This is a genomic window from Streptomyces sp. BK79, assembly GCF_044142145.1.
GTDB lineage: Bacteria > Actinomycetota > Actinomycetes > Streptomycetales > Streptomycetaceae > Streptomyces.
Map to the genome: position 1 here is coordinate 1 of NZ_JBHVOC010000035.1, position 56,372 is coordinate 56,372.

Below are 56,372 nucleotides of genomic sequence, written 5' to 3' on the forward strand. Positions count from 1 at the left end.
CCCCCCCCCCCGCGGGCCGCCCCCCCCCCCCGGGGGGGCCCCCGCGCCGCTGTCGTACGCCCTCAACTGGACCTGGTTTCCGTGGCAGGGTGGAGCGGGCAAGCCACAGGGGGCCAACGGAAGAGGGGGACCTGTGACCGTCGTCTGGATCAACGGCGCGTTCGGTGCGGGGAAGACCACCACCGCACGGGAACTGATCGAACTGATCCCGCACAGCACGCTCTTCGACCCCGAGGTCATCGGCGGGGCGCTCGCGCACCTGCTGCCGCCCAAACGCCTCGCCGAGGTCGGCGACTTCCAGGACCTGCCGATCTGGCGGCGCCTGGTCATCGACACGGCGGCCGCGATGCTCGCCGAACTCGGCGGGACCCTCGTGGTTCCCATGACCCTGCTCCGCCAGGAGTACCGCGACGAGATCTTCGGTGGTCTCGCCGCCCGCCGGATCGCGGTCCGGCATGTCCTGCTGACCCCGGCGGAAACGATCCTGCGCGAGCGAATAGCGGCCCGTGAGACCCCCGAGGGGCTGCCCGACGGCGAACCGCGCGTCAGGCAGTGGTCGTACGACCACATCGAGCCGTACCGCACCGCCCTCGCCTCCTGGCTGACCGCGGACGCCCACCCGGTCGACACCGGCGCACTGACGCCGCACGAGGCCGCCGCCCGGATCGCCGAGGCGGTCGGGACCGGCTCCGTGCCGGCCTGCGACATCGTGCAGACGCCCGAACCCACCGCCGAGACCGTCGCCGCCGGCGTCCTCCTCTTCGACGAACGGGACCGCGTGCTGCTCGTCGACCCCACCTACAAGCCCGGCTGGGAGTTCCCCGGCGGCGTCGTCGAACCCGGCGAGGCACCCGCCCGCGCGGGGATGCGCGAGGTCGCCGAGGAGACCGGGCTCCACCTCGACGACGTACCCGCCCTGCTGGTCGTCGACTGGGAGCGCCCCGTGCCCCCCGCCTACGGCGGACTGCGCCTGCTCTTCGACGGCGGCCGGCTCGACGCCGCGGACGCCGCCCGGGTGCTGCTGCCCGGCCCCGAGCTGCGGGCCTGGCGCTTCGTCACCGAGGACGAGGCGGCCGGCCTGCTCCCGCCGGTCCGCTACGAGCGGCTCCGCTGGGCCCTGCGGGCGCGGGAACGCGGGGCGGCGTTCTACCTGGAGGCGGGCACGCCGGTCGGCTGACGTCAGCCGTACGGGCGGTAGGTCCGCGCCGACGCCCGCAGCGCCTCCCCGGCGCCGGCGGTCACCGGGTCCCCGTGCCCGAAGCAGGCCGTCTCCGCGTCGAGTTCCGCCAGCCGCCCGAAGGAAGCGACGGCCAGGTCCCGGTCGGTGTTGAACACGCCGAGCATCACCGTGCCGTCGACCGGCGACGCGGCGACCGAGTCCCCGGTGAACAGCACGCCGTGGTGCGGGAGATGCAGTCCGATGCTCCCGTCCGTGTGACCGGGGGCGTGGACGACGCGGGCGCCGCCGCCGAAGTCGAGGACGTCACCGCCGGACACCTCGGTGACCCGGGCCGGCCGGTCGAAACCGCCGGTCGGAAGCCGCCGGACGGCGTCCGCGTGCAGGGGGCGTTCCCAGTCCTCGAACACCGGGGGCGGGCCCGGCACCTCCCCGCGCACCACCGGCGCCTCCAGGGTGTGGGCCACCACCTCGGCCCCGGTGAGCGCGGCGACCTCACCGGCCCCGCCCGCGTGGTCCTCGTGGAAGTGGGTGAGGACGACCCGCCGTACGCGGCCCAGGGCGCCCGCCGAGGCGACGACGCGCGCCCCGGACCCGGCGGGCCCGGCGTCGACCAGCGTCAGGTCGTCGCCGTCGCGCCACAGGTAGGCCTGGCCGACCGGGAAGCGCAGCAGGTGCAGGCGGGGGAGGAGTTCGACGACGTCCATACGACGACCGTAGGCAGGGCCCCGCCCGAGGGCGAGGCCCCTCTGCCGACGGCAGAACGCCGGCTCGGACGGCTCAGCTCGCCGCGTAGTTGCGCAGGAACAGCGCCTCCGCGACCGACAGCCGCTCCAGCTCGTCGGGGGAGACGCTCTCGTTCACGGCGTGGATCTGCGCCTCCGGCTCGCTCAGGCCGATCAGCAGGATCTCCGCCCGCGGGTACAGCGCGGCCAGCGCGTTGCACAGCGGGATGGACCCGCCATGACCGGCGTACTGCATCTCCTGGCCCGGGTAGGCCACCGCCATGGCGTCCGCCATGGCCCGGTACGCCGGGCTGGTGGTGTCGGCGCGGAACGCCTGGCCCTGGCCGATCTGCTCGACGCCGACCCGGGCGCCCCACGGCGTACGCGTCTCGAGGTGGGCCCGGAGCAGCTTGGTGGCCTCCGCGGCGTCCACGCCCGGCGGCACCCTGAGGCTGATCAGCGCGCGGGCGCTCGCCTGCACCGACGGGGTGGCGCCGACGACCGGCGGGCAGTCGATGCCGAGCACGGTGACGGCGGGGCGCGCCCAGATCCGGTCGGCCACCGAACCGGAGCCGATCAGCTCCACGCCGTCCAGCACCCGGGCGTCCCGGCGGAACTGCTCCTCGTCGTAGGCCAGGCCCTGCCACGCGCTGTCCGCGTCGAGCCCGTCGACGGTCGTCGAGCCGTCCTCGGCGCGCAGCGAGTCGAGGACCCGGATCAGCGCGGCCAGCGCGTCGGGGGCCGCGCCGCCGAACTGGCCGGAGTGCAGGTTGCCCTCGAGGGTGTCGACCTTCACGCGGACCAGGGTCATGCCGCGCAGGGTGGAGGTGACCGTCGGCAGCCCGGCCCGGAAGTTGCCCGCGTCGCCGATGACGATCGTGTCCGCGGCCAGCAGTTCGGGGTGCGCCTCGGCGTACCGCTCCAGGCCGCCCGTGCCCTGCTCCTCCGAACCCTCGGCGATGAACTTGACGTGCACCGGCACGCCGCCGTTCGCCTTCAGCGCGCGCAGCGCGAGCAGGTGCATGAGCACCCCGCCCTTGCAGTCGGCCGCGCCGCGCCCGTACCAGCGGCCGTCGCGCTCGGTCAGCTCGAACGGCGGAGTGGTCCAACCGGCCTCGTCCAGGGGCGGCTGCACGTCGTAGTGGGCGTAGAGGAGCACCGTCCTGGCGCCCTCGGGCCCGGGCAGGTACCCGTACACCGACTGCGTGCCGTCCGGCGTGTCGAGCAGGTCCACGTCCTGGAAGCCCTCGGCGCGCAGCGCGGCCGCTATCCACTGGGCGGCGCCCACGCTCTCGCTGCGGGGGAACTGGTCGAAGTCCGCCACCGATTTGAAGGCCACCAGCGTGGTGAGCTCCTCCTTCGCCCTGGGCATGAGCGAGGCGACGGTCTCGGCGACCGGATTCGACGACATGGGCACGCTCCTTGTGGGTGCGACGTTGTACCGAGGAGTACGAGACGTACGGGACGGGTGGGCCCGATCCTCCCACAGTGGCCTGCGGCGATGCCCGCCGTAGGATGCGGGGGTCAGGTCCGGCATGCGGTTTGTTGGGAGCAGTAGACCATCGTGAGCAGCGAGAACTCTTCGGCGGACGACGCGCGTCAGGTCTGGGACGTCGTCGTGGTGGGCGCGGGACCCGCGGGGGCCTCGGCCGCCTACGCGGCGGCGGTCGCGGGACGGCGCGTCCTGGTGCTGGAGAAGGCGGACCTGCCCCGCTACAAAACGTGCGGCGGGGGCATCATCGGTCCCTCGCGCGACACCCTCCCACCCGGCTTCGAACTGCCCTTGCGGGACCGCGTGCACGCGGTGACCTTCTCGAACAACGGGCGCTTCACCCGTACCCGGCGCTCCCGGCAGATGCTGTTCGGGCTCATCAACCGGCCCGAGTTCGACCAGCAGCTCGTCGAGCACGCCCAGAAGGCGGGCGCCGAGCTGCGCACCGGGGCGACGGTGACCCGGGTGGAGCAGCACGGGTCGGCGGTGCCGGACCGGCGCACGGTCGCCGTCGTCCTTCAGGGCGGCGAGACGGTGCTCGCGCGGGCCGTCGTCGGCGCGGACGGCAGCGCCAGCCGGATAGGGGCGCACGTCGGGGTCAAGCTCGACCAGGTCGACCTCGGCCTGGAGGCGGAGATCCCGGTGCCGGACACGGTCGCCGAGGACTGGAAGGGGCGGGTCCTCATCGACTGGGGCCCGATGCCCGGCAGTTACGGCTGGGTCTTCCCCAAGGGCGACACGCTGACGGTCGGCGTGATCTCGGCGCGCGGCGAGGGCGCGGCGACCAAGCGGTACCTGGAGGACTTCGTCGGCCGGCTCGGCCTGGCCGGCTTCGAACCGAGCATCTCCTCGGGCCATCTGACGCGCTGCCGCGCCGACGACTCGCCGCTGTCGCGCGGCCGGGTGCTGGTGTGCGGCGACGCGGCGGGGCTGCTGGAGCCGTGGACGCGCGAGGGCATCTCCTTCGCGCTGCGCTCGGGACGGCTCGCGGGGGAGTGGGCGGTGCGCATCGCCGAGGCGCACGACGCCGTGGACGCGCGCAAGCAGGCCCTCAACTACGCGTTCGCCATCAAGGCCGGGCTCGGCGTCGAGATGAGCGTCGGCAAGCGCATGCTGGCGATCTTCGAGCGCAGGCCGGGACTCTTCCACGCGGCCCTGACCGGTTTCCGTCCGGCCTGGAAGGCGTTCAAGGACATCACGCAGGGCTCGACCTCGCTGGGCGAACTGGTCCGGGCCCATCCGCTGGCGCAGCGGGCCCTCGCCGCGATGGACCGCCGGTCCGAGGGCCCGGTGGGCTCCGCGGGGGCCCAGGGTGCCGAGGGCGCCCAGGGCGGTGCGGACGGCAAGGGCGCGGCGGGCGGTCAGGGTGCCGAGGGCGCCGCCGGCGACGGGGCCGGCTCCTGACACCTCCTCCGCGGCGCGAGGTGGCGTGGACGGGGGCGGTTCGCGACGGTTTCGTCGCGGGGTCCCGGCCCGGCCGGCGGCGCGTACCTACTTCCCCGGGAGTACACGTGGGCACCGCGTGCGGGTGACGCCGCCCGAGGCGTGCGGCGTCTAGCGTGGCGGTCATGGACGGACAGCGCGAGCGCGGGGCCGGGCCGCCGCGGTGGTGGCGGCACGGGCCCGCGCGGTGGGACCGGGGCGGCGACGAGGAGCGCCGACCCCGGTGGCCCTGGCGCTCCACGGCACTGATCACGGCGTTCGTGCTGGTCGGCTCCACCTTCGCCGCCCACGCCCAGGCGGGGGAGCGGGCCGCGCTCGACCCCTTCGCGCGGGTGCTGCTGTTTCTGACGGGTGCGGCGCTGCTGTGGCGGCAGCGGTACCCGGTGCCCGTGGTGTTCGGCACGGCGGCCACGACACTGGTCTACCTGGGCGCCGGATATCCGTACGGGCCGGTGTTCCTCGCGGTCGCGGTGGCCTGCTTCAGCGCCCTGGTCGCCGGTCACCGCGCGGCCGCGTGGACGGCGATGGGGACGCTGTGGGCCGGGCACGCCCTGCTGGCGCACTGGCTCTACCGCTGGCTGCCGCCGTCCGGGGACGGGGCCGCGCCCTGGGGGCCGGAGATCGTGGTCGCCACCTGGGTGGTGGCGATCGTCGCGCTGTCGGAGCTGACCCGTGCCCGGCGCGAGCAGTGGGCCCGGGAGCGGGCCGAACGGGCCCAGGCGGCCCGGCGGCGCGCGGACGAGGAGCGGCTGCGGATCGCCCGCGAGCTGCACGACGTCCTCGCCCACAGCATCTCCGTGATCAACGTGCAGGCGGGTGTCGGCCTCGCCCTCCTCGACACCGACCCCGAGCAGGCGCGCACCGCGCTCACCACCATCAAGGCCCAGAGCAAGGAGGCGCTCGGCGAGGTGCGGCAGGTCCTCGGCACCCTCCGCACCCCCGGGGACGCGCCGCGCGCGCCGGCCCCCGGGCTGGACCGGCTGCCCGAGCTGGTCGAGCAGGCGGCGAGCGCGGGCCTCACCGTCGAGGTCGACGGGGAGCCGCCGCGGTTGTCGCCCGGCACGGACCTCGCCGCGTTCCGGATCGTGCAGGAGGCCCTCACCAACGTCGTACGGCATTCGGGGGCGCGGCACGCGCGCGTGCGCATCGGCCGCGAGGGCGGCACCCTGCGGCTGCGCGTCGACGACGACGGGCCGGCCACCGGTGCCGAGGCGGGCGGCAGCGGCAACGGGCTGGCCGGGATGCGGGAGCGGGCGGCGGCGCTGGGTGGCACCATCGAGGCGGGCCCGCGCCCCGACGGTGGCTTCCGCGTCCTCGCGTCCCTGCCGGTCGACGTGCGGCACGCCGAGCACTTGAGGGACGTCCGGGATTCCGAGGGCGCCGAGGAGGAGGACCGGTGATCCGGGTAGTGCTCGCCGACGACCAGGCACTGGTGCGGGCCGGCTTTCGCGCGCTGCTGGACGCGCAGCCGGACATCGAGGTGACCGGGGAGGCCGCGGACGGCGAGGAGGCGGTGCGCGCGCTGCGCGAACTGCGCCCTGACGTCGTCCTGATGGACATCCGGATGCCCCGCCTCGACGGCCTGGCGGCGACCCGCCGGATCACCGGGGACGACGGGCTGCGGGACGTGAAGGTCGTCATGCTCACCACCTTCGAACTCGACGAGTACGTCTTCGAGGCGATCCGCTCCGGAGCCTCCGGCTTCCTGGTCAAGGACACCGAGCCCGACGAACTCCTGCGCGCCGTCCGGGCGGTGGTCGCGGGCGACGCGCTGCTCTCACCGGGGGTGACGCGCCGCCTGATCGCCGAGTTCGCGGCCCGCTCCAAGGAGCCCGCCGCGGCCGGTGAACTGGCCCGGCTGACCGAGCGGGAGCGCGAGGTGATGGCCCTGGTCGGCATCGGCCTGTCCAACGAGGAGATCGCCCGCCGCCTGGTCGTCAGCCCGCTCACCGCCAAGACCCACGTCAGCCGGACGATGGTGAAGCTGGGTGTCCGGGACCGCGCCCAACTGGTCGTGCTCGCCTACGAGTCGGGGTTGGTGCGGCCGGGGTGGCTCGGCTGACCGTCGCGTCCGAAGCGCGCCAGCACACTCACCACCCGCACGAAGAACACCACGACGGCCAGCACCGTGCCCGAGCCGACCAGCACGCGCCGCACACCGGACGGCAGGCCGAAGAGGTACGCCGGGCCCGTCACGGCCCCGAACAGGACCGCCGCCGCGAACGCCGCGCTGCACAGCGCGTATCCGATCTCGACCGTGATCGCGTCCCGGTCGTCCTGCGTGCGTCGTCCCCCGTTTGTGGTCATACGGGCAGTGTCCCGCACGTGCGGGACACTGGTCGGGCGGGCGGCCGTTCCAGTTTCAGACGACGCCCGACTTCTCGCGCCACAGCGCGGCCAGCGAGGCGTCGCCGGTCACCTCCGGGACCGGCTCGCGGTTCCACAGCGCCGGGTAGAGCCGTGCGGCGGGTCCGGACAGCTCGCAGTCGGCGTCGCCGTCGTCCGTCCGCTCGGTCACCGGCGGCCGCTCCGACAGCCGTACGGTCCACACGGCGCCCGGCACGTCCGTGGCGCGGACCCGCAGGGTGCGGGGCTCCTCGGTGCGGACGGCGCTCCTGGGGCGGGCGTGGAAGCCGGACAGCAACTCGTCGATGCCGTCCACCGCGAAGTCCGCGCCGATGCCGGTGGGTTCGCCGCCCCGGGCCGCCTCGGCGTCGATCCGGTGCACGGTGGTCTCGTGCGCCTGCCGCCGGGCCCAGAACGCCAGCGGTGACGGCGCGGGCAGGAAGTGCCAGCAGCGCACGTCGGGCGGGGCGGTGGCGAGGGTGTCGACGAGCCGTCCGTGTCCCTCCCGGAACCAGGTCAGGAGCGCGCCGCCGTCGAGGTCGGGCAGGTCGCCCCCGGGCCGGGGGTCGGTGTGCCGCTCGGCGACGAACGACGTCGCCCAGCGGTGCACCGCCCCCGTGTGCCGCAACAGGTCCCGCACCTGCCAGCCGGGGCAGGTCGGCACCTCGGCCCCCGTGCCCGCCGCCTCGGCGGCCGCGATGAGTGACGCGCCTTCGGCGTCCAGGATCTTGATGAACGCGGTGGTGTCCATGCGAGGAGTGTGCCGGATGGAGCGGACTCCACGGCAGGGGCCGGGGCAGACCCTGAAGGACGGGCACGGGAACTCCTGGGGAGGCGGTTCAGCCGGTCCGGCCCGGTTCGGCCGGTGCCGCCGCGTGCCGGGTGGCGACCGCGACGAGCACCGCCACCGCCGCGAGCGCCGCCACGCTGGTGAGCGCGGCGGGCAGGGAGAACCAGTCGGCCATGAAGCCGATCGCGGGCGGCCCGAGGAGCATGCCGCCGTAGCCCAGTGTGGAGGCGGTGGCGACACCGCTGGGGCCGCCCAGCGCCCCCGCCCGTTCGATCGCGACCGGGAAGATGTTGGCGAGCCCCAGTCCGGTGACCGCGAAGCCGAAGAGCGCCACTCCCACGGACGGGGCGAGCGAGCCGAGCAGCATGCCCAGCACGGCGGTGGTGCCGCCGGCCACCACCGTGGTCGTCCGGCCCAGACGCTCCAGCAGCGTCGTACCCGTCAGCCTGCCGACCGTCATGGCGAGCGCGAAGCAGGAGTATCCCGCCGCCGCGAGGCCCGGCGACGCGTCGAGGTCCTGCTCCAGGTGCAGGGCGCCCCAGTCGGCCATGGCGCCTTCGCCGTACGCCGTGCACAGGGCGATGAGGCCGAACACGACGACGAGGCGGCGGGTGCGGCGGTCGAGCCGGCGCGGGGCGGCGGCGTCCTCGGGCGCGGGCTTTGGCGGCGCGGCGGGCTCGCAGCGCAGCAGGGCGCGGCCCGCGAACAGTGTCACGACCAGGCCGATCGCGGTGAGCGAGAGGAGATGCCGCAGCGGGGACAGCGACCCCGCGACCAGCCCGCCGAGGCCCGCGCCGATCATGCCGCCGAGACTGAACGCGGCGTGGAAGCTGGGCATGATCGGGCGGCGCAGCGCGGCCACCAGGTCGACGGCGGCGCTGTTGAAGGCGACGTTGATCCCGCCGTAGGCGCTGCCGAACACCAGCAGCACCGCGCCCAGGGCGAGCGCGGAGTGGGTCAGGGGCGGCAGGGCGATGCTCAGGCAGAGCAGCACCGCGCAGGCGACGGTGACGGGATGGCTGCCGTAGCGGCGGACCAGGCGGCCGGTGAGCGTCATGGTGACGACGGCGCCCGCCGAGACACCGAGGAGCGCCAGTCCGAGGGCGCTGGCCGAGGCCCCGGTCTGCTCCTTGATGGCCGGGATCCGTACGACCCATCCGGCGAAGACGAAGCCGTCGAGGGCGAAGAAGGCGGTCAGGGCGACACGCAGGCGGGTGAGGTCGTTGCGGGGGCCCGGCACGACGTTGTGCGGACGGACTTTGTTTATTTGCGGCACAAAGTCAGGCTAGGGGCGGCGCGCGGCCGGGGCAAGAGGGCCCCGGCGTGTGTGTCCGCCGTATCCCTGGTCCGGGAATCGACCGGAACGCCGCTGGTGACAGCGGTGCGGGCCCGGGAACGGGGTGTCGCATACGCTCGACACCACCATGAAGAACAACCTCACCCCCCTGGAGCCGAAGGCCGACAAGGCCACGGTCAGACGGCACAACCTCAGCCTGGTCCTGAGGGCCGTACACGACGCGGGGGAGGCGACGCGGGCCGGTGTCGCCACACACGTCGGACTGACGCGTGCGGCGGTGTCCTCGTTGGTCGAGCAGTTGCTGGAGTACGGCTTCGTCTCCGAGTGGGGCAAGACCAGCAGCGGTCAGGCGGGCCGGCCCGGCAGGGTCCTGAAGGTCTCCCGGTCGGGCCCGGCGGGCCTCGGCGTCGAGATCAACATCGACTACGTCACGGTGTGCGTCGTCGACCTCGCGGGCACCGACCGGGTCCGTCTCGTGGAGCACGTCGACAACCGCGGGGTCCAGCCCTCCGAGGTACTGGCGCGCGCGGCCCGGCTGGCGGCCCGCGCCGTCGGCTCGGCCGCCGAGCAGGACCTCGTGCCGGCCGGCGTCCATGTCGCGCTGCCGGGCCTGGTGACCGGTGGCACCGTGCGCCAGGCTCCCAACCTGGGGTGGCAGCGGGTCGCGGTCGAGGGGTTGTTCGCGCAGGCGCTGCTCGCCCTGCGCCCCGCCCACCGCCCCCTGCCGGTCAGCTCCGACAACGAGGCCAACGCGGCCGCGCTCGCCGAGCTGTGGTTCGGCGCGGGCACCGACGGTGTGCGCAGCTTCCTGTACCTGACCGGTGAGATCGGCATCGGCGGTGCGCTGGTGCTGGGCGGTGAACTCCTGCGCGGGGCGCACGGCTTCGCCGGGGAGATCGGGCACATGGTCCTCGACCCGGACGGCCCGCTGTGCCGGTGCGGGGCCCACGGCTGCCTGGAGCAGTACGCCGGCCAGGCCGCGCTCCTGAGGGCCGCGGGCATCGACGCCGACGCGGGCGTCCAGGGCGTCACCGAGCTGGAACGCCGGGCCCGCCGGGGCGACCCGTCCGCGCTGGCGGCGATCGAGCGGGCCGGACGGCAACTGGGCGTCGTGGTGTCGGGCGCGGTGAACCTCTTCGACCCCGACGCGGTGATGCTCGGCGGCGTCTACCGCGAGCTGATGGACTGGCTGGCCCCCGCCGTCGACCGCGAACTCGCCCTGCGCGTCGTGTCCGGGCTGTGGAGCGAGGGCGGCAAGCGGCTGCGGGCCGCCTCCTCCCTGGGCGACGCGGCCCGGGGCGCGGCCGGCGTGATCGTCCGCGAGGTGCTCGCCGACCCGGTGGCGTACGCCGAGCGGGACACGGGCTGAGACGGGCCCCGCGCCCGATGCCGCGGGGTTCTGGGGCCCGCGCCCGACATCGCGAGGCCGCACCGGTCGGGCCCGCGCTGGATGCGTAAGGGGCCCGCCCAGCGCCCGAGCGGAAGCCCGGCGACCTGAAGCCGCAGGGTCCCGCGACCGACGCCGCCAGGTTCTGGGGCCCCGCGCCCGACGCCGCGAGGCCACGCACCAGTCCGCCGCCGCAGAGGCACGAGAGGCCACGCACCGGTCCGGGTATCGCGCTCGAAGCCGGTGAGGCCCGCACGGGTCCGCCGCCGCGCTCGACGCGGAAGGGGCCCCGCTACCTGGGCCGCCCTGGGCCGCCCTGGGCCCCGCGTCCCGAGCCGCAGGGCCCCGTGATCTACACCGCACGGGGTTCCGCGACCTGAGCCGCAGGACCCCGCGACGTGAGCCCAGGACCCCGCGATTCAAGCGGCCCAAGACCCCGCGATCGAAGCGGCCCAGGGAACCGCGCCCTAAGCCGCACGGCCCCGCGGAGGGGGCCGCGGGGTCCCGCACCGCCCGGTGCGGGACCCCGTACCGGGCGTCCCGTCACCCGCGGTTCGCGGCGATCATCTCCCGGTACCAGTGGTAGCTGTCCTTCGGCGTGCGCTCCTGCGTGTCGTAGTCGACCCGGACGATGCCGAACCGCTTGTCGTAGCCGTAGGCCCACTCGAAGTTGTCCAGCAGCGACCACACGTAGTACCCGCGCACGTCCACCCCCGCGTCCATCGCCGCCCGCAGCGCGGTGAGGTGGTCGCGCAGGTAGGCGACGCGGTCGGCGTCGTGCACCGCGCCGTCGGCGGCGGGGGTGTCGTCCTCCGCCGAGCCGTTCTCCGTGATGTGGATCGGGGGCAGCGCGTCGCCGTACTCCTTCTTCAGCCGCACCAGCAGCTCGGTGAAGCTGTCCGGGACGACCGGCCAGCCCATCGCCGTCTCGCGGACGCCGGGCAGCCGTACCTCCTCGTAGCGGTTGTCCGTCGCCACCCGCAGCGCGAGGTCGCTCTCGCGGTGCGGGGCGTCGGCGACCACGATCGGCCGGTAGTAGTTGACGCCGAGGAAGTCCAGTGGCTGGGAGATCAGCTCCAGGTCGCCGTCGAGCCGGAAGTCCGCGCCGGTGATCAGCTCGCCCCAGGTCTCCTCCTCGGTGGCCGGGTAGCGGCCCGCGAGGATCGGCTCGGTCCACACCAGGTTGTGCTGCGTGTCCGCGCGGACGGCGGCCGCGAGGTCGGCGGGCGAGTCGGTGGCCGGCAGGTTGCGGTCCAGGTTGAGCGTGACGCCCACCTCCCGCACCCCGGCCGCCCGCAGCGCTTTCACCGCCAGCCCGTGGCCGACCAGCAGGTGGTGCGCGGCGGCCAGCGCGCCCCGGCCCTCCTTGGCGCCCGGCGCGTGCCGGCCCACCGAGTAGCCGAGGAAGGCGCTGCACCACGGCTCGTTGAGGGTGATCCAGCGCGGCACCCGGTCGCCGAGGTGTTCGGCGACCACGGCCGTGTACTCGGCGAACCGCTCCGCCGTCGCACGCACCCGCCAGCCGCCCCGGTCCTCGAGGGCCTGCGGCAGGTCCCAGTGGTAGAGGGTGGCGGCCGGCTCGATGCCGGCGCCGAGCAGCTCGTCGACCAGGCGGGAGTAGAAGTCCAGGCCTTTCCGGTTCACCGCGCCCGAGCCGTCCGGCACGATGCGCGGCCAGGCGATCGAGAAGCGGTAGGAGTCCACGCCCAGGTCGCGCAGCAGCGCCACGTCCTCCCGGTAGCGGTGGTAGTGGTCGCAGGCCACGTCACCGGTGTCGCCGCCCGCGACCAGGCCGGGGGTGTGGCTGTAGGTGTCCCAGATCGACGGACCGCGGCCGTCCTCCCGTGCCGCGCCCTCGATCTGGTACGAGGCGGTCGCGGCACCGAAGACGAAGCCGGGCGGGAAGCCGGGGTACTCGCTCATGCTGTGCTGCTCATCTCCTGTGCGGGGGCGTTCACTTGACGGAACCGCCGGTGATCCCGGCGGCGATGTACTTCTGGGCCAGGACGAGCAGGATCGCCGCCGGCACCGCGGAGAGCACGGAGGCGGCCATCACCGAGCCCCAGTCGCCGACGTGCGCGCCGATGTACTGGTAGATGCCCAGGGTGACGGGCTTGACCTCGTCGGTGGTGTTCAGGGTCAGCGCGAACATGAAGTCGCTCCACGAGAACAGGAACGCGAACAGTCCGGACGTGATCAGCGAGTTGCGGCTCATCGGCAGCACCACCCGCAGGAACGTCCGCACCGGCCCGGCGCCGTCGATCTGCGCGGCCTCGATCACCTCGCCCGGGATCGACACCATGAAGGACCGCATCAGCACGATGGAGAACGGGATGCCCAGCGAGGCGTCCGCCAGCATCAGGCCGAAGTAGGAGTTGACCAGGCCCAGGTCGACGTACGAGTTGTAGAGCGCGTTGGCGATGACGATGCCCGGCACCATCTGCGTGATCAGCGTGCCGAAGACGATCGTGCGCGAGCCGCGCAGCCCGAACCGCGCGAGGCCGTACGCCGCCGGTGCCGAGATCAGCAGGCAGATGGCGACCGCGCCGAGCGAGACGGCCAGCGAGGTCAGCAGGTGCCCGCCCTGGTCGCTGATCGCCTTGGAGAAGCCGGACAGGTCCAGGCTGCCCGGCACCGGGTCGACCTGGAGCAGCCCCGCCTCGGGCTGGAGCGCGGTGTTGAGCATCCAGTACAGCGGGAACAGCATCACGGCGAGGACGAGCACACCGGCGACGGTGGAGCCCCAGCGGCGCCGGGACGCGGTGGGCGTCTGAGTTGCCATCGTCGGTCACTTCCCCTCGGTGCGGTTGGCCCGCAGGTAGAACACCGCGAACACGGCGGAGATCAGGATGAGTACGTTGCCGACGACGGCGCCCGCGCCGAAGTCCAGCTGGACGAAGGAGTTCTGGTAGGTGAGCGTGCCCAGCGTCTGGGTGGCGTCGGCCGGGCCGCCGTCGGTGAGGGCGAGGATCAGGTCGAGGATCTTGACCGTCGACATGAAGCCGAGCACGAGGACGACCGTGATGACGGGCTTGAGCACCGGCAGGGTGACCGAGCGGAAGATACGCCACGCCGACGCGCCGTCCAGCGCGGCAGCTTCGTGCAGTTCCTTCGGGATCTCCTGGAGACCGCCGTACAGGATCACCATGTTGAACGGGATGCCGATCCAGATGTTGACCAGGATCACCGACAGCAGGGCCATACCCGGACTGGTCAGCCAGGGCGTGTTCCCGCCGAGGCCCAGCGTGTCCAGGAACGAGTTCAGGACGCCCGTGTCCTGGTCGAGGATGCGCCGCCACACGATGCCGGACACCACCATGGGCACCAGCCAGGGCAGCAGGATCAGCGAGCGCAGCACGCCGTTGAGCGGGAACCGGCGGCTGAAGAACACCGCGAGCGCCATGCCGATGCAGAACTGCCCGAGCAGCGAGCCCACGGTGAAGACGAGGGTGTGCCACAGCGCCTTGCCGAACAGGGCGTCCTGGAACACGTTGGACCAGTTGTCGGCGCCGTTGAAGGGCGCCTCGCCGGTGAAGAAGGTCTTCGGCGTGTAGTGCTGGAAGCTCATCACGACGTTGCGCACGAGCGGGTAGCCGAAGAAGAGCACCATGAAGACGACGGCGGGAGCGACGAACCCCCACTGGGCGAGCCGGCGCCGGCGCCTGAGCCGGTTAGGGTCGGGCGCGGTGGCCGTCGTGGACGCCTTCGAGGGCGTCTGTGCGGTGACGGTGGACGTGGTCATGGGCGGCGTACCTCAGTTCCCGCTCGTGGCCCGCTGCTGGGCGCGCTTCAGGGCGGTCTCACTGGACTGGCCGGTCAGGGCCGACTGGAAGGCGCTCTGCAGGGCGAGCGACACGCTCGACCAGCCGGCGCCGAGCTGGGCGGTCCGGGACCGCGCGACGGCGACCTGGTCGGCGAGGGAGTCCAGCTCCGGCACCCGCTCGCGCCAGACGGCGGCGGCCTTCTCGTTGGCCGGCACCATCCAGCTGTTGAGGGCGTACGTCAGCTGCTCCTTCTCGCTGGACAGACAGGCGACGATCTTCCCGGCCGTCTTCTCCCGCGCCTCGTCACCGGTGTTCGGCACGGTCAGCACCGCGCCGCCGAGCGGCCCCACCGAGTCCTCGCCGGCCTCGGGCACGGGGATCGGCGCGATGCCCCAGTGCAGCGACTCCTGGGTGTTGAGCGTCTCCACCTGCCACGGCCCGTTGATCATCATCGCCGCGTTGCCGGCCATGAACTGGTCGTTGACGTCCGCCTGCGTCCAGTTGACCGTCGACTTCGACAGCGATCCGTCCTTCAGCAGGGCCTTCCAGTAGTCCAGGGCCTCGGCAACCTGCGGGGTGTCGAGTTTCGTCTCGTCCCCGCCGTTGGACCACATGAACGGCGTGAACTGGAAGACGCCGTCCTCCGCGCCGCCCGCGCTGAGCGCCAGGCCGTACTGCTTGCCCCGGGTGAGCTCCCGCGCCGTCTCACGCAACTCCTCCCACGTGGTGGGCACCTCGAGGCCGGCCTCGTCGAGCACGTCCTTGTTGTAGAAGAGCGCGAGCGTGTTCACGGACCGGGCCGCGCCGTAGTACGTCCCCTCGTACGAGCCGAAGTCGACGATGCCCTCCGGGATGTCGTCGGTGCTCAACCCGAGGGTCCTGAGGTCGACCAGGCCGCCCGCGTCGGCGAACGTGGGCATCTCGGACGCGTCGAACTGCACGACGTCGGGCAGCGACTTGGACGACGCCATGCGCAGTGCCTTGGTCATCACCTGCGCCGCCGGGACGCTCTGCTGCTCGATGGTGACACCCAGCCGCTCGCCGCACCGGGCCATCGCCTCCGCGTCCCAGCGGTGGTACGACTCGTCGGTCGAGGAGTTGAGCACCGTGTACACGTCGGCGTCGCGCTGCTGTCCGCAGCCGCTGAGCGCCGCCCCGGCGACCAGCACGGAGACGGCGGTGAACGGGGCGACGTAGCGGCGTGAGCGTCCGCGCCCGCGGTGCTGGGTGGCAGGAGGGTGTGCTGTCAAGGCGAGCGGGTTGAAGCGCTTCGACATGGTGCGGCCCTTGCTGTCGTACCGTCCGGCTCCCTCGCCGGACCGTTTTGTTTGATGTGATGACTAATACGTCACCGACCGGGTGTCGCGCTAGAGCAAAGTGGCCCCTCTCTCTCCGCTCCGCGGCGTGAGGGCGCTGTTCTTGTGGGTGATAATCCCAGTTCAGAACGTTGAACCCGATGCAGGGGCCTCGGAATGCGGATTTGTTCTGTGTACGATCAAAACGCTGCGAGACGGCCTCCGTGCTCCCATCCGACAGCTCCCGTCCCACCCGAGGAAGATCATGAAGTTCACCGACGGCTTCTGGCTCATCCGCGACGGCGTGCAGATCTCGTACGCCACCGAAGTACGCGACGTGCGCCCCGAATCGAAGCGCTTCACCGCCCATGCCGCCGTGAAGAAGGTGACGCGGAGGGGGGACACGCTCAACGCGCCGCTCGTCACGGTCGACTGCTTCTCTCCCGCCGAGGGCGTCATCGGCGTCCGCGTCACCCACCACGCCGGCAAGCGCAGGCCGGGCCCCGACTTCGCCCTCGCGGGCGCGGCGGACGGCGCCGGGACGGTGCGCCAGGACGGCACGGTCACCGAGCTGACCAGTGGCCCGCTCACCCTGCGCCTGGACCGGGAGGGCCCCTTCGGCCTCGCCTTCCACGATGCGGACGGACGCGAGCTGACCCGCGCGAACGCCAAGGGCACCGCGTTCGCCACCACCGGCGACGGCGCGCACCACATGCTGAGCCGGCTCTCCCTCGGCGTCGGCGAGCAGGTCTACGGCCTCGGCGAGCGCTTCACCCCGTTCGTGAAGAACGGCCAGGTCGTCGACATGTGGCAGGCCGACGGCGGCACCAGCAGCGAGCAGGCGTACAAGAACATCCCGTTCTACCTCTCCTCCCGCGGCTACGGCGTCTTCGTCAACCACCCCGGCGCGGTCTCCTTCGAGGTCGGCTCCGAGTCCGTGGGCCAGGTGCAGTTCAGCGTCGAGGACCAGACGCTGGAGTACTACGTCGTCGCCGGCCCCACCCCGAAGGACGTCCTCGCCCGCTACACCGCCCTCACCGGCCGCCCCGCCCTGCCGCCCGCCTGGTCCTTCGGCCTGTGGCTCACCACGTCCTTCACCACCTCCTACGACGAGGAGACGGTGACCGGGTTCGTCGACGGCATGGCCGAGCGGGGCATCCCGCTGTCCGTCTTCCACTTCGACTGCTTCTGGATGCGCGAGTACCAGTGGTGCGACTTCCAGTGGGACCCGGACGTCTTCCCCGACCCGGACGGCATGCTCGCCCGGCTCAAGGCCAAGGGTCTGCGGGTCAGCGCCTGGATCAACCCGTACATCGCCCAGAAGTCGCCCCTCTTCGACGAGGCCGCCGCCCTCGGGCACCTGGTGCGCCGGCCGGACGGCGACGTCTGGCAGTGGGACCTGTGGCAGGCCGGGATGGGCCTGGTGGACTTCACCAGCCCCGCCGCGCGCGACTGGTTCGCCGGCAAGCTCAAGCCGCTCCTCGACCAGGGCGTGGACTGCTTCAAGACCGACTTCGGCGAGCGCATCCCCACCGACGTCGTCTGGCACGACGGCTCCGACCCGCAGCGGATGCACAACTACTACACCCACCTGTTCAACCGCACCGTCTTCGAGCTGCTGGAGAAGGAGCGCGGGCAGGGCGAGGCCGTGCTCTTCGCCCGCTCCGCGACCGCCGGCGGGCAGCAGTACCCCGTCCACTGGGGCGGCGACTGCTGGTCGTCCTTCGAGGCGATGTCCGAGTCGCTGCGGGGCGGCCTGTCCCTGTCCCTGAGCGGATTCGGATTCTGGAGCCACGACATCGGCGGCTTCGAGGGCACGCCCGACCCGGCGGTCTTCAAGCGCTGGCTGGCCTTCGGCCTGCTCTCCTCGCACAGCCGCCTGCACGGCTCCTCGTCCTACCGGGTGCCGTGGGAGTTCGGCGAGGAGGCGGTCGACGTCGCCCGGCGCTTCACCCTCCTCAAGCACCGCCTGATGCCCTACCTGTACGGCGTCGCGGCCGAGGCCCACCGCACCGGCGTGCCGATGATGCGGCCGATGCTCCTGGAGTACCCGCACGACCCGGGCTGCCGGACCCTGGACCGCCAGTACATGCTGGGCCCCGACCTCCTGGTCGCCCCGGTCTTCACCGAGGACGGCGAGGTCGAGGTCTACCTCCCCGAGGGCGCCTGGACCCACCTCCTGACCGGCGAGCGCGTCACCGGCCCCTCATGGCGCACCGAACGGCACGGCTACGACAGCCTGCCGCTCTACGTCCGCGAGGGCGCCGTCCTGCCGCTCGCCTCCGACGACAGCCGCCCCGACGGCGACTGGCTGGACGCGCCGACCCTGCTCGTGCACCCGCCCGCCGACGCCGGCTACGCGGCCGAGGTCACCGTGCCCGACCTGCTGGGCACCCCGGCCGCGACGTTCCGCGTACGCCGCGAGGGCGACGCCCTGCGGGTCACCGCGAGCGGCACCGACCGCCCGTTCACCGTGCGGGTGGCGGGCGGGGCGAGCGCCCGGGGCGCGGGGGAGGTCACCGTGCCCCTGGGGTGAGACCGGGAGCGGGATGTCCGTCCCGGGGGCCGCCGTCCGCACGACGGCCCACCGGGACGCGTCCCCTCCTCCCCTCCCGCGTGTCAGCGGGGGATCGACTCCAGGGCGGACAGGAGCCGGTCCACGTCCTCCGCGCTGCTGTACGGCGCGAGGCCGACCCGTACCCCGCCCTCGTCGCCGAGCCCCAGCCGGCGCGAGGCCTCCAGGGCGTAGAAGGAGCCGGCCGGCGCGTCGACCCCCCGCTCGGCCAGCCCCCGGTAGACGTCCGCCGGGCGCAGGCCCGCCACGGTGAACAGCAGGGTCGGCGTGCGCCGCGCGGCCCGCGCGTACACGGTGATCCCGCCGAGTTCCGCCAGTCCCCGCTCGATCCGCCCGCGCAACGCCTCCTCGTGCGCCTCCAGCGCCGCGAAGGAGGCGGCCAGCCGCTCCCGGCGCGAGCCCCGCGCGTCCGGCTCCAGGCCGGCGAGGAAGTCCACCGCCGCCCGCGCCCCGGCCAGCGACTCGTACGGCAGCGTGCCCAGTTCGAACCGCTCGGGCACGGAGTCGGCGGACGGCAGCAGCTTGTCCGGGTGGAGCGACTCCAGCAGCTCCGCCCGGCCGGTGAGCACCCCCAGATGCGGCCCGAGGAACTTGTAGGGCGAGCAGACCAGCGTGTCCGCGCCGAGCGCCGCCAGGTCCACCACGGCGTGCGAGGCGTAGTGCACCGCGTCGACGTGGAAGAGCGCACCCGCCGCGTGGGCCAGGGCGGCGAGGGCCGGCAGGTCGGGGATGGTCCCGATCAGGTTGGACGCGGCGGTGACCGCGACCAGCCTGGTGCGGGGGCCGAGCACCGCCTCGACGTGCTCGGGCCGCAGCTCGCCGGTGGCCGGGTCGAAGTCCGCCCACCGCACGCTCGCCCCCGCCGACTCGGCGGCCTGCACCCACGGCCGGATGTTGGAGTCGTGGTCGAGCCGGGTCACCACCACCTCGTCGCCGGGCCCCCACCCCTTCGCCAGCGTCCGGGACAGGTCGTAGACGAGCTGGGTGGCGCTGCGCCCGAAGACCACCGTCCCCGGTGCGGTGCCGAGGAGGTCGGCCAGGGCGGACCGGGCCTCCACGACGATCCGGTCCGCGTTGCGCTCGCCCTCGGTGTTCCGTCCGCGGTTGGCGAGCGGGACGGTCAGCGCGGCCGCGATCGCGTCGATCACCGGCTGCGGGGTCTGCGTGCCGCCCGGCGCGTCGAACCGCGCGGTTCCGGACTTCAGGGCGGGCACGTGCGCGCGGATCGCGGCGACGTCAAGGGCCATGGGTCAACTCCAGGGACGTGAGGGCCGGACGGGACGAGGGACGGACGCGGGCGACGCGCCGGGCGACGCGCCCCTTCGGCGGGCGGCAGGTGAGCGGTGCCGCCGGACCACCCCCTCCGGGTCGCACCCGCGCCTCCGGCCACATGATCGCAGCCCTTGCGGGGGCGACGACAGGGGCGAAGGGGCCCTCGGCGGCAGCCTCAGGACGCGGCGGCGTCCGGCGCGGGCCCGGGCTGCTCCTTCTCCCGGCCACCGGGATGACGGTGCCGCCAGATCCAGAAGACGGCGCAGGACAGCAGGGCCCACCCGCCCAGCACCAGGAACGGGAACGCGTGCTGGTGGCCCTGGAAGTACACCGCCGTGTGCTGCGCGTTGACCGAGGCGCCGGGCGGCAGCCACTGCCCGATCGCCCCGAGCGGGGACGGCAGCAGCGGCCAGGACACCGCGCCGCCGGACGAGGGGTTGCCTAGGAGCACCATCAGTCCCCAGGTCGGCAGCATCGCCCAGCGCCCGAACAGGGTGTTGAACATGGTGAAGACCATGCCGGACGCGAACAGGGTGAGCGCCAGGATCAGCCACGACTCGACGAACGGCAGGTCGAGGGCGTTCAGCAGCCAGTCCACCGTCGCGGCGATGGCGAACCCGCCGAGCAGCGAGTAGGCCACCGTGAAGAGGATGCGCTCGAACGGGGTGAGGGCACGCGCGTGCACGCTCAGCTGGATCGCCCCCACGAAGCCGATGATCACGGCGGCCAGCGAGATGTAGAAGATCGCCAGGCCGCGGGGGTCGCCCTCCTGCAACGGGTTGATGTCCCGGACGGTGACCTCTACGCCGGTCTTCTCCCCCACGGCGGGGGCCGCGTCGGCGAGCACTTCGGCGACCGAGGCGCCCGACGCGCTGGACAGGTCGAGCACGGCGGTCCGTCCGCCACCGCGCAACTCGAAGATCGCGAAGACCTCCTGGTCCTGGATCGCCTGGCGGGCCTCGGCGGTGCTCTCGTAGGGACGCACCTTCACCGAGGCGTTCAGCGCCTGCTCCAGGCCGTCCAGGAAGGCCCGCCCGCGACGCTCCTCGTACGAGCCGACCACCGCCGTGGGGATCGAGTGCGGCGTCGGGTCCGCCATCGAGTAGGTGTAGGACCCCGCGAAGAGCCCCGCGGCCGCCGCGAGGATGAGCACCAGCACGGTGGCCGGCCAGAAGGGGGACTGCCGGAACGCGGCCCACCGCCCGCCGCGCGTCGGAGGCTGGGCGGGGGCTCCCTCGGACATGTGGGCCATGTCCGGACGCTTTCACAGCCCGGCGCGAAGGGCATCAAGAGCGCCCTCGCACGGGGGTGCACGGAGCGTGACGGAAGGCGCGGCCCCAGGGCCCGGGCGCGGCGGCGGCCGAGGAGAAGGCCGGGCGTGCACCGGCGGGACGGGCCAGGCCTGCACCGGCGGGACGGGCCAGGCGTGCACCGGCGGAAGGGTCAGGCGTGCACCAGCGGCGTGTCCACCAGGTGCTCCGCCACGAACCACGCCTGGAGTTCGTTGGTGCGCAAGACGTCGGAGACGAGGATGTCGTTGGTGCCGTCGTCGCCGAGTTCCTGGGTGCGGGCCGCGGCGTCGTGGCAGTCGGTCAGGATCAGCTCGTGCGCCTCCAGGAGCCGCGACAGCATCGCCGGCACCTCCTCGACCCCGTCCGGCGGACGCGGCACGGTGGTGATCTCGGCGACGTGCCGGGGGTCGCCGATCGCGACGCCGCCGAGCGTCTGCACGCGCTCGGCGACGGTGTCGATCAGCTCCAGCTGCTCGCCCGCGTGCTTGTCGAGCAGGAGGTGCAGCTGGTAGAACGTCGCCCCGCGCATGAGCCAGTGGTACTTCTTGTACAGGTCGTGCAGGATCCGGGTGTCCGCCAGGACCTTGTTGAGCCGCTGACAGGAGTACAGCCGGGTCTCCATCGTCAGCGCCACGGGGAACTGCTTGACGGTACCGAACTCCTGGATGGTCCGGCCCTTCTGGTGCAGCCAGGGCTGGCTGCCGTCGGAACGGTGCTCCACGGACGACGACTTCGGCTTGCTCAGCCTGCTCAGCTTGCTCACGCCTGAACTCCTTCGGGCAGGGACTGAAGACGGCGCCGGCCCGGTGCGGCCGGCTCCGGCCCCCCGCGACAGTCGACCAGTCGCCTGCCGGGCCCGCAAACGCTGGGGGGTTGTCCAGGCCTTCCCCCGCCGCCTAAGGTCACCTGGAGTGAAAGCGCTTTCTAGGTGCGTACGCGCCTGTCGTGCGTCCGCGTCCGTGTCCGTGTCCGTGTCCGAGGAGGAGACCGCATGTCCCCAGGTCCCGCCCGTCGCCGGGTCGCCGTGGTCGGTACCGGTGCCATCGTCACCGGCGGCCACCTGCCCGCCCTGCGAGCCCACGCCGACCGGACGGAACTGGTGGCCGCCGTGGACGTGGACCGGGCCCGCCTCGACGCCTTCCGCGCGGTGGCGGGCCAGGACGTCGCCGGGTACACGTCGACGGGCGCCATGCTCGACGCGGTGCGCCCCGACCTCGTCCTCATCGGCACACCGCCGTCCCTGCACCGGGAGCAGACGGTCGCCGCGCTCAAGGCCGGCGCCTGGGTGCTGTGCGAGAAGCCCCTGTGCCTCTCCCTGGCCGAGTACGACGACATCGCCGCCGCCGAGGAGGCGTCCGGCGGGTACGCGTCCGTGGTCTTCCAGCACCGGTACGGCTCCGGCGCCGCGCACGCCCGTGACCTGATCGCGGGCGGTGAGCTGGGCGCCCCGCTGGTCGCCCACTGCCAGACCACCTGGCACCGCGACGCCGCCTACTACGCGGTGCCCTGGCGCGGACGCTGGGACACGGAGGGCGGCGGTCCGACCATGGGGCACGGCATCCACCAGTACGACCTGCTGCTGCACCTGCTCGGCCCCTGGGCGGAGGTGCGGGCGATGGCGGCGCGGCTGGTGCACGACACCGAGAGCGAGGACGTCTCGACCGCCCTGGTGCGGTTCGACAGCGGCGCCCTCGCCACCGTCGTCAACAGCGTGCTCTCCCCGGACGAGGTGAGCCGCGTCCGCGTGGACTGCGCCGACGCGACCGTGGAGCTGACCCACCTGTACGGCCACCGCAACGACGACTGGACCTACACCCCGGCCCGGCACGTCGCCCCCGAACGGGCCGCCGCCTGGCGCGCTCCGGCCGCGGACGTGCCCAGCTCGCACACCGCGCAGCTCGGCGCGGTGCTGGACGCCTGGGACGCGGGCGTGCGGCCGCCCGGCAGCGGCCTTCAGGCCCGCGACACGCTGGAGTTCGCCGCCGCCCTGTACAAGGCGGCGTTCACCGGGCGCCCCGTTCTCGCGGGCGAGATCGCGCCCGGCGACCCCTTCCACGCGGCCATGCACGGCGACCACCCCGACTGGGCCCCCGAGGAGCGCGCGTGAACACCCCCAGCGTCCCGAGCACCCCCATCGCGTCGAGCGCGTCGAGCGAGCCGGGCACCCTGACCGTCAGTCACACCCACGGCGACCACGTCGCGGTCAGCGCGGCGAACGGCACCGAACTCCTCCGCTACGTCTACCGCCCCGACCCCGAGGCGTTCGAGTCCCGCAAGCCCTACGCCCACCCGGTGCGCACCCTCGCCGGGCGCACGGTGACCGGTTACCGTCCCAGCGACCACCGCTGGCACAAGGGCCTCCAGATGACGGCCAGCCACCTCTCCGGCCAGAACTTCTGGGGCGGCAACAGCTACGTCCACGGCGAGGGTTACCTGCCCCTGCCCGAGCGCGTCGGCTCGATGCGGCACGACGGATTCGCACGGTTCACGGTGGACGACGACCGGTTCGCGTTCACCGAGTACCTCACCTGGATCGAGAACGCCGGCGCCGAGTGGGCCCGCGAGGAGCGCGGCCTGAGCGTCCACTCGGTCGACGAGGCGGCCGGCGCCTGGGTCCTGGACTGGTCGATCCGCCTCACCAACACCCGTGCCGAACCCCTGGCGTTCGGTTCCCCGACCACCGCCGGACGCCACATGGCCGGGTACACGGGACTCCAGTGGCGCGGCCCCCGCGACTTCACCGGCGGCACCGTCTTCGCCCCGGACACCGAAGCGGACGCCGCCGGACTGATGGGCACCCAGGGCCCGTGGCTCGCCTTCACCGCCGAGCACGACGAGGCCGACGCCCACTCCACGCTCGTCTTCGCGCACGCGCCCGAGAACCTGGACGGGACGGCCGCCGTCCACCCCTCGCACTGGTTCGTGCGGGCCGAGCCGATCCCGACCGTGGCGTTCTCGTGGGCCTTCTTCGAGGAGTTCGCGCTGCCGCCCGGCGAGTCCTTCGCCTACCGCTACCGCGTCGTGGTCGCCGACGGCGCCTGGGACCGCGACCGGGTCGGGGCCCACCTGGAAGGGCTGCCGTGGTGAGCGGCGCCGAACCCCCCGCCCTCCCGCACCCGCTGCCCGGCGCCGTCGGCCTGTCCCACCTGAGCGCCTACGACTGGGAGGCCGCCGACGGCGTGTGCGGCGGCAGCCCCCACCTCCACCTGGTGTGCACCGAGGCGTACGTCGTCACCGGCGGGCGCGGCGCGGTGCAGACGCTGAGTCCTGACGGCTACCGGGACATCCCGCTCGCGCCCGGGACGCTCGCCTGGTTCACGCCGGGCACCGTGCACCGCATGGTGCAGGGCGGCGACCTGCGCGTCACGGTGCTGATGCAGAACAGCGGTCTGCCGGAGGCCGGGGACGCCGTGTTCACGTTCCCGCCCGAGGTACTGGCCGACCCGGAGGCGTACGCCGCCGCGGCCGCCCTGCCGCCCGGCACCGGTCCGAAGACGCGGGCGGCGGCGAGGCGCCGCAGGGACCTCGCCGTCACGGGCTACCTGGCCCTGCGCGAGGCGCTCGTCGCCGGGGACGCCGGTCCCTACCGGGAGTTCCAGCGGGCCGCCGCCCGCCTGGTGCGGGACCGGGTGCCCGGCTGGCGCGAGCTGTGGCGGGCCGGCGCTCTGGCCACCGCCGAGCGCACCGGCGCCCACCTCGACGCGCTCACCGACGGCGACCCCGCCTACCTCGCCGGCGCCACCGCGTACGAGACGGCCCCCGTCCGGCGCGGCGGCTACGGCATGTGCGGCCGCCGGGACGAGTACGCGCTGCCGGGCACGACGCCGCCGTAATGGCCCGCCGGCCACCGGCCTTGTCCAGCAGGGGAGTTGGGCGAACGAGGGGCGGGGCGGCGGACGTTCACGCCCTGATCTCCTGATGCGCTGGAGAGTTAATGGAGCATTAGGGCACCGGATGTGTGAAGAGGTGAGGAAACTGCGCATCATCTTGGCATGAACCTGCGGCCCGACGGGCGGGTCGCAGCCTCATGGAGGTGTGGAATGCACCGCAGACTCGCCACCGGACTCGCCGCCTCGGCCATGGCCGTGACCACCGTCTTCGCCACCGCCGCGACGGCCGAAGCCGCTCCCGCCGACAAGGCGCAGGTCCTCGCCGGCTGGACCCAGACCAGCGCGTCGAGCTACAACGCCTGGGCCGCCGCCCGGGCGAACCAGTCCGCCTGGGCCGCCTACGGGTTCGACTGGACCACCGACTACTGCTCCTCCTCGCCGGACAACCCGTTCGGCTTCCCCTTCAGCAACTCCTGCGCGCGGCACGACTTCGGCTACCGCAACTACAAGAACGCGGGCACGTTCAGCGCCAACAAGTCCCGTCTCGACAGCGCCTTCTACGAGGACCTCAAGCGGGTCTGCGCCGGCTACGGCGGCGCCACCAAGACCGCGTGCAACAGCACCGCGTGGACGTACTACCAGGCCGTGCGGGCCCTCGGCTGACGTACCCCGCTCCACGCGGGAGCGGAGCCGGACCCGGACGCGCGCCGTGCCACCCACGGCGCGCGTACCCGTCGCACGGGAGCGGCGCACGTCACCGGCGCCGCCGAGCGGACCGGCCTCAGGCCGGGTACCGCAGCGGCCGCGCACCGCTCACCGCGAGCGCGGCGGCGGCACTGGCGATGCCCAGAACGGCGCCCGCGGCCACGTCGCCGGGATAGTGCACGCCGACGTGGACCCGCGCGTAGCCGACGGCGCTCGCCAGCACGCCGAGCGGTACGGCCGCCGCGGGCAGCACCACGCCGACCGCCGTGGCGAACGCGACCGCCGAGGCCGTGTGCCCGGAGGGGAAGGACGCCGACGCGGGCATGGGCACGTACCGGTCCACCGTCACCCGTGCCGCCTCCCGGTCCGGCCGCGCCCTGCGCACCAGCCGCTTGCCCAGCAGGTTCGAGGAGGCCGAGGCCACGGCGACCGCCCCCATGCCGACGAGGGCCGCCCGCCGGGGCCGCGCACCGCTCACCGCGAGCGCGGCGGCGATCCCGAGCGACACCTTCGAGTGGTCGGCGGCGTGGGACAGCCGGCGCAGCGCCCGGTCGAGGGCCGGCGTGGACGTGGCGGCCACCGCCGCGTAGAGCGCGCCGTCCACGGCGCGCAGCTCACCGAGTACGGCGGTCAGGGCCCGCCCGCGCGCACGTGCCCGGCCGGGACCGGGGGCGAACGGGCCGCCGGTGTCCCCGTCGGCGTGGGTCGGTTCGGTCATGGGCTCCTGCTCGGCGGGGGCGTGGGGCGTGGGGCATGAGGGTGTGGGGCCGGGGTGGCGCGCGGGGCGCCGTTGGCGTGCGCGGGCCGGCCGGTGCCCCGCGCGCGTGGCGGCACCGCGCGTCACCGCACCAGCCTGTCCCGCCCCGGGACGCGCGGCGCGCCGGCGGGGCCCGTCCGGGGGACGGGGTGGGCCGGTCCGGCGGGACCCTGGACCCGTCCGGGGGAGGGGGAGACGTGGCGCCGAGCCGCCGGCCGGCCCTCGCGGGTCGGCCGGCGGCTCGCTCGTACCTCCGGCGGTGCGGTGGCGGGTCAGCTCGCGGCCGCCTTGAAGCCCCGCAGCCGCAGGGAGTTGCCGACGACGAAGACGGAGGAGAACGCCATGGCGGCTCCGGCGATCATCGGGTTGAGGAGCCCGGCCGCGGCGAGCGGCAGGGCGGCGATGTTGTAGGCGAAGGCCCAGAAGAGGTTGGACCTGATGGTGCCCAGCGTCCTGCGGGCCAGCCGGATGGCGTCGGCGGCGGCGCGCAGGTCGCCCCGGACCAGGGTGAGGTCGCCGGCCTCGATGGCGGCGTCGGTGCCCGTACCCATGGCCAGCCCCAGGTCGGCCCGGGCGAGCGCGGCGGCATCGTTGACCCCGTCGCCGACCATCGCCACCGAACGGCCCTCGTCCTGGAGGCGCTTGACGACATCGACCTTGTCCTCGGGCATGACCTCGGCGATGACGTGCTCGGGGGCGATGCCGACCTCCGCGGCCACCGCCTCGGCGACGGCCCGGTTGTCCCCGGTGAGGAGGATCGGCGTCAGCCCCAGAGCACGCAGCCGGGAGACGGCTTCGGCGCTGGTCTCCTTGACCGCGTCGGCGACCTCCAGGACCGCCCTCGGCTCGCCGTCCCAGGCGACCGCGATGGCCGTACGCCCCGCGGCCTCCGCCTCGGCCAGGGCGCGCGCCAGCTCGACCGGCAGTTCCATGGCCCACTCGGCGAGGAGCCTGACGCGGCCCACGAGGACGGCGTGGCCCTCGACCACGCCCTGGACGCCCAGCCCGGGCACGTTGGCGAAGTCCTCCGGGGCGGGGAGGGCGCCGACCCGCTCGGCGGCGCCCGCGGCCACCGCCTGGGCGATCGGGTGCTCCGAGGCGTGCTCCAGCGCGCCCGCCAGCCGCAGGACCTCGGACTCGTCGGTGCCGTCGGCGGTGTGCACGGCGAGCAGGGTCATCCGGCCGGTGGTGACCGTGCCGGTCTTGTCCAGGACGACGGTGTCGACGCGGTGGGTGGACTCCAGGACCTCGGGGCCCTTGATGAGGATGCCGAGCTGGGCGCCGCGCCCCGTGCCGACCATCAACGCCGTCGGGGTGGCCAGGCCCAGGGCGCACGGGCAGGCGATGATCAGTACGGCGACGGCGGCGGTGAACGCGGCGGTCAGCCCCGCGCCGTTGCCGAGCCAGAAGCCCAGCGTGCCCAGTGCCAGAGCGATGACGACGGGGACGAAGACGCCGGAGACGCGGTCGGCGAGCCGCTGCGCGGCGGCCTTTCCGTTCTGCGCGTCCTCGACCAGCCTCGCCATCCGCGCCAGCTGCGTGTCCGCGCCGACCCGGGTCGCCTCGACCACCAGCCGGCCGCCCGCGTTCACGGTCGCCCCGGTGACCGGGTCGCCCACGCCGACCTCGACCGGCACCGACTCGCCGGTCAGCATCGACGCGTCCACCGCGGAGGTGCCCTCGACGACCGTGCCGTCGGTGGCGAACTTCTCGCCGGGCCGGACCAGGAAACGGTCGCCGGCCGTCAGCTCCCCGACCGGGATCCGCTCCTCGCGGCCGTCCCGGAGCACGGTGACGTCCTTGGCGCCCAGTTCCAGCAACGCCCTCAGCGCGGCGCCGGCCCTGCGCTTGGAACGGGCCTCGAAGTAGCGGCCGGCCAGGATGAAGGCGGTCACCCCGGCGGCGGCCTCCAGGTAGATGTTCCCGGCCCCGTCGGTGCGGGCGATGGTCAGCTCGAAGGGGTGGGTCATGCCGGGCGTGCCCGCGGTGCCGAAGAACAGCGCCCACAGGGACCAGAGGAACGCCGCCGACGTGCCGACCGAGATCAGGGTGTCCATGGTGGCGGCGCCGTGCCGCGCGTTGGTGACGGCGGCCTTGTGGAACGGCCAGGCGGCGTACGTCACCACCGGCGCCGCGAGGGTCAGCGACAGCCACTGCCAGTACTCGAACTGCAACGCCGGCACCATCGCCATCGCGATCACCGGAACGGACAGCAGCACCGCGGTGACCAGCCGCTCCCGCAGCGGACGCAGTGCGTCGGCCTCCGAGGCCACCTGCGTGCCGGGCGACGGGGGCCCGGTCCGTACCGGTTCGGGCTCACGGGCCGTGTAGCCGGTCGCCTCGACCGTGGCGATCAGCTCCGGGACGGACACGTCGCCGGCGTAGCTGACCTTCGCCTTCTCCGTCGCGTAGTTGACGGTGGCGGTGACCCCCTCCATCCGGTTGAGCTTCTTCTCGATCCGGGCGGCGCACGAGGCGCAGGTCATGCCGCCGATGGCGAGTTCGACCTCGGCCGGTGCGCCGGTCGTAGTGGTGGTCATTGCTGCTCCTGATGCGGGGTCGTCGGCCGGGTCCCGGGGCGCGGGACCCGGCGGCGGGCAAGGGGGGTGGCCGGACGCGGCCGGTCCGGCGCGGGTCGCTCAGACGCGGCCGGTCAGCTCGTAGCCGGCCTCGTCGACGACCTCGGCGATCGCGGCGTCGTCCGGCTCGGTGGTCGCGGTGACGGTGACCCGGCCGGTGCCGACCTGGACGTCGACGCCGGTGACACCGTCCAGCTCACCGATCACACGGGTGAGCGTCTCCCGGCAGTGGCCGCAGCTCATGCCGGCGACGGCGTAGGTGGCGCTGACGGGCGAGGTGGCCGGGGTGGTGGCGGTCGTAGTCATGTGCTGTCTCCCCAAGAGTCGGTGGATACGGGGCCGGGGTATTCCGGCGCCGGGGTCCATGTATACCCCTGGGGGGTACGAGAAGCAACCCTCTCCCTCGCCTTGACTTAGTACCCCCTAGGGGTATGGTGAAGTGCGTGAAGAGGGCCACCGTGCGAGCCGGAGGCCCGGAAACCGAGGAGACGACCGCCATGCACACCGGACTGAGGATCACCGCGTACGCCACCGCGCTGGCCGCCACCTTCGGCACCGCCTACGGCGTCGGGAAGGGCCTGGAACCGGTCGTCGCGGAGCGTGCGCCCGCGCCCCACGAAGAGCACACCCGGCCGGCCCCGGAACCGGAGGAGGGCGACGGCCACGGAGGCCACGAGAGCACCCCGCCCGGTGGTCTGCAGGTCTCCGCGGACGGCTACACCCTGGACCTCGCCACCCCGCGCGTCACCGCCGGGCAGCGCACCGAGTTGCGCTTCACCGTGCGGGACGGCGACGGCAGGGCCGTCACCGCGTACCAGCGCGAGCACGACAAGGAGCTGCACCTGATCCTGGCCTCACGGGACCTGGTCACCTACCGCCACCTGCACCCCACCCGGGCCGCCGACGGCACCTGGAGCACCTCCGCCGACCTGCCCCGCGCGGGCGGATACCGCGTGTTCGCCGACTTCACCCCGGCCGGGAAGGGCGCGGAGAACCTCACCTTGGGGGCCGACCTCGCCGCCTCCGGACGGTACGAGCCCGCGCGCCTGCCGGCTCCCGACAGCACCGCGGACGTCAACGGCTACCAGGTGCGGCTCGCCGGGGGTCTGAGTCCCGGCAGGGCGAGCGAGCTGAAGCTGAAGGTCTCCCGTGACGGCGAGCCGGTCAACGATCTCCAGCCCTACCTCGGCGCCTACGGCCACCTGGTCGCCCTGCGCTCCGGTGACCTCGCCTACCTCCACGTCCACCCGAACGGCGAACCCGGCGACGGCACCACCGCGCCCGGGCCCGAGATCTCCTTCACGGCCACCGCGCCCAGCGCCGGCGCCTACCGTCTCTTCCTGGACTTCAAGCACCAGGGCAAGGTCCACACCGCGGCGTTCACCGTGCGGGCCGGATCGGAGCCCGGGGCACGGGACACCGCCCCGGCCGACCCGACGGAGCACACCGACGGCCACGGCCACTGACGCCGCCGCCCATGGGCGCCGACGGGCCGGCGGCCGTCCCGCGACGGTCGTCGGACCGGCTCAGGCCGTCACGACCCGGACCCCGGCCTCCTCGAACCGCCGGACCAGGCCGGCGTCGGCCGCACCGTCCGTGACCAGCGTGTCCACCGACTCGACCGCGCAGATCCGGGCGAAGGCCCGCCGGCCCAGCTTGCTGGAGTCGGCGGCCACGACCACGCGCTCCGCCCGCTCGCACAGCAGCCGGTTGATCGCGGCCTCCGCCTCGTCGTGGGCCGCGGCGCCGTGCTCGACGTCGAAGGCGACGACGCCCAGGACCGCCATGTCCAGCGTCACCTGGCCCAGTACCCCGTCCGCGAGCGGGCCGATCAGCTCGTACGACTGCGCCCGGGCCACCCCGCCGGTCACCACGATCTTGAACTGCGGCCGGACGGCCAGCTCGTTGGCGATGTTGAGCGCGTTGGTCACCACGGTCAGGGCCGGGGTGCCGGCGGCCAGGTCCGTCCGTACGGCCAGGGCGCGCGCCACCTCGGTGGTGGTCGTGCCCCCGGTCAGACCCACCGCCTCGCCGGGCGCCACCAGGGCGGCGACCGCCTGCGCGACGCGCTGCTTCTCCGACGCGCGGCGAGCCGTCTTGTAGCGCAACGGCAGCTCGTAGGAGACCCCGTGCACGACCGCGCCCCCGCGCGTGCGCACCAGCATCTGCTGCTCGGCGAGCCGGTCGAAGTCGCGGCGGATCGTCGCGGGCGAGACCTCCAGCTCGGTCGCCGCCTCCTCGACGTCCAGCCGGCCGCGCTCCACGAGCAGTTCCAGCAGCGCCTTCCAGCGGGCGTCGCGCGACATCCACGCCTCCGTTCCTCGGTCTCCCGCCGACCCTAACGCACCGCACCATTTCCCAGATTGCTTGATTGTGCTCGAAAGCTCGCTATATCTTGCAGGAACAAGCACGAAGAGTCGGAGTGCGTCCCGGGTGATCCGGGGTCGGCGATCGGGGAGTGTGCGGCATGACGTACGTCGAGGACGAGCTCAACAGCCAGCCCGAGTGCTGGACACGCGCGGCCGCCCAGGCGGCACGGCACACCGCAGCGCTGCCCGCGCCGGGGGAGCGGGTCGCGATCGTCGGCTGCGGCACGTCGTACTTCATGGCCCAGTCGGCGGCGGCGCTGCGCGAGGACGCGGGACAGGGTGAGACGGACGCGTTCGCCGCCTCCGAGTTCCCGCGAGGCCGCGCGTACGACCGGGTCGTCGCCCTGACCCGCTCCGGCACCACCACGGAAGTACTGGACCTGCTCACCGCGTTGAAGGGCCGCACCCGCACGGTCGCGCTCACCGCCGACCCGGACACACCCGTCATGACCGCCGCCGACGACGTGGTGGTCCTCGACTTCGCGGACGAACGGTCGGTCGTGCAGACCCGGTTCGCGACGACCGCCCTCACCCTGCTCCGCGCCCACCTCGGCCTGCACACCGACGCCGTCGTCACCGACGCCCGCACCGCGCTCGCGGCCGGCCTTCCCCAAGGGCTCGTGGCGTGCACCCAGTTCACCTTCCTCGGCGCGGGCTGGACCGTCGGACTGGCCAACGAGGCCGGCCTGAAGATGCGCGAGGCCTCCCTGTCCTGGACCGAGGCATACCCGGCGATGGAGTACCGACACGGCCCGATCAGCATCAGCACCGCCGGCACGGCGACCTGGATGTTCGGCGAGGCCCCCGAAGGGCTGGCCGACCAGGTCCGGGACACCGGCGCCCTGTGGGTCCCCGGCGGCCTCGACCCGCTCGCCGAACTGGTCCGCGCCCAGCGCCTCGCCGTCGCCGTCGCCGCGGCCCGCGGCCTCGACCCGGACCGGCCCCGCCACCTCACCCGCTCGGTGATCCTCGCCCCCGACGCCCCGACGGCACCCGGCGCTTGACACCCACCCTTGCCAGCCGCCCCCCGACACCCGCGCCCCGGCGCCCGGGAAGGGAGAGACCGTGCCCCTCGCCACCACCGGTGACCTGGTCGGACGCGCCGCGGCCGCGCGCCGTGCCGTCGCCGCCTTCAACGTCATCACCCTGGAGCACGTCGAGGCAGTCGTCGCGGGCGCCGAGTCCGTGGGAACGCCCGTCGTCCTCCAGGTCAGCGAGAACGCCGTGAAGTACCGCTACGGCCGCCTGCTGCCGCTGGCCCGCGCGGCCGTCGCCGCCGCCGAGGGCGCCGCCGTACCCGTCGCCCTGCACCTCGACCACGTCCAGAGCGACGGCCTGCTGCGCCAGGCCCCGGACGCCGGGTTCAGCTCCGTGATGTACGACGCCTCCCGGCTGCCGTACACCGAGAACCTCGCGGCGACCCGGGCCGCCGCCGACTGGGCGCACGCCCAGGGGCTGTGGATCGAGGCCGAGTTGGGGGAGGTCGGCGGCAAGAACGGCGCGCCGCCGCTCGACGCCCACGCCCCCGGAGCCCGCACCCACCCCGCCGAGGCGCGTGCCTTCGTCGCCGACTCCGGTGTGGACGCCCTGGCCGTCGCCGTCGGCAGCAGCCACGCCATGACCACCCGTACCGCCGCCCTCGACCACGACCTGCTCAAGGAACTGTCGGGCACCCTCGACGTACCGCTCGTGCTGCACGGTTCCTCGGGCGTCCCGGACGACGAACTCGCCGCGGCGGTCGCGGGCGGCATCGCCAAGGTCAACGTCGGCACCGCGCTCAACCTCGCCATGACCGGCGCCATCAGACAGTTCCTGGCCGCCCGCCCCGAAGCGGCCGACTCGCGCGGCTACCTCACCGCGGGCCGGGAGGCCATGGTGCGCACGGTGGCGACGCTGATCCGGGTGGTGACCCGGTGACCCGGACTACGTCCTGACGGCCTTCAGCACCACGAACTTCCGGTCGCCCGCCACCAGCTCGCTGTTCCCGAACAGGCGCCGCAGCTTGACGTGGTAGCCCAGATGCCGGTTGCCGACCACCCACAGCTCACCGCCGGGGCGCAGCACGCGCCGCGCCCCGGTGAACATCCGCCACGCGGTGGCGTCGGTGGTCGCCTGGTGGGAGTGGAACGGCGGGTTGTTGAGGACCAGGTCGACGCTGCCGTCCGGCACGCCGTCCAGCCCGTCACCGACCCGGAACTCCGCCTGCCCCACCGCTCCGTTCGCCTCGTAGGTGGCCTCCGCCGACGCCACGGCCTGGAAGGACTCGTCGGTGAACAGCACCTCGGACCCGGGGTCGGCCAGCGCCACCGCCGTGCCCACCACGCCGTTGCCGCAGCCCAGGTCGACCACGCGCCGGGCGCCGCCAGTGCCGGGCAGGTGCTGGAGGAAGAACCGGGTGCCGATGTCGAGCCGGTCGGCGCAGAAGACGCCGGCGTGGTTGACGACGGGCCGGCCGGAGAGCGGTCCGACGTCGTCGGGCAACCGGTAACGGAGCGGCCAGGGATTGGCGGGCCGCTTCAGCGAGAGGTCCGGGGCGGCGAAGATCAGCCGTGCCTTCTTCTCGGCCAGCGAGGTCCGGGTCGGCCCGACGATCCGCTCGAACAGCCGGAGCGTCGAGGTGTGGATCTCCTTCACCATCCCCGTGCCGACGACGACCGTGCCCTCGTGCAGCGCCGGCGCCAGCCGCAGCAGCTGGTCCTCCAGCAGCGCGAGGCTCTTCGGCACCCGCACCAGCAGCACGTCGATCCGGACGGGTGGCGGGTCCTGCGTGGTGAGCAGGCGGACGGAGCCCGGCTCGACACCGTTGCGCCCCAGGTTGGCGCGCGTCGCCTCCCGCGTGAGGTGGGAGTCGGTGATCTGCACCGGACGGTGCGCCGCCAGCGCCGTCACCAGCGCCCCCCAGCGGTCGCCGACGACCACCACCGTGCCGGACGGCTCGGCCTCGCGCTCCGCGAGGTGTCCGAGCAGGTACTCGTCGGAGGCGTCCCAGGCGCGGAGCCGGTCACGCGGGTCCTCGGGGAAGCGGGCCAGGACGTGCTCGCCCCACGGGGTCGTCATACGGTCGCTGCGGTCGTTCATCGTGCGTCCAGGCTAGCCGAGCCGCAGCTCAGGCCCGTGCCGGGCGGCGTACGGCGGGAGGCGCACGGCGGGAGGCGCACGGCGGGAGGCGCACGGCGGGAGGCGCAGGGCGGGAGGCGCACGGTGCGGGCAGGATGGAGGGCATGGACGCCGAGCTGTTCCCCAGGCCCCGTACCGAGACCGCGCCCGGCGCCGTCCACGTGCCCGACTGGCTGGAGCCCGCCCGGCAGCGGGAGCTGCTGCACGCCTGCCGTGAGTGGGCCCGGCCGCCGGCCGGACTGCGCACGGTGCGCACCCCCGGCGGCGGCACCATGACCGCCCGGCAGGTCTGCCTCGGCCGGCACTGGTACCCGTACGGCTACGCACCCACCGCCGTCGACGGCGACGGCACCCCCGTGAAGCCCTTCCCGGCATGGCTCGGCGAGCTGGCCCGGCAGGCGGTGACCGACACGCTCGGCGCCGGCGCGGTGGGGGAGGCGCCGTACGACATCGCGCTGATCAACTTCTACGACGCCGACGCCCGCATGGGCATGCACCGCGACGCCGACGAGCGGTCCGACGCGCCCGTGGTCTCCCTGAGCCTCGGAGACACCTGTGTCTTCCGCTTCGGCAACCCCGAGACCCGGACCCGCCCCTACACGGACGTCGAGCTGCGCAGCGGCGACCTCTTCGTCTTCGGCGGGCCGTCCCGGCTCGCGTACCACGGGGTGCCGCGGGTGCACGCGGGCACCGCGCCGCCCGAGTTGGGGCTCACCGGACGGCTGAACATCACGCTCCGCGTCGGCGGCCCGTAGCGTCCGCCCCGCACGCGGGACCGGCGCCCCGCCCCCCGCGGATCATGGGAGACTCACCCCCATGAGCGGCAAGGCGGACCCCCGGGCGGCGGGGGAAGGGACCACCTCGAGGACGCGGCTGGAGCGGGGCCGGGGGGCGCTCGGACCCGCGTTGGAGCTCGTGCACACCGGGCGCGCCCCCACCCGCGCCGTCCTGACCGCGGAACTGGGCGTGACCCGGGCCACGGCCGGCGCGGTCGCCGCCGAACTGGAGGCGCTCGGGCTGATCCGGGTCGACGCCCGGCCCGGCGCGGCGGCCGGATCGCAGGGCCGCCCCTCGCACCGCCTCGCGGTCGCCGAGGACGGGCCCGTCGCCCTGGCCGCCCAGATCCACGCCGACGGGTTCCGCGCGGCTCTGGTCGGTCTCGGCGGCCGGATCGTCGCCACCGCGCCCGGCTGCGAGGTCGTCGACGCCGATCCGGCGAAGGTGCTCGGCTCCGTCGTCGAGGCGGGCGCGGAACTCCTGAGGGAGACCGGGCGGCGCTGCGTCGGCGCGGGTCTGGCGGTGCCGTCCGCCGTGGCGGAGCCGGAGGGCCTGGCCCTGAACCCGCTCCACCTGGCCTGGCCGGCGGGCGCGCCGGTGCGGCGGATCTTCGCGGAGCAGGTACGGGCCGCCGGCCTAGCGGGCCCCGCGTTCGCCGCGAACGACGTCAACCTCGCCGCCCTCGCCGAGCACCGGCACGGCGCCGGGCGCGGCGCCCGCGACCTGCTGTGCGTGGCCACCGGCCACCGGGGCGTCGGCGGCGCGCTGGTCCTCGACGGCCGCCTGCACAGCGGCAGTTCAGGTCTCGCCCTGGAGGTCGGCCACCTCACCGTCAACCCCGAGGGCGGCCCCTGCCACTGCGGCGGCCGGGGCTGCCTGGACGTGGAGACCGACCCGCTGGCCTTCCTGACGGCGGCCGGACGCGAGCCCGGCCCCGAGGTGTCCCTGCTCCAGCAGTCCAAGGACCTGATCCACGGTCAGTACGCCGACCCGGCCGTGCGCGACGCCACCGAGACACTCATCGACCGCCTCGGCCTGGGCCTCGCCGGCCTGGTGAACATCCTCAACCCCGACCGCATCATCCTCGGCGGGCTGCACCAGGCGCTCCTCGACGCCGACCCCGAGCGGCTGCGCGCCGTGGTCGCCGGCCGCAGTCTGTGGGGCCAGAGCGGCGGCGTGCCGATCCTGCCGTGCACCCTGGACCACAACAGCCTGGTCGGCGCCGCCGAACTGGCCTGGCAGCCGGTACTGGACGACCCGCTGACCGCCCTGGCCTGACAGCCCGGAACCGGCCGCCGAAACCGGAACCGGCCGCCGGAACCGGATCTCCGGGTCGTGGGCCGGCCCCGGCCCCTGGCCCGGTTCAGCCCGTCGGCCCTTCGCCTCCGCTCGGCGCGTGGCTGAGGTCGACGACGCAGAAAATGTTCCCGTCCGGGTCGGCGAGCACAACGAAGTCGGGGTCGGGCGGGTAGAGGTCCCAGTCGACGGCCCGCGCCCCGAGCCCGATCAGCCGCCGCACCTCCGCCCGCTGTTCCGCCGCCGAGTCCGTGAACAGGTCCAGGTGGAGACGGGGACGCGGCTCGGCCGGTGACTCGCTGTACAGCAGCCCGAGGGCCCGCCCGGAGCCGTCGGCGTACTCCAGCGTGCGCCACGTCTCGCTCTTCCACTGGTCGGAGGCCACCAGGTCCAGGGCAGCCGTCCAGAACGCCTCCGCGCGCGGCACGTCCGTGACACCGATGACGGGGATACCTAGTCTCAACATGATCCCGAGCCTAGGCGGTCGCACCCCGGTCCCGCGGCGCCGGAGACGGGAGTAAGGGCCCGCGGCCGGAGTACTCCCCGCGCGGTACGCACACGGCAGTCGGCCGTACGACGACGCGGACCCCCTTGCGGAACGACGCTCGTGAGTGACGGACGCGGACGTCACCGAGGACGCCCCGCGACGGCATCGCTCCCGAGGAGTTGGACGACATGCAGACCCTGGCACACTTCGGCGACGGCGGACCCGGCCCGTGGATCCTGCTCTTCCCGGTGATGTGGGCGCTGGTCATCGCCGGCGGCGTCACCCTGCTGCGGCGCACCGTCCGGCACGGACACCGCGGCCACGGACGGACGCCCGCGACCGAGGACGACTCACCCGTCACCGTGCTCGGCCACCGCTTCGCCTCCGGCGAGATCGACGAGGACGAGTACTGGCGCCGGCTGACCGTGCTGGACGAGCGGTTCGGCCGCACGGGCAGGCGCGGCGCGGCATGACCCCGCCGCCCGCCGCCCGCCCGCCGGGCCCACGGCGGCGAAGGGTCACCGCCCGGTCAACCGGCAACGGCCGACCGGGCGGGAGCGGGTTGGGGTCTGCCCAGGTCGACCGCGTGCTCGACCTCCGCGAACGCCGCGGCCGGCACCCCCTCGACCAGACGCCGGGGCGGGCGCGTACCGGCCGGTGGCGCGGTGACCGGCGCGGCGGCGACGGCCGTCGGGAGCGTGAACCACACGACCTTGCCGGACTCGCCGTCCGGCCGGGCGCCCCAGGTCTCGCTCATCGCGGCCACCATGGACAGCCCGCGCCCGCACGTCGCGAGCGGCTCGGCGTCGTCCACCACGGGCAGGCGCGGATCGTGGTCGCGTACGGAGACGGTGAGCCGGTCGAAGTCCAGCTCCATCTCCACGGTGCACGTCTTGTCGGGCCGGGCGTGCAGGTGGACGTTGGTCAACAACTCCGTCACGCCGAGCGCCGCCCGGTCGATCAGGGAATGCATATGCCAGTAGCGCAATTGCGCAGATACGATTCTGCGGACCTGGCCGATCCGCGACGGCAGGGCTTGGAGCTCCACCGTGCAGTGTCTGCTTGGGTGACTGATCACGGCTGCGACTCCCCGACGTAGAGGTCCGGAGAACACGGAGTTCGGATCCAGCAGGGCGCACGCGGCACACCGCCGCCTGCTGTCATGGCCGGCGGGCTGGTTCGCAGCGTTATCGCCGGTAAACCCAGAGTGACGTGAGACCAGCGTGACGCAAGGGGTGAGGTGCCGCAAGTTACGGACATTTCAGCCGCGTCGCCCGGCCGCCCTGCGCACCGCCTCGATGAAACGGCGCGCCGCGGGCGGCCCCGGCTCGCCCGGCGCGGGGTCCCGCTCGCCGAGCGTCAGCAGGTACCGCTTGCCGTCGAGGTCGGCCAGGGCCCGGTCCTCCGGGGCGTACCAGGGCCGGGAGACGCGCACCGCCTGCACCGGAGCGCTGTCGATCTCGCTGCCGTAGCTGGTGAGCAGCTCGACCCGGCCACCGCTGATCCGGACCGTTCCGGCCCGGGTGAGTGAGCGCAGGCGCTTGCCGATCCGCACCCCCGTGGCCCTGAACTCCGGCTCCGCCATGCCGTCGCCCCCTCGTGCGCGTCGGTCGCCGGACCGTGCTCCTCCGTGAACCCGGTACCGGCCGGCTCGTGTCGTGCTCCAGTGTGCGCCCGCGGCGGGAACCCGGTCCCGCCCGCTGGCAGTCTGCCCGCACCACGCGCCCAGCACCAGTACGCGCCGCTCCTTTCCGAAGGCGGCCGGAGCACTCGCGCGAATGCGCCCCCACCGGTCCGCACTCCCGTCCCCTGGGGTGTCTTTGGGGTCCCCAAAGGTGTGTTTATGCAGGTGAGAAGCGTGTGGAAGGTGCTTATGATCGAGGTGTCGGCCGCGTGACGCGCCGTCGGCGCGCAGCCTAAGGAGCCCCGTCGTGAGCACCCCCCAGCACACCCGCACCGGCGCCACCCTCGACGTCGACCACAGCGACACCGCCTACCGCGCATGGCTGAAAGAGGCCGTCCGCAAGGTCCAGGCCGACGCCAACCGCTCGGCCGACACCCACCTGCTCCTCTTCCCGCTCCCCGAACGGTGGGGCATCGACCTGTACCTCAAGGACGAGTCCACGCACCCCACCGGCAGCCTCAAACACCGCCTCGCCCGCTCGCTCTTCCTCTACGGCCTGTGCAACGGCTGGATCCGGCCGGACCGCCCGGTGATCGAGGCGTCCAGCGGCTCGACGGCCGTCTCCGAGGCGTACTTCGCGAAGCTGATCGGCGTGCCCTTCATCGCCGTCATGCCGCGCACGACCAGCGCCGAGAAGATCCGCCTGATCGAGTTCCACGGCGGACGGTGCCACTTCGTGGACGACTCCCGCCGGATGTACGAGGAGTCCGCCCGCCTCGCGGCCGAGACCGGCGGCCACTACATGGACCAGTTCACCTACGCCGAACGCGCCACGGACTGGCGCGGCAACAACAACATCGCGGAGTCGATCTTCCGGCAGCTGCGGCTGGAACGGTTCCCCGAACCGGCGTGGATCGTCGCCACGGCCGGCACCGGCGGCACCTCGGCGACCCTCGCCCGCTACGTGCACTACATGCAGTACGACACCCGCATCTGCGTCGCCGACCCGGAGAACTCCTGCTTCTTCGAGGGCTGGACCACCGGCGATCCGGACGTCACCTGCGACTGCGGCTCACGGATCGAGGGCATCGGCCGGCCGCGGATGGAGCCGAGCTTCGTGCCCGGCGCGATCGACCGCATGATGAAGGTGCCGGACGCGGCGAGCGTCGCGGCCGTCCGCGCCCTGGAGCGGGCCATCGGCCGCAAGGCGGGCGGCTCCACGGGCACCGGGCTGTGGAGCGCGCTGAAGATCGTCGCCGAGATGGTGGCCGAGGGGCGGCGGGGCAGCGTGGTGACGCTGCTGTGCGACCCGGGGGACCGGTACCTCGACAAGTACTACTCGGACGCCTGGCTCGCCGGACAGGGCCTCGACATCGGCCCGTACACCGCGGCGATCGAGTCCCTGCTGCACACCGGCACCTGGCCCGGCTGACCTGCCCGGGGGCCCGGCTGACCTGCCCGGGGGCCCGGCTGACCTGTCCGGGCGGCGTCCGGCCGACCCCGCCGCGAGTCGCGCGCTACGGGCGGGTCAGCCGCCGGTCCAGCGACGTGACCGCGTCCCGGAAGGCCCGCCCCAGGCCCGGACGCGCGCGGTTCAGCACGAACCGGAACGGCGCCGTACCGTCCGCGGCGAACGTCCACCGCACCCGCGTGCCGTCGCCGGCCGGCGTCAGCCGCCACTCCTCGACCAGGGCGCGGGCACCGGGCGCGTTGGTGACGTCCACCCGGTAGGCGTACACCTCGGGCCGCTCGGCCGTCAGCACCGTCTCCACGAAACGCGTACCGCCCCTGAGCCGGATCTCGCGGCCCGCTCCCTCGCCGATGGACCGGGCGGACGTCACCGCCGAGAACCACGCGGTCCAGCCCGGCACGTCCTCGGCGAGCGCGCGGAAGACCGGATCCGGGGCGGCGGAGATCTCCCGCGCGAAGACCAGGCGCACCGGAGCCGTCTCGACGAAGCCGAGACCCACCGGACGCAGACGGCGAGCCATGGACGCAACCTCCTTGGGCGAAGCCGCGGACGCGGGCGGTCGGGCGGGTGGCGCCACGATAGCCAACGGCGGACCGGGTGTCAGCGGCGCCCGGAGCGTCGGCGCCCTCTCCGGCCGGGGTCAGTCGGACGTCTCCGGCTCGCCCGCCACGACCAGCGCCAGGTGCTCGGCGATCTCCGCCCGGGCGTCCGCGGGCAGCCCGGCGTCCGTCACCAGCGTGTCCACCTGCTCCAGCGCCGCGAACGAACTCAGGCCCACCACACCCCACTTGGTGTGGTCGGCGACCACCACGACGCGCCGCGCCGACTGCACCAGCCGCCGGTTGGTCTCCGCCTCCGCCAGATTCGGCGTCGACAGGCCGGCCTCGGCCGATATCCCGTGCACACCGAGGAACAGCACGTCGAAGTGGAGCGTCGCGATCGCCTGGTCGGCCACCGGGCCCACCAGCGAGTCGGACGGCGTGCGCACCCCGCCCGTGAGCACCACCGTGGCCGCACCCTGCCGCGCCCCCGAGGTGCGCTGCGCCATGTGGAACACGTCCGCCACCCGCACCGAGTTGGTGACCACGGTCAGCTCGGGCACGTCCACCAGCCGGTGCGCCAGCGCGTACGTCGTCGTGCCGCCCGACAGCGCGATGGCGGCGCCCGGCGCGACCAGTTCCGCCGCCGCCCGCGCGATGTCCTCCTTGGCGGTCGGCTCCAGGCCCGACTTGGCCTCGAACCCCGGCTCGTGGGTGCTCGCCTCGACCACGGGGACCGCGCCGCCGTGCACCTTCTCCAGCACGCCCTGGCGGGCCAGCGCGTCGAGGTCGCGGCGGATCGTCATGTCCGACACGCCGAGCTTGCGGGTCAGCTCGTTGACCCGGACTCCGCCCCGGCGGCGTACCTCGTCGAGGATCAGGGCGCGCCGCTGCTCCGCGAGGAGGTTCGGGTTCTCACTCACGTACGCTTCGGTCCTTTCGCCGCAAAACCGTCCGACACGCCCGGCGCACCCACGTTGACGAGGAGTTCTCCCGGCTCCGGTGCGCGGACGCCCATCCTCGCACGCCCCGTCACACGCCGCGCCACCGCCTGTACGCCGCGCACATGTCACCTCCGCCCCGTCCCGGCGTCACCCGTCACACGGTTCGGGGAGATTCCGTGCCGAGGGGTGCACGACGTCCGTCCAGCGGAGATCCTGGTGCCCGCACGGACAGAGGCGACGGCGGGTCACGGGGGAGTGCGGACGGTGGAAGAGGCGCAGGGACCGGCCGGGACGGGCGGGCAGGACGATCCCGGACCGCGCGACGGCACGGACGGCAGGCCGGGAACCGCCCTGGAACTCCTCGTCCACGGAGTGGGCGGCACCTCCCCGGCCGAGATGCTGGACGACCCGCGGACCGTGCGGGTCACCGGCGACCACATCGCGGCCGTCTTCCGGCGTACCGAGGACGCCGACGCCGAGTCCCGGCCGGGCGACTACCGGGGCCGGCCGGTGCCCGAGGCCTACGTCTGGTGCAACCTCACCTCCGGCAACGGCACCCGGGCCCTGTGGCTGCTGCTCCTGCCGTTCATGGTGGTCAACCTCGCCCACTGGATGCGCCCCAGGACGCAGGGCCGTACCCGGACGGTCCGCCTGTACGGGCTGCTAGTGCGGCTCGCGGGCCTCACCCTGACCGTGCTGCTGGTCGCGGCGGCCTGCGAGGTCGCGCTCGACCTCGTGGCCTGGCAGTGCGCGGGCACGCACGCGTGCGCCGAGCGGCACTCCTGGCTGGGCTTCCTGTCGCCGCGGATGTCGGACGGCGGCTGGTGGAGCACACCCGGCCGCAGGCTCGCCCTGGCGGCCGCGGTCCCCGCCGCGCTCACCGGCCTGCTGTGGTACCTGTCCCTGCGCACCTGGCGGGCGTACGAGTCCCAGCAGCCGATGGACCGCGAGACCGACGCCGAGGAGGACCCCGCCCGCACGGCCCTCGGCCGGCCCGGGTTCTGGTACGGGCGCCGCCTGGTGGCGCGGCTGCGCGCCGCGCACACGGCCGCCGCGCTGCTGACGGTCGCCGCCGCGGTCGGTGTGCCGGCGGCCCGGTTCGACCGCGGGCCGGACGGATCCGCGTTCCTCGGTGTGCTGGGCCTGCTCCTGGAGGGGGCGCTGGCCGCCGGGGCGGTCGTCGTGGTCGCGGTGGTCGGCCGCCGGGGCCGCAGCGAGCGCCGCCTCGACCGGGAGCTCGACCGGCACCTCGTACGCCGTCTGCCGCTCGCCGCCCTCCTGCTGTTCGTCCTCGCCCTCCTGTACGGCGGCTGGGCCCGCCCCGGGTGGACGTCCGCCGGCCGGCTCCCGGGGGACATGACCTTCGGCGGCATCGCCCTCGTGCAGGGCCTGCTCGTCCTCGCCCTCGCGGCGGCCGCCCACGTGCTGCACCGCGGCCTGCCCGACCCCCGCGCCGCGATCCGCGGTCTCGGCGGGCCCGCCGTCGCCATGCTGGCCTGCGCGCTGGGCGGCGTGATGTCCGGCGGCGTCGCCCAGCGCGTGTCGGACTGGCTGGACGGCACCGGAACCTCCATCGACGGCCCGCCCGTCCTGCTGACCTGGCAGGCGTCCGTCATCCCGCCGCTGCTGGCCGTCGTCCTGCTGCTGTGCGCCGCCCTCGCCCGGCACACCTGGCGACTCGCCCGCGCCGAACGGGACGCCGTGCGGGGCGACCACCCCGGCGAGGCCGGCGACCCGGGACGCACCCGGCGCATCGCGTTCACCCGCGCCATGGCCACCCTCACCGACCGGGCGCCCCTCCTCGTGGCCATCGTCTCCGCCACCACCCTGCTCCTGGGCGCCGGAGCCCTGGTGGGCGCGCTGACGACCGACCGGACCCCCGCCGACGCCACACGCGGGTCGTACGCCGCCGTGCACGGCGCCGCGCAGATCGCGCAGGCACTGGGCTCCTGGCTCCTCGGCCTCGGCTTCATACTGTTCGTCACCTGGGGCCGTCGCGCCTACAAGGACGCCTCCGCGCGGCGCACCATCGGCATCCTGTGGGACGTCGGCACCTTCTGGCCGCGCGCCGCCCACCCCTTCGCACCGCCCTGCTACGCCGAGCGCGCGGTGCCCGACCTGACCTGGCGGATGGCGACCTGGACCCGGGCCACCGGCGGGCGGCTGGTCATCTCCGGGCACTCCCAGGGCAGCGTGCTGGCCGCCTCGGCGGCCTGGCAGCTGGAGCCGTCCGCCCGCAGACGGGTCGCCCTGCTCACCTACGGCTCCCCGCTGGAGCGCCTGTACGGCCGCTGGTTCCCGGCCCACTTCGGACCGGCCGCGCTCGCCTCGCTGCGCGAGGAGGTCGACTGCTGGCGCAACCTGTACCGCCGCACCGACCCGATCGGCGGTCCGATGCGGCTGCCCGGCGACTCGGGCCCCGCGGTGGACCGCGCACCCCTCAAGGACCCGCTCACCTACGGGCGCACCGAACTCCACCCGCTGCCCGCGCCGGTGCTGGGCCACTCCGACTACCAGACGGACCCGGCCTTCGCCGAGGAACGGCAGCGCCTGCTGGCCCGGCTGCGCCCGGAGGTACCCGCGCCGCGCCACACCGGCCGGCCGGACTCCGTCCCGGCGGCGGACGGCGGGCACGAGGACTGCTGAGCCGGTCACCACCCCGCCGGGGCCGCGGCGGCCCCGGCGGGCCGCCCCGACGGCCCCGGCGGATCGCTACGGCAGTTCCGGCAGGTCCTCGGCGTAGAGCAGGGTCAGGTCGTCCGTGCTGGGGTCGGCGAGCTGGGCGACCCGGCTCGCGTGCCGCTCCACCATCGCCTCGAACGTCTGGCGCGCGGTACGGCCGTTGCCGAAGGCCGGGCCCTTCGGGATCGCCGTGAAGTACTTCGTCAGCGCCTCGGCCGTGCCCGGCGCCAGCCGGTACTCGTGCTCGTCGGCCTGCTGCTCCACGATCCGCAGCAGCTCCCCGGGTCCGTAGTCGCCGAAGGTGATGGTCCGGGAGAAGCGGGACGCCACACCCGGGTTGACGGACAGGAAGCGCTCCATCTCCGCCGTGTAGCCGGCGACGATCACCACGACCGAGTCCCGCTGGTCCTCCATCAGCTTCACCAGCGTGTCGATGGCCTCCTTGCCGAAGTCGCGGCCCGCGTCCTCGGGGGAGAGGGCGTACGCCTCGTCGATGAACAGCACCCCGCCGTGCGCCCGCTGGAACGCCTCCTGGGTGCGGATCGCCGTGGAGCCGATGTGCTCGCCGACCAGGTCCACCCGGGAGACCTCGACCAGGTGCCCCTTCTCCAGCACCCCGAGCGAGGCGAGGATCTCGCCGTACAGCCGGGCCACGGTCGTCTTGCCGGTGCCGGGGGAGCCCGTGAAGACTAGGTGGCGCTTGACCGAGGCGGCCTTCAGACCCGCCTGCTGCCGGCGCCGGCCCACCTCGATCATGTCGGTCAGCGCCCGGACCTCGCGCTTGACGCTGTCCAGGCCGACCAGCGCGTCCAGTTCACCGAGGACGGCCGCCGACGTCCGCGCCGGCTCCCGCGCGCCGGCACCCGCGATCAGGGGCTCCTGTTCGGTGCGGCGCTGACCGGGGATCGAGCCCAGCAGCCCGGGGGACTCGCTCACCGTCTGCACGAGGGGCTCGGGCGCGGCGGGCGCCGTCAGGCCGACGCTCTCGTCGCTCGTGCAGTCCTCGACGAGCGGCCCGGAATCGTGCGCGGAGTCCGCGCCGCCGTCCGCGAACTCGTACCCGCCGCGCGCGCACCGCTCCGTACGGCACTTGCGCAGCGTCGTGCGACAGCCGTCGATCACGTGGAAGCCGTAGCCGGCGCTGCCGGTGACGCGGCAGTTCAGGAAGCTGCCGCGCCCTCCGGCCGACACGTAGACGCCCGCCTCCGAGGGGGAGTCGACCGTGCAGCGCTCGATGGTGGGGTCGGCGCCCTTGGTGACGATGACGCCGGTGCGGTTGCCGTCCAAGGTGCAGTTGTTCAGGGTGCCGCCGCTGCCGTGGTCGCGGAACCAGGCGCCGGTGGCCGCGTCCCGGATGCGGCAGTCGTCGAGCTGCGCGGTGGCGCCGTCGCTGACCGACACCGCCGTGTTGCGCACCTGCGACAGGTCGCTGTCGACCACGTCCGCGCGGGACCCGCGGTCCAGGACGAACAGCGCGTCCGGCACGTCGTGCACCCGGCAGGAGTCGAGGACGGCGGTGGCGCCGTCGCTGACCCAGACCGCCGGATAGTCGCCGGTGCTGTCGAAGATCTCGCACTGGTTGGCGTCCACGCGGGTGCCCGGGTCCCACACTGACAGACCGTTGCGCCCGAACTGCCGCACGCTGGTGCGGGTCAGGGTGAGGACCGAGCGGGAACGCAGGTCGACCGCGTTCTCCGGGATGTCGTGGATGCGGCAGTCGGCGAGGGTGAGCACCGCGTCGGTGTCGAGGGTGACGCCGTCGGCGGTGGTGCGGTGCACGTCGCAGTCGGTCAGGTGCGCGGTGGCCCGCGCGGTCACCTGGACGCCGCTGCCCCGCACCTCGTACACCTCGCAGCCCACGGCCTCCAGCGCGGTCCCCTCGCCCGTCGCCGTCAGGCCCGAACCGGCGGCGTGGTGGACCCGGCAGCGCTCCAGCCGGGGGTGCGCGCCGGAGCGCACCGCGACGCCCGCCTGCCCGGCGGAGACGACCTCGCACTCCTCGAACACGCCGCCCCCGCCGTCGAGGACGGCGATGCCGACACCGGCCGGATTGTCGACGGTGCAGCGCCGCACCGTCGGCCGCGCGCCGCCGCGCACCTCTATCCCGGACGCGGAGCGCGTGACCACCCGCAGGTCCAGCAGCTCCGCCGTGCCCTCCTCGACGAGCACCGCGGGCGCCGCCGCGTCCTGCCCCTCCACGTGCAGGTCCTGGATCACCGCCGAGGCCCGCACGGTCAGCGGGACGCCGTCGACGGGCGCGATCCGGACCGATCCCTGGCCGCCCTCGGGTCCGCGCAGGGTCACCGCCCGCTGGACGACGAGGTTCTCCCGGTAGGTCCCGGGGGCGACGGTGAGGACGTCACCGTCGGCCGCGGCCTCCAGGGCGGCGGCGAGCGATGCGTACTCACCTGTGCGGCGCCGCCACCGCGAGGTGCCGGTGTGCGTCACCTGGACCGTGCCCTGTGCCATGGCGTTGCTGTGCCCCCACCTCGTCGTACGCGGGTCGTCGCCGATTCGGTTCGGCCGGTCCACCGTAGCGTGCGCGCAGGTGGTGAGTTGACCGGAGGGACAAGCCCGTCAGCCGCCCGCGCCGGTCCTGCCCCAGTCCGGGCCCGCCCGCTCCCACTCCCGGTCCCAACGGGCGTACCGCAGGCGGACCATGCGCCATACGACGATCCGCCGGCCGGCCTCGACCAGGGCCGCGGTCGCCAGCGCGGCGCCGAACCCGGCGAGCACGGCGTGCGTCGTCGCCGTCGCGGAGTCCAGCGGGCGGGCCACCGTCCGGCCCTGTCCGTCCGTCCATATCGCGAAACGGTCGCCGGTCCTGGGGGTGGCGAGGCCCGCCGTGACGGTGGCCTCGTGCCGCGAGCCGTCCGGCGCGGTCCAGTCGGCGAGGACCCGGCTGCGTATGCTGCCGCCGGAGGCACCCTCCGGGTCGACGGTCAGGGGCGAACGCTCCAGGGGCCGGACCACGGTGGCCGTCACCCGGTGCCGTGCCTCGTGCTGTTCGCGCATCGACCGTTGCAATGCGTCCTGCGCCGCGCCGCCCACCAGCACGCCGGTCAGCGGTGCCGCGAACAGGATCAGCAGCAGTCCCGTCAGGGCCGCCCACGCCTCGGCCAGGTCGGTCGCCCGGCACAGCGGATTGTGCCGCCAGCGCCAGAGTCCGCCGATCGCCCGCACGCTCCGCGCCCCCTTCCCGCTCCTCGCCGCCCCCGGTCGAGCCGTCCCCACGGGCCGGCCGGGAGAGCGCGTCGTCCTGCGCCGACGGCGCCCCCGGCCGGATTCTCATGAACGTCTCACCGAGCCCAACGCGCCGCCCCCGAGGCGGGTTCCCGGCTTCCCGTCCGCTGTCCGGAAACCGTCCCCGCCGGGCAACGGCACGTCACGCGACGACGCGCACCGGGTCGCCGACCCGGATCGTGCCGGGGCCGGCCGGGACCAGGTTCTGCCCGAAGACCAGCTTGCCGTCGACGCGGCGGTGCAGTCCGAGGCTGTGCAGCGGCTCCCTGCCCCGGTCGGCGGTGCCCTGGTCGGTGGTGGTCACGGCGCAGCGCCCGCACGGCTTGGCGACCCGGAAGGCGACCTCGCCGACGGTGACGCGGGACCAGCCGTCCTCGGCCCACGGGTCGGTGCCGGAGACGACCACGTTCGGCCGGAAGCGGTTCATGGGGAGGGGACCCTCCGAGGCGTGCTCGCCCTCGGCGATCAGGGAGTTGAGGGCGTCCAGCGAGGCGGTCGTCGTGAGCAGCAGCGGGAAGCCGTCGGCGAAGGAGACGGTCTCGCCCGGCAGCGCGTACTCGGGGTCCACGGGCCTGCGCGTGGCCGGATCGTCCAGGTACACCAGCCGCACGTCGGCGCCGAGGAAGGCGCTGCACCAGGCGTGCGCGGCCTCGTCCTGGGCGGGGAGCACCTCGACCTTGTCCCGGAAGACCTGCGCCATCACCGTCCTCGTCGCGCGCGGGACGGGCACCGTGAGCGGCTCACGGCCGGGTGCGGACAGTCTGAGGCCGCCGCCGGGCACGGGCTCGGCGGCGGCCAGGGCCAGCCGCGGCCGGCGGCGTTGCGTGACGACCTTTCCCCCGTCGTCGATCAGCATCCAGCGGCGGTCTCCGGCCAGCCCCCAGGGCTCCACGACGGCTTCCCGGAGCGACAGGCTCCGGAACGCCTTGACCGGATGGACGTGGATCGACTGCAGTCGTGCGTTCCCCATGGGGTCATCGTGCCAGGTGGCGCCGACAAGCCCGGGGACGGCTCAGTAGCCGCGGTACTGCTGCTGGTTGTACGGATCCTGGTACGGCGCCGGGGCGGGCCGGGGCGCCGCGGGGCGCATCGCCTCGTACCCCGCGGGACCGGGCGCGGCCGGGCGGGGCTGCTGCGGGTGCTGCGGGCCGGGGTACCCGCGCGGCGCCGTCGCCTGGTGCGGGATGTACGCGGCGGGAGCCTGCTGCAGCGGAGCGGGCTGCGGCGCCTGCTGCGGGTAGCCGCCGTACGAGGGCTGGGAGGGACCCGACGGGAGGGCGGGCAGGGCCGACGGGAGCGCGGGCAGGTGGCTGGCCGGCGCGTCGTACGCGGCGGGGACCCGGATCGGGGCGATCTGCGGGGTGCCCCGCTCGGCCACGAGTGAGTCGTAGATCGGAGTGTCCGGGAAGGAGGCGGAGTAGTAGCCGCCGCCATAAGTGGAGCGGGGGGAGGTCATGAGACATAAGTTAAGCCCACGATGTGCTGGTTGGGGAGACCGATAAGAGGGTTGTTTTCCACGCCCGCAGTGACTCGGGATCCCCAATGCGAGCGAACTTGGCAAAATAGGGCGCCGGAGACCGAGATCATGAGGTAAAGGCCGAGTTCCGAGCGGGTTACCGGCGGTTGTCCAGGCGTCTTCCCGCCACTCCCGACGCGGGGCCGGCGGCGGGGGAATAGGTTGAACGCGGCACACTTGGCGAACCGCCGGGACGCGTCCCGGTTCGATGACGACGACGTGATGGGGGCGGACATGTCAATGTCGAAAGGGTCGAACACCCCGGTGCCGACCACGGCGCTACGGGTCGAACTGGGCTGGCGATCCGGCCCCGGCGTACCGGACGCGGACGCGTCGGCCCTGCTCCTGGTGGGCGGAAAGGTCCGTTCCGACGCGGACTTCGTCTTCTACAACCAGCCGGGCCACTCCTCCGGCGCGGTCCGTCACGAGGGCAAGCGGGAGGCCGGCGGCCGGGTGACCGACAGCCTGCTCGTCGACCTCGCGCGCGTGGAACCCGCGATCGAGACCGTGATCCTCGCCGCCTCCTCGGACGGCGGGTCGTTCGGGCGGATCCCCGACCTGTACATCGAGGTCCGCGACGCCACCCGGAACACCGTGGCGGCCCGCTTCGACAACCCGGGCGCCACCGTGGAGACCGCCTTCGTGCTCGGCGAGTTCTACCGCCGCCAGGGCGCCTGGAAGTTCCGTGCCGTCGGCCAGGGCTACGACAGCGGGCTGGAGGGCCTGGCCACCGACTACGGCATCTCGGTCGACGAACCCCAGCAGGCACCGCCGCCCGCCCAGCCGGCCGCACCGGCCCCGCCCGCGGTCACCACGCCCCCTCCGGCTCCCCCCGCCCCGCCGGCCCCGCCCGCGCCCGAACCGGTCCGGCTGACGAAGGTCACGCTCACCAAGGCGGCACCCTCCGTCTCGCTGACCAAGCAGGGCGGCACCTCGGGCGCCATGCGCGTCAACCTCAACTGGCAGGTGCGCAAGCAGTTCTCCGGCTGGGCCCGCAAGCTCGGCCGTCCGGTCGCCATGCACGACGACCTCGACCTCGACCTGTGCTGCCTGTTCGAACTCACCGACGGCAGCAAGGGCGTGGTCCAGGCCCTCGGCAACGCCTTCGGGGCCCTCGACCGGCCGCCGTTCATCCACCTCGACGGGGACGACCGCACCGGCGCCGTGGCGAGCGGCGAGAACCTCACGATCAACCTCGACCACAAGCAGTACTTCCGGCGCGTCCTCGTCTTCGTCACCATCTACGAGGGAGCGCGCTCCTTCGCCGACCTGAACGCCACGGTCACCCTCCAGCCGCAGCACGGCGCCCCGATCGACTTCTCGCTCGACGAGTGCACGGTCCCCTCGACGGTGTGCGCCCTGGCGCTGATCACCAACACCGGCAGTGACCTCGTCGTCCAGCGCGAGGCCCGCTACCTGGTGCCGGAACGCGGTGTCAGCCCGCAGCGCACCGTCGACCACGCCTACGGGTGGGGCATGAACTGGACGCCCGGCCGGAAATGAGCCCTCCGGGCTCAGCCCTCCTCGGGCAGGGCCCGCGGACGTGCGTAGGTGCGGCCCTTCCAGGCCGCACCGCGCCCCCGGTAGTGCAGCACCGCCGAGTCCACCGTCATCAGCAGATACAGGAACGCGGTGCCCGGCAGCAGCGGAGCGAGCCACAGCGGCTGCCGGTAGTAGCGCAGCATCGGCGCGTACGTCCCCGCCATCACCAGCCACGCGGCGGCGCCGAGACCGGTCGTCACCGCGTCCCCGGCCACCGCGCCCAGGACCACCGCCGCCGGCGGGACCAGGTACACCAGCGCCAGACCGCCGACCGTCCCGGCGAGCACCAGGGGGTTGTGCCGCAGTTGCGCGTAGGCGCTGCGCGAGACCATCCGCCACAGATCGCGCAACCGGGGATAGGGGCGCACGCTGTCCACCCCGTCGGCCAGGCCCAGCCAGATCCGGCCGCCGGCCCCCTTGACCGCGCGGGCGAGGGCCACGTCGTCGATGACGGCGTGCCGGATCGCCTCCGGGATCCGCGCCCGCCCGGCGGCCCCGGTGCGCAGCAGTACGCAGCCGCCCGCGGCCGCCGCCGTGCGCGTCGCCCTGCCGCCGACGCGGTCCCGTCCGATCCACCGGAACGGGTACAGCTGCGCGAAGAAGTAGACGAAGGCCGGCACCACGAGCCGCTCCCACACGCTCTCCACCCGCAGGCGCGCCATCTGGGAGACCAGGTCGAAACCGCCGGTGCCGGCGGCCGCCACCAGCCGGCGCAGACCGTCCGGCGCGTGCGCGATGTCGGCGTCCGTCAGCAGCAGGTACTCGGGCTCCCGCGCGCGTGCCAGCTCGATCCCGTGCCGCACCGCCCAGAGCTTGCCGGTCCAGCCGGCCGGGGGCTCCCCGGGCGAGGCCACCGTGAGCGGCAGGCCCCCCTGCCGCCGGGCCAGCTCGCACGCCAGCTTGCCGGTGCCGTCCGTACTGCCGTCGTCGATCAGGAAGACCTCCGCTCGTCCCGGGTAGTCCTGCGCGAGCAGCGACGGCAGGCTCGCGGGCAGGACGGCCGCCTCGTCGCGCGCCGGGACGACGACGCACACGGAGGGCCAGGAACCGGGGTCCTCCCGGGCCGGCAGCCTGACGTCGGTGCGCCAGAAGAAGCCCCGGGCGAGCAGCAGCCACAGCCAGGCGGCGAGTGACAGGGCGGATACGACGGTCACGACGGTGGTCCACACATCGGCGCTCACGTGCGCAGTCTGCCCCACGACGCGGTCGGCGGCGCCCCATCGTCTATCGTGGCCGGGTGAAGATCGCGCTCATGGACTCCGGAATCGGTCTGCTGGCGGCCACCGCCGCGGTACGGCGCCTGCGACCGGACGCCGATCTCATCCTGTCCCTGGACCCCGACGGCATGCCCTGGGGTCCGCGCACCCCCGAGGACCTGACCCGGCGGGCCCTCGCCGTCGCCGAGGCCGCCGCCGCGCACCGCCCCGACGCCCTGATCGTGGGCTGCAACACCGCCACCGTGCACGCGCTGCCCGCACTGCGCGCCCGGTTCGAGCCCGACCTGCCGGTGATCGGCACCGTGCCGGCGATCAAGCCCGCCTCGGCCGGCGGCGGACCGGTGGCCATCTGGGCGACGCCCGCCACTACCGGCAGCCCCTACCAGCGCAACCTCATCGAGGAGTTCGCCGGCGGCGCCACCGTGACCGAGGTGCCCTGCCCAGGGCTCGCCGACGCCGTCGAGCACGCGGACGAGACCGCGATCACCTCCGCCGTCGCCGCCGCGGCCGGCCTGACCCCCGACGACGTGACGACCGTCGTCCTGGGCTGCACCCATTACGAACTGGTCGCCGAACGCATCCGGGCCGCCGTGCAGCGCCCCGGCGCCCCGCGCCTCGTCCTGCACGGCTCGGCCGGCGCGGTCGCCGCCCAGGCGCTGCGCCGGATCGGCGCCCGCCCCGACCCCGGCGCGCCGGCCGGGGGCACCCTCACCGTGCTGCTGAGCGGACGCGAGGGCACGCTGCCCGAGGCCGCGCTGACCTACGACGAGGGCAGGCTCCTGCGCGCGGTCACTCCCGCGCGCTGACGCCGGTCGGCCGGTCGGCCCAGTCACGCTGTGCGACGAGGTACCCGCGCAGCGAAACATGAGTAACCTCTTCTCCATGAGGCATCGCCACGGCGAGACCACCCCGCAGCCGGACGTCTGGACCGGACGGGCCACCAACCGGGTCCAGTGGTTCCTGGCGCTCATCGGCGCCGCCTGCATGGCGCTCGGCATCGCGCTGGCCGTGGACTCGGCCTGGGAGTCCGGCGTCGCCCCGCTGGCCATGGCGGTCGTCGGGTGCATCGCGGCGGGACTGCTGGTCCTGTTCGGCACGCTGGCGTTCGTGCACGTCGCACTGAGGGTCGACGAGGAATGCCTCGAGGTGCGCTGCGGCCACATCGGCGTTCCCCGGCGCCGCATCCCGCTCTCCCATGTCGTCGGCGCCGAGTTCGCCCCGCACGTCACCCCCCGCCACTGGGGAGGATGGGGCTACCGCTGGCGGCCGGAGAAGGGCACCGCCGTCGTCGTACGGCGCGGGGAGGGGGTGGTCCTGCGGCTGTGGGACGGCCACACCTTCACCATCACCGTGGACGACGCGGAGGCGGCCGTCCAGGTCATCAAGGACCGGCTCCGCCCGAAAGCCCCCGGCCCGGCCCACTGAGCGCCGCTCCACCGGCCCGGCGCGGGCCCGCGAGCCCGTGCTGTCGGCCGCGCGGTCACCCGCCGTACACTCCGGGGGGTGACAGCCACCGCAACCTCCGTCGGCGAGTCGGACCGGACGCAGCCGCAGACCACGCCCGTCTCCCGCGCCGCCGCGCGGCTCCAGCGTCTCCTTCCGGCCGCCGCCGCCGCGCTCTCCGGAGTGCTGCTCTACGTCAGCTTCCCGCCGCGCACCCTGTGGTGGCTGGCCCTGCCGGCCTTCGCGGTCCTGGGCTGGGTCCTGCGCGGCCGGAGCTGGAAGGCGGGCCTCGGCCTCGGCTACCTCTTCGGACTCGGCTTCCTGCTGCCGCTGCTGGTGTGGACCGGCGTGGAGGTCGGCCCCGGCCCCTGGCTGGCTCTCGTGGCGATCGAGGCGCTCTTCGTCGCGCTGGTCGGCGCGAGCGCCGCGGCGGTGTCCAGGCTGCCGGGGTGGCCGGTGTGGGCGGCCGCCCTGTGGATCGCGGGTGAGGCCGCACGCGCGCGCGTGCCCTTCGAGGGCTTCCCCTGGGGCAAGGTCGCGTTCGGGCAGGCGGACGGCGTGTTCCTGTCGCTCGCCGCGGTCGGCGGCACGCCGGTGCTCGGCTTCGCGGTCGTCCTGTGCGGATTCGGTCTGTACGAGGCCGTACGCCTGGCGGTCGCCGCGCGCCGCACCTCTCAGGTGCGGCGGGGCGCGGCGGCCGTGGCGCTGCTCGCCGTGGCCGTACCGGTGGCGGGCGCCGTCGCCGCCCGGCCGCTGGTCAGCGACAAGGCCGAGGACGGCACCGCGACCGTCGCCGTGATCCAGGGCAACGTCCCGCGCGCCGGCCTCGACTTCAACGCCCAGCGCCGGGCCGTGCTCGACCACCACGCCCGCGAGACGGAACGCCTGGCCGCGGCCGTCAGGGCCGGCGAGGTGGACCGGCCCGACTTCGTGCTCTGGCCGGAGAACTCCTCGGACATCGACCCCTTCGCCAACCCCGACGCCCGCGCGGTCATCGACCGGGCCGTCCGGGCGATCGGCGCGCCGGTCTCGGTGGGCGGCGTCGTGGAACGCGACGGCGAGCTGCTGAACGAGCAGATCCTGTGGGACCCCGACAAGGGCCCCGTGGACACCTACGACAAGCGGCAGATCCAGCCCTTCGGCGAGTACCTGCCGCTGCGCTCGCTCATCGGGGCGATCAACGACGAATGGACCTCCATGGTCGCCCAGGACTTCAGCCGCGGCACCGAACCGGGCGTGTTCACCATGGCCGGCACCAAGGTCGGGCTGGTCACCTGCTACGAGGCCGCCTTCGACTGGGCCGTGCGGTCCGAGGTCGCCGACGGAGCCCAGATGATCTCCGTGCCCAGCAACAACGCGACGTTCGACCGCAGCGAGATGACCTACCAGCAGCTCGCCATGTCCCGCATCCGCGCGGTGGAGCACAGCCGGACCGTCACCGTGCCGGTGACCAGCGGCGTCAGCGCGATCATCATGCCGGACGGCCGGGTCACCCAGAGGACCGGCATGTTCGTGGCGGACTCCCTGGTCCAGGAGGTGCCGCTGCGCTCCTCCGAGACGCCCGCCACCCGGCTGGGCGTGGCGCCGGAGATCGCTCTCCTGCTCGTCGCGGCCGGCGGACTCGGCTGGGCCGTGACCGCCGGCGTGCGCGGGCGGCGCGCCCGTGGCGTGTAGCCGTACGCCCGCCGCACGCCCCGTGACGTGGCCGGGAGCGGTCGGAGGGGCCCGTTAGGGTCGGGCGCATGGCAACTCCCGATTTCATCCTCGACCTGCGCGTCACCGCCGGACACCAGTTGCTGTGGCTCCCCGGAGTCACCGCCGTCGTCTTCGACGAGGAGGGCAGGGTGCTGCTGAACCGGCGGTCCGACAACCGGCGCTGGTCACTGATCGGCGGCATCCCGGACCCCGGGGAGCAGCCGGCCGCCTGCGCGGTGCGCGAGGTGCAGGAGGAGACCGCCGTCGAGTGCGTCGTCGAGCGGGTGGTCCTCGTCCAGGCGCTGAACCCCGTCACGTACGAGAACGGGGACGTCTGCCAGTTCATGGACATCACGTTCCGCTGCCGCGCCGTGGGCGGCCGGGCCCGGGTCAACGACGACGAGTCGCTCGACGTGGCCTGGTTCGCGGTGGACGCCCTGCCCGACGTGGCGGAATTCGCGCAGACCCGGATCAAGCAGGCACTGTCCGACGCCCCCACATGGTTCGACCCCACTGGTCCCAGCTGAAGTATGGGGCGTGCCCACATGGGGGCGGGGGCGGGCGCTGCCTAGGGTCGGGACATGACCTCGCCCAGTGTCCTCCCGGCCCCCCACGCCTCCTCGCTCGACCTCGACGGCCGCACCGCCCTCGTCACCGGCGCCGCCGGTGGCATCGGACGCGCCTGCGCGCTGCGGCTCGCCGCCGCCGGGGCCGACGTCAGAGCGGTCGACCGGGACGCGGCCGGACTGGACGCCCTCGCCGAGAGCTGCGGCGACCTCGCGGGCAGCGTCGAACCCCACGTCCTGGACCTGACCGACCTGGACGCCGCCGAACGCGCCGCCGCCGGGACCGACGTCCTCGTCAACAACGCCGGGCTCCAGCTGGTGCGGCCGATCGAGGAGTTCCCCCCGGACGTCTTCCACACGGTGCTCACCGTGATGCTGGAGGCCCCCTTCCGCCTCATCCGCGGTGCCCTGCCCCACATGTACCGGCAGGGATGGGGGCGCATCGTCAACATCTCCTCCGTCCACGGACTGCGCGCCTCGCCCTTCAAGGCGGCCTACGTGTCCGCCAAGCACGGACTGGAGGGCCTGTCCAAGACGGCCGCCCTCGAAGGCGCGGCCCACGGCGTCACCTCCAACTGCGTGAACCCCGCCTATGTGCGCACCCCGCTCGTGGAGCGGCAGATCGCCGACCAGGCCCGGGCGCACGGCATCCCCGAGGAGCAGGTGCTGACCGACGTCCTGCTGCGGGACAGCGCCGTGCGGCGGCTCATCGAACCCGACGAGGTCGCCGACGCCGTGGCCTACCTGTGCGGACCGCGGGCGTCCTTCGTCACCGGCACCTCCCTCGTCCTGGACGGCGGCTGGACCGCGCACTGACCGGGGCGGCGGACCACGGCCGGGCCGGCGAGTCCCCGGATCCGGGCGACCGGCCAGAACATCTACGACGACGAGAGCGTCACCCGGGAGAGCTGCTCGGTGCGCTCCACGGTCCGTCCCGGCGACTCGGGCGGCCTGCTGCCGACCACCGACCGCCGGGTGTGCGGGGGTGGTCTTCGCCCGCCCCACCTCCGACGCCCGGACCGGTTACGTGCTGACGGCGGACGAGGCCGCCGCCGAGGCGCGCCTGGAGGCCGGCGCGGCCGGCCCCGGGTTGTCCACAGGGCTGCCGCGACGACCGT

General features: G+C 74.1%; 51 protein-coding genes and 1 pseudogene. 25 read left to right on the forward strand and 27 right to left on the reverse strand.

Features of this window, described 5'->3' with window-relative positions; genetic code table 11:
- Nucleotides 1-133: 133 nt before the first annotated feature.
- Nucleotides 134-1,177 (forward strand): NUDIX domain-containing protein, encoded by a 1,044-nt coding sequence (locus tag ACFIF2_RS32880; RefSeq protein ID WP_395576937.1) that lies wholly within the window; start codon nt 134-136, stop codon nt 1,175-1,177.
- 2 nt (nt 1,178-1,179) lie between these two features.
- Here the strand turns inward: ACFIF2_RS32880 and ACFIF2_RS32885 are convergent, their stop codons facing one another.
- Nucleotides 1,180-1,884, reverse strand: a complete 705-nt coding sequence (locus tag ACFIF2_RS32885) for an MBL fold metallo-hydrolase (RefSeq protein WP_395576938.1) — start codon at nt 1,882-1,884, stop codon at nt 1,180-1,182.
- Between the two features lie 73 nt (nt 1,885-1,957).
- On the reverse strand, nt 1,958-3,313 hold the full coding sequence (locus ACFIF2_RS32890; RefSeq protein WP_395576939.1) for a dipeptidase: 1,356 nt from the start codon (nt 3,311-3,313) through the stop codon (nt 1,958-1,960).
- Between the two features lie 153 nt (nt 3,314-3,466).
- Between ACFIF2_RS32890 and ACFIF2_RS32895 the strand changes: the two genes are divergently transcribed.
- From ACFIF2_RS32895 to ACFIF2_RS32905, 3 genes are all read left to right on the forward strand, one after another.
- Nucleotides 3,467-4,798, forward strand: a complete 1,332-nt coding sequence (locus ACFIF2_RS32895; RefSeq protein ID WP_395576940.1) for a geranylgeranyl reductase family protein — start codon at nt 3,467-3,469, stop codon at nt 4,796-4,798.
- A 164-nt stretch (nt 4,799-4,962) separates the two neighbouring features.
- A complete protein-coding gene (locus tag ACFIF2_RS32900) occupies nt 4,963-6,237 on the forward strand; it encodes a sensor histidine kinase (protein WP_395576941.1) in 1,275 nt (424 codons plus the stop codon).
- Nucleotides 6,234-6,899 (forward strand): response regulator, encoded by a 666-nt coding sequence (locus tag ACFIF2_RS32905; protein WP_395576942.1) that lies wholly within the window; start codon nt 6,234-6,236, stop codon nt 6,897-6,899. The genes ACFIF2_RS32900 and ACFIF2_RS32905 overlap by 4 nt, the downstream gene beginning before the upstream one ends.
- Here the strand turns inward: ACFIF2_RS32905 and ACFIF2_RS32910 are convergent.
- The 3 genes from ACFIF2_RS32910 to ACFIF2_RS32920 all read right to left on the reverse strand — a co-directional run bounded on the left by ACFIF2_RS32910 (nt 6,860) and on the right by ACFIF2_RS32920 (nt 9,213).
- Complete coding sequence (locus tag ACFIF2_RS32910; protein ID WP_395576943.1) at nt 6,860-7,144, reverse strand: DUF6332 family protein; 285 nt, start codon at nt 7,142-7,144, stop codon at nt 6,860-6,862. The genes ACFIF2_RS32905 and ACFIF2_RS32910 overlap by 40 nt on opposite strands.
- A 55-nt stretch (nt 7,145-7,199) precedes the next feature.
- Nucleotides 7,200-7,934 carry a maleylpyruvate isomerase family mycothiol-dependent enzyme gene (locus tag ACFIF2_RS32915; RefSeq protein WP_395576944.1) on the reverse strand — a complete coding sequence of 245 codons (735 nt, stop codon included), beginning with the start codon at nt 7,932-7,934 and terminating at the stop codon, nt 7,200-7,202.
- 88 nt (nt 7,935-8,022) lie between these two features.
- Nucleotides 8,023-9,213 (reverse strand): MFS transporter, encoded by a 1,191-nt coding sequence (locus tag ACFIF2_RS32920; protein ID WP_395576991.1) that lies wholly within the window; start codon nt 9,211-9,213, stop codon nt 8,023-8,025.
- A gap of 184 nt (nt 9,214-9,397) precedes the next feature.
- On the opposite strand from ACFIF2_RS32920, the gene ACFIF2_RS32925 reads away from it, so the two are divergent.
- Nucleotides 9,398-10,639: an ROK family protein gene (locus ACFIF2_RS32925; RefSeq protein ID WP_395576945.1), complete on the forward strand. Its 1,242-nt coding sequence runs from the start codon at nt 9,398-9,400 to the stop codon at nt 10,637-10,639.
- Between the two features lie 561 nt (nt 10,640-11,200).
- Here ACFIF2_RS32925 and ACFIF2_RS32930 read toward each other — a convergent pair.
- From ACFIF2_RS32930 to ACFIF2_RS32945, 4 genes are read right to left on the reverse strand one after another with little or no spacing between them, the layout of a single operon-like run.
- Entirely contained in the window at nt 11,201-12,580 is a 1,380-nt protein-coding gene (locus tag ACFIF2_RS32930) for a GH1 family beta-glucosidase (RefSeq protein ID WP_395576946.1), read from the reverse strand.
- 31 nt (nt 12,581-12,611) lie between these two features.
- Entirely contained in the window at nt 12,612-13,439 is an 828-nt protein-coding gene (locus tag ACFIF2_RS32935; RefSeq protein WP_395576947.1) for a carbohydrate ABC transporter permease, read from the reverse strand.
- Between the two features lie 6 nt (nt 13,440-13,445).
- Nucleotides 13,446-14,399, reverse strand: coding sequence for a carbohydrate ABC transporter permease (locus tag ACFIF2_RS32940; RefSeq protein ID WP_395576948.1), 954 nt, complete (start codon nt 14,397-14,399; stop codon nt 13,446-13,448).
- Between the two features lie 12 nt (nt 14,400-14,411).
- Complete coding sequence (locus ACFIF2_RS32945) at nt 14,412-15,698, reverse strand: ABC transporter substrate-binding protein (RefSeq protein WP_395576949.1); 1,287 nt, start codon at nt 15,696-15,698, stop codon at nt 14,412-14,414.
- A gap of 283 nt (nt 15,699-15,981) precedes the next feature.
- On the opposite strand from ACFIF2_RS32945, the gene yicI reads away from it, so the two are divergent.
- Nucleotides 15,982-18,252: an alpha-xylosidase gene (yicI, locus tag ACFIF2_RS32950; protein ID WP_395576950.1), complete on the forward strand. Its 2,271-nt coding sequence runs from the start codon at nt 15,982-15,984 to the stop codon at nt 18,250-18,252.
- A gap of 83 nt (nt 18,253-18,335) precedes the next feature.
- Here the strand turns inward: yicI and ACFIF2_RS32955 are convergent, their stop codons facing one another.
- From ACFIF2_RS32955 to ACFIF2_RS32965, 3 genes are all read right to left on the reverse strand, one after another.
- Nucleotides 18,336-19,538, reverse strand: a complete 1,203-nt coding sequence (locus ACFIF2_RS32955; RefSeq protein ID WP_395576951.1) for a cysteine desulfurase-like protein — start codon at nt 19,536-19,538, stop codon at nt 18,336-18,338.
- A gap of 200 nt (nt 19,539-19,738) precedes the next feature.
- Nucleotides 19,739-20,815: an ABC transporter permease gene (locus tag ACFIF2_RS32960; protein WP_395576952.1), complete on the reverse strand. Its 1,077-nt coding sequence runs from the start codon at nt 20,813-20,815 to the stop codon at nt 19,739-19,741.
- Between the two features lie 191 nt (nt 20,816-21,006).
- Nucleotides 21,007-21,609 carry a Dps family protein gene (locus ACFIF2_RS32965; protein ID WP_395576992.1) on the reverse strand — a complete coding sequence of 201 codons (603 nt, stop codon included), beginning with the start codon at nt 21,607-21,609 and terminating at the stop codon, nt 21,007-21,009.
- Nucleotides 21,610-21,846: 237 nt separating this feature from the next.
- Here ACFIF2_RS32965 and ACFIF2_RS32970 point away from each other — a divergent pair, with 237 nt between their 5' ends.
- The 4 genes from ACFIF2_RS32970 to ACFIF2_RS32985 all read left to right on the forward strand — a co-directional run bounded on the left by ACFIF2_RS32970 (nt 21,847) and on the right by ACFIF2_RS32985 (nt 25,348).
- Nucleotides 21,847-22,962, forward strand: a complete 1,116-nt coding sequence (locus tag ACFIF2_RS32970; protein WP_395576953.1) for a Gfo/Idh/MocA family protein — start codon at nt 21,847-21,849, stop codon at nt 22,960-22,962.
- A 26-nt stretch (nt 22,963-22,988) separates the two neighbouring features.
- Nucleotides 22,989-23,942, forward strand: coding sequence for a PmoA family protein (locus tag ACFIF2_RS32975; RefSeq protein WP_395576993.1), 954 nt, complete (start codon nt 22,989-22,991; stop codon nt 23,940-23,942).
- A complete protein-coding gene (locus ACFIF2_RS32980; protein WP_395576954.1) occupies nt 23,936-24,688 on the forward strand; it encodes a cupin in 753 nt (250 codons plus the stop codon). The genes ACFIF2_RS32975 and ACFIF2_RS32980 overlap by 7 nt, the downstream gene beginning before the upstream one ends.
- Before the next feature lie 207 nt (nt 24,689-24,895).
- Nucleotides 24,896-25,348, forward strand: a complete 453-nt coding sequence (locus ACFIF2_RS32985; RefSeq protein ID WP_395576955.1) for a phospholipase — start codon at nt 24,896-24,898, stop codon at nt 25,346-25,348.
- 118 nt (nt 25,349-25,466) lie between these two features.
- On the opposite strand, the gene ACFIF2_RS32990 is transcribed toward ACFIF2_RS32985, so the two are convergent.
- From ACFIF2_RS32990 to ACFIF2_RS33000, 3 genes are all read right to left on the reverse strand, one after another.
- Entirely contained in the window at nt 25,467-26,108 is a 642-nt protein-coding gene (locus ACFIF2_RS32990) for a phosphatase PAP2 family protein (protein ID WP_395576956.1), read from the reverse strand.
- Nucleotides 26,109-26,419: 311 nt separating this feature from the next.
- Nucleotides 26,420-28,687, reverse strand: coding sequence for a heavy metal translocating P-type ATPase (locus ACFIF2_RS32995; RefSeq protein ID WP_395576957.1), 2,268 nt, complete (start codon nt 28,685-28,687; stop codon nt 26,420-26,422).
- A 99-nt stretch (nt 28,688-28,786) separates the two neighbouring features.
- A complete protein-coding gene (locus ACFIF2_RS33000) occupies nt 28,787-29,032 on the reverse strand; it encodes a heavy-metal-associated domain-containing protein (protein WP_395576958.1) in 246 nt (81 codons plus the stop codon).
- Between the two features lie 191 nt (nt 29,033-29,223).
- Here ACFIF2_RS33000 and ACFIF2_RS33005 point away from each other — a divergent pair, with 191 nt between their 5' ends.
- Nucleotides 29,224-30,192 (forward strand): hypothetical protein, encoded by a 969-nt coding sequence (locus ACFIF2_RS33005; protein WP_395576959.1) that lies wholly within the window; start codon nt 29,224-29,226, stop codon nt 30,190-30,192.
- 60 nt (nt 30,193-30,252) lie between these two features.
- Here ACFIF2_RS33005 and ACFIF2_RS33010 read toward each other — a convergent pair whose 3' ends face one another.
- Nucleotides 30,253-31,032 carry a DeoR/GlpR family DNA-binding transcription regulator gene (locus tag ACFIF2_RS33010; protein WP_395576960.1) on the reverse strand — a complete coding sequence of 260 codons (780 nt, stop codon included), beginning with the start codon at nt 31,030-31,032 and terminating at the stop codon, nt 30,253-30,255.
- Between the two features lie 161 nt (nt 31,033-31,193).
- On the opposite strand from ACFIF2_RS33010, the gene ACFIF2_RS33015 reads away from it, so the two are divergent.
- Nucleotides 31,194-32,099: an SIS domain-containing protein gene (locus ACFIF2_RS33015; RefSeq protein ID WP_395576961.1), complete on the forward strand. Its 906-nt coding sequence runs from the start codon at nt 31,194-31,196 to the stop codon at nt 32,097-32,099.
- A 61-nt stretch (nt 32,100-32,160) separates the two neighbouring features.
- The gene (locus ACFIF2_RS33020) at nt 32,161-33,012 is read left to right on the forward strand and encodes a ketose-bisphosphate aldolase (protein ID WP_395576962.1); all 852 of its coding nucleotides are present in this window, start codon (nt 32,161-32,163) and stop codon (nt 33,010-33,012) included.
- A 6-nt stretch (nt 33,013-33,018) separates the two neighbouring features.
- Here ACFIF2_RS33020 and ACFIF2_RS33025 read toward each other — a convergent pair whose 3' ends face one another.
- Complete coding sequence (locus ACFIF2_RS33025) at nt 33,019-34,152, reverse strand: methyltransferase (RefSeq protein ID WP_395576994.1); 1,134 nt, start codon at nt 34,150-34,152, stop codon at nt 33,019-33,021.
- Nucleotides 34,153-34,316: 164 nt separating this feature from the next.
- On the opposite strand from ACFIF2_RS33025, the gene ACFIF2_RS33030 reads away from it, so the two are divergent.
- Together ACFIF2_RS33030 and ACFIF2_RS33035 are read left to right on the forward strand one after the other, a co-directional pair.
- Nucleotides 34,317-34,967 carry an alpha-ketoglutarate-dependent dioxygenase AlkB family protein gene (locus ACFIF2_RS33030; protein WP_395576963.1) on the forward strand — a complete coding sequence of 217 codons (651 nt, stop codon included), beginning with the start codon at nt 34,317-34,319 and terminating at the stop codon, nt 34,965-34,967.
- A 61-nt stretch (nt 34,968-35,028) separates the two neighbouring features.
- A complete protein-coding gene (locus ACFIF2_RS33035) occupies nt 35,029-36,267 on the forward strand; it encodes an ROK family protein (RefSeq protein WP_395576964.1) in 1,239 nt (412 codons plus the stop codon).
- An 85-nt stretch (nt 36,268-36,352) separates the two neighbouring features.
- Here the strand turns inward: ACFIF2_RS33035 and ACFIF2_RS33040 are convergent, their stop codons facing one another.
- The gene (locus tag ACFIF2_RS33040; RefSeq protein WP_395576965.1) at nt 36,353-36,751 is read right to left on the reverse strand and encodes a VOC family protein; all 399 of its coding nucleotides are present in this window, start codon (nt 36,749-36,751) and stop codon (nt 36,353-36,355) included.
- Nucleotides 36,752-36,960: 209 nt separating this feature from the next.
- Between ACFIF2_RS33040 and ACFIF2_RS33045 the strand changes: the two genes are divergently transcribed.
- Nucleotides 36,961-37,245, forward strand: coding sequence for an SHOCT domain-containing protein (locus tag ACFIF2_RS33045; RefSeq protein WP_395576966.1), 285 nt, complete (start codon nt 36,961-36,963; stop codon nt 37,243-37,245).
- 56 nt (nt 37,246-37,301) lie between these two features.
- Here ACFIF2_RS33045 and ACFIF2_RS33050 read toward each other — a convergent pair whose 3' ends face one another.
- Entirely contained in the window at nt 37,302-37,850 is a 549-nt protein-coding gene (locus ACFIF2_RS33050; protein ID WP_395576967.1) for an ATP-binding protein, read from the reverse strand.
- 183 nt (nt 37,851-38,033) lie between these two features.
- A complete protein-coding gene (locus ACFIF2_RS33055; protein ID WP_395576968.1) occupies nt 38,034-38,357 on the reverse strand; it encodes a hypothetical protein in 324 nt (107 codons plus the stop codon).
- A gap of 346 nt (nt 38,358-38,703) precedes the next feature.
- Here ACFIF2_RS33055 and ACFIF2_RS33060 point away from each other — a divergent pair, with 346 nt between their 5' ends.
- Nucleotides 38,704-39,828: a PLP-dependent cysteine synthase family protein gene (locus tag ACFIF2_RS33060; RefSeq protein WP_395576969.1), complete on the forward strand. Its 1,125-nt coding sequence runs from the start codon at nt 38,704-38,706 to the stop codon at nt 39,826-39,828.
- 85 nt (nt 39,829-39,913) lie between these two features.
- Here the strand turns inward: ACFIF2_RS33060 and ACFIF2_RS33065 are convergent, their stop codons facing one another.
- Nucleotides 39,914-40,387, reverse strand: a complete 474-nt coding sequence (locus tag ACFIF2_RS33065) for an SRPBCC family protein (protein WP_395576970.1) — start codon at nt 40,385-40,387, stop codon at nt 39,914-39,916.
- 120 nt (nt 40,388-40,507) lie between these two features.
- Nucleotides 40,508-41,329 carry a DeoR/GlpR family DNA-binding transcription regulator gene (locus ACFIF2_RS33070; protein ID WP_395576971.1) on the reverse strand — a complete coding sequence of 274 codons (822 nt, stop codon included), beginning with the start codon at nt 41,327-41,329 and terminating at the stop codon, nt 40,508-40,510.
- A 285-nt stretch (nt 41,330-41,614) separates the two neighbouring features.
- Between ACFIF2_RS33070 and ACFIF2_RS33075 the strand changes: the two genes are divergently transcribed.
- Nucleotides 41,615-43,996 (forward strand): hypothetical protein, encoded by a 2,382-nt coding sequence (locus ACFIF2_RS33075; RefSeq protein WP_395576972.1) that lies wholly within the window; start codon nt 41,615-41,617, stop codon nt 43,994-43,996.
- A gap of 66 nt (nt 43,997-44,062) precedes the next feature.
- On the opposite strand, the gene ACFIF2_RS33080 is transcribed toward ACFIF2_RS33075, so the two are convergent.
- The 4 genes from ACFIF2_RS33080 to ACFIF2_RS33095 form a co-directional block, all read right to left on the reverse strand.
- Entirely contained in the window at nt 44,063-46,501 is a 2,439-nt protein-coding gene (locus ACFIF2_RS33080; RefSeq protein WP_395576973.1) for a right-handed parallel beta-helix repeat-containing protein, read from the reverse strand.
- A 108-nt stretch (nt 46,502-46,609) separates the two neighbouring features.
- Nucleotides 46,610-47,215: a hypothetical protein gene (locus ACFIF2_RS33085; RefSeq protein ID WP_395576974.1), complete on the reverse strand. Its 606-nt coding sequence runs from the start codon at nt 47,213-47,215 to the stop codon at nt 46,610-46,612.
- A gap of 202 nt (nt 47,216-47,417) precedes the next feature.
- Nucleotides 47,418-48,245, reverse strand: coding sequence for an MOSC domain-containing protein (locus ACFIF2_RS33090; protein WP_395576975.1), 828 nt, complete (start codon nt 48,243-48,245; stop codon nt 47,418-47,420).
- 42 nt (nt 48,246-48,287) lie between these two features.
- On the reverse strand, nt 48,288-48,731 hold the full coding sequence (locus ACFIF2_RS33095) for a DUF6643 family protein (protein WP_395576976.1): 444 nt from the start codon (nt 48,729-48,731) through the stop codon (nt 48,288-48,290).
- A gap of 300 nt (nt 48,732-49,031) precedes the next feature.
- Between ACFIF2_RS33095 and ACFIF2_RS33100 the strand changes: the two genes are divergently transcribed.
- A complete protein-coding gene (locus ACFIF2_RS33100; RefSeq protein WP_395576995.1) occupies nt 49,032-50,294 on the forward strand; it encodes a TerD family protein in 1,263 nt (420 codons plus the stop codon).
- 11 nt (nt 50,295-50,305) lie between these two features.
- On the opposite strand, the gene ACFIF2_RS33105 is transcribed toward ACFIF2_RS33100, so the two are convergent.
- On the reverse strand, nt 50,306-51,532 hold the full coding sequence (locus ACFIF2_RS33105) for a glycosyltransferase (protein ID WP_395576977.1): 1,227 nt from the start codon (nt 51,530-51,532) through the stop codon (nt 50,306-50,308).
- Between the two features lie 38 nt (nt 51,533-51,570).
- On the opposite strand from ACFIF2_RS33105, the gene ACFIF2_RS33110 reads away from it, so the two are divergent.
- The 6 genes and pseudogenes from ACFIF2_RS33110 to ACFIF2_RS33135 all read left to right on the forward strand — a co-directional run.
- The gene (locus tag ACFIF2_RS33110; RefSeq protein ID WP_395576978.1) at nt 51,571-52,356 is read left to right on the forward strand and encodes a glutamate racemase; all 786 of its coding nucleotides are present in this window, start codon (nt 51,571-51,573) and stop codon (nt 52,354-52,356) included.
- 76 nt (nt 52,357-52,432) lie between these two features.
- Nucleotides 52,433-52,975, forward strand: a complete 543-nt coding sequence (locus ACFIF2_RS33115; RefSeq protein ID WP_395576979.1) for a hypothetical protein — start codon at nt 52,433-52,435, stop codon at nt 52,973-52,975.
- Between the two features lie 78 nt (nt 52,976-53,053).
- Complete coding sequence (gene lnt / locus ACFIF2_RS33120) at nt 53,054-54,667, forward strand: apolipoprotein N-acyltransferase (protein ID WP_395576980.1); 1,614 nt, start codon at nt 53,054-53,056, stop codon at nt 54,665-54,667.
- Between the two features lie 68 nt (nt 54,668-54,735).
- On the forward strand, nt 54,736-55,215 hold the full coding sequence (locus ACFIF2_RS33125; protein WP_395576981.1) for an NUDIX hydrolase: 480 nt from the start codon (nt 54,736-54,738) through the stop codon (nt 55,213-55,215).
- A 54-nt stretch (nt 55,216-55,269) separates the two neighbouring features.
- The gene (locus ACFIF2_RS33130) at nt 55,270-56,070 is read left to right on the forward strand and encodes a 3-hydroxybutyrate dehydrogenase (protein ID WP_395576982.1); all 801 of its coding nucleotides are present in this window, start codon (nt 55,270-55,272) and stop codon (nt 56,068-56,070) included.
- Between the two features lie 18 nt (nt 56,071-56,088).
- Nucleotides 56,089-56,356 (forward strand): annotated as a pseudogene (locus tag ACFIF2_RS33135) (serine protease); the annotation flags it as partial.
- Between the last annotated feature and the right edge of the window lie 16 nt (nt 56,357-56,372).

Coding starts and splice junctions, on each gene's coding strand:
- ACFIF2_RS33125 (WP_395576981.1), top strand. CDS start 54,736: ATGGCAACTCCCGATTTCATCCTCGACCTGCGCGTCACCGCCGGACAC.
- ACFIF2_RS33045 (WP_395576966.1), top strand. CDS start 36,961: ATGCAGACCCTGGCACACTTCGGCGACGGCGGACCCGGCCCGTGGATC.
- ACFIF2_RS32885 (WP_395576938.1), bottom strand. CDS start 1,884: ATGGACGTCGTCGAACTCCTCCCCCGCCTGCACCTGCTGCGCTTCCCG.
- ACFIF2_RS33025 (WP_395576994.1), bottom strand. CDS start 34,152: ATGACGACCCCGTGGGGCGAGCACGTCCTGGCCCGCTTCCCCGAGGAC.
- ACFIF2_RS32925 (WP_395576945.1), top strand. CDS start 9,398: ATGAAGAACAACCTCACCCCCCTGGAGCCGAAGGCCGACAAGGCCACG.
- ACFIF2_RS32960 (WP_395576952.1), bottom strand. CDS start 20,815: ATGGCCCACATGTCCGAGGGAGCCCCCGCCCAGCCTCCGACGCGCGGC.
- ACFIF2_RS32930 (WP_395576946.1), bottom strand. CDS start 12,580: ATGAGCGAGTACCCCGGCTTCCCGCCCGGCTTCGTCTTCGGTGCCGCG.
- ACFIF2_RS33015 (WP_395576961.1), top strand. CDS start 31,194: ATGACGTACGTCGAGGACGAGCTCAACAGCCAGCCCGAGTGCTGGACA.
- ACFIF2_RS33095 (WP_395576976.1), bottom strand. CDS start 48,731: ATGACCTCCCCCCGCTCCACTTATGGCGGCGGCTACTACTCCGCCTCC.
- ACFIF2_RS32915 (WP_395576944.1), bottom strand. CDS start 7,934: ATGGACACCACCGCGTTCATCAAGATCCTGGACGCCGAAGGCGCGTCA.
- ACFIF2_RS32900 (WP_395576941.1), top strand. CDS start 4,963: ATGGACGGACAGCGCGAGCGCGGGGCCGGGCCGCCGCGGTGGTGGCGG.
- ACFIF2_RS32970 (WP_395576953.1), top strand. CDS start 21,847: ATGTCCCCAGGTCCCGCCCGTCGCCGGGTCGCCGTGGTCGGTACCGGT.
- ACFIF2_RS33010 (WP_395576960.1), bottom strand. CDS start 31,032: ATGTCGCGCGACGCCCGCTGGAAGGCGCTGCTGGAACTGCTCGTGGAG.
- ACFIF2_RS33115 (WP_395576979.1), top strand. CDS start 52,433: ATGAGGCATCGCCACGGCGAGACCACCCCGCAGCCGGACGTCTGGACC.
- yicI (WP_395576950.1), top strand. CDS start 15,982: ATGAAGTTCACCGACGGCTTCTGGCTCATCCGCGACGGCGTGCAGATC.
- ACFIF2_RS33130 (WP_395576982.1), top strand. CDS start 55,270: ATGACCTCGCCCAGTGTCCTCCCGGCCCCCCACGCCTCCTCGCTCGAC.
- ACFIF2_RS33065 (WP_395576970.1), bottom strand. CDS start 40,387: ATGGCTCGCCGTCTGCGTCCGGTGGGTCTCGGCTTCGTCGAGACGGCT.
- ACFIF2_RS32935 (WP_395576947.1), bottom strand. CDS start 13,439: ATGGCAACTCAGACGCCCACCGCGTCCCGGCGCCGCTGGGGCTCCACC.
- ACFIF2_RS32985 (WP_395576955.1), top strand. CDS start 24,896: ATGCACCGCAGACTCGCCACCGGACTCGCCGCCTCGGCCATGGCCGTG.
- ACFIF2_RS33035 (WP_395576964.1), top strand. CDS start 35,029: ATGAGCGGCAAGGCGGACCCCCGGGCGGCGGGGGAAGGGACCACCTCG.
- ACFIF2_RS32995 (WP_395576957.1), bottom strand. CDS start 28,687: ATGACCACCACTACGACCGGCGCACCGGCCGAGGTCGAACTCGCCATC.
- ACFIF2_RS33090 (WP_395576975.1), bottom strand. CDS start 48,245: ATGGGGAACGCACGACTGCAGTCGATCCACGTCCATCCGGTCAAGGCG.
- ACFIF2_RS32890 (WP_395576939.1), bottom strand. CDS start 3,313: ATGTCGTCGAATCCGGTCGCCGAGACCGTCGCCTCGCTCATGCCCAGG.
- ACFIF2_RS33005 (WP_395576959.1), top strand. CDS start 29,224: ATGCACACCGGACTGAGGATCACCGCGTACGCCACCGCGCTGGCCGCC.
- ACFIF2_RS33100 (WP_395576995.1), top strand. CDS start 49,032: ATGTCGAAAGGGTCGAACACCCCGGTGCCGACCACGGCGCTACGGGTC.
- ACFIF2_RS32910 (WP_395576943.1), bottom strand. CDS start 7,144: ATGACCACAAACGGGGGACGACGCACGCAGGACGACCGGGACGCGATC.
- ACFIF2_RS32945 (WP_395576949.1), bottom strand. CDS start 15,698: ATGTCGAAGCGCTTCAACCCGCTCGCCTTGACAGCACACCCTCCTGCC.
- ACFIF2_RS32940 (WP_395576948.1), bottom strand. CDS start 14,399: ATGACCACGTCCACCGTCACCGCACAGACGCCCTCGAAGGCGTCCACG.
- ACFIF2_RS33080 (WP_395576973.1), bottom strand. CDS start 46,501: ATGGCACAGGGCACGGTCCAGGTGACGCACACCGGCACCTCGCGGTGG.
- ACFIF2_RS32990 (WP_395576956.1), bottom strand. CDS start 26,108: ATGACCGAACCGACCCACGCCGACGGGGACACCGGCGGCCCGTTCGCC.
- ACFIF2_RS32955 (WP_395576951.1), bottom strand. CDS start 19,538: ATGGCCCTTGACGTCGCCGCGATCCGCGCGCACGTGCCCGCCCTGAAG.
- ACFIF2_RS33000 (WP_395576958.1), bottom strand. CDS start 29,032: ATGACTACGACCGCCACCACCCCGGCCACCTCGCCCGTCAGCGCCACC.
- ACFIF2_RS33040 (WP_395576965.1), bottom strand. CDS start 36,751: ATGTTGAGACTAGGTATCCCCGTCATCGGTGTCACGGACGTGCCGCGC.
- ACFIF2_RS33030 (WP_395576963.1), top strand. CDS start 34,317: ATGGACGCCGAGCTGTTCCCCAGGCCCCGTACCGAGACCGCGCCCGGC.
- ACFIF2_RS33055 (WP_395576968.1), bottom strand. CDS start 38,357: ATGGCGGAGCCGGAGTTCAGGGCCACGGGGGTGCGGATCGGCAAGCGC.